Origin of the sequence: Corynebacterium ureicelerivorans (assembly GCF_000747315.1) — a bacterium.
Taxonomy (GTDB): domain Bacteria; phylum Actinomycetota; class Actinomycetes; order Mycobacteriales; family Mycobacteriaceae; genus Corynebacterium; species Corynebacterium mucifaciens.
In genome coordinates, this window is sequence record NZ_CP009215.1 from 2033998 (window position 1) to 2091081 (window position 57084).

Sequence of the window (57084 nt, forward strand, 5' to 3'; positions counted from 1 at the left end):
CAAGGCGCAGGACATCCTCTACGCCGCACTGGGCAAGAACGCGTTTGTCGGCGTGCTCTCCGGCGCCGCGATCACCACCCTGGTCCAGTCCTCCTCCACCACCACCGCTCTGACGGTGCCGCTGGCGGCGTCCGGCAAGTTCAAGGTGCGCACCCTGTTCCCGTTCGTCGTGGGCGCCAACATCGGCACCACCGTCACCGGCCTGATCGCCGCGTTTTCCGCCTCCGGCGCCGAGGCCGAGGCCGCGATGGCTGGTGCGCTCGTGCACACCCTGTTCAACACATGCGCAGCGATTCTGATCCTGAGCATCCCGTTCCTGCGGAAGCTCCCGCCGGCCGGCTCCGACTGGCTGGCTGGCCTGGCTACGAAGAACAAGATGTACGTCTTCGCCTGGATCGGCGGCGTGTTCTTCATCATCCCGATCCTGGCCGTTTTCATCTCCAACGCGCTTTTCTAAGGAGGCCCACCATGACCACCCCGAACACCCCAAACAACCCCGACAACCCGGCGAACCCGACCACCGGCGAGACTCCGGACCTTGCGCCGCTGGCCCAGGACCTGATCAAGCGCGAGGCTCCGGACGCGGAGCTGCACGCACTGCTGGCCGAGCTGGAAGAGACCGCAGAGGAGCTGCGCACGGAGCTGGAGGCCCGCCAGGGCGACCGCACCCAGCTGGAGCACGAGCAGGCCAAGACCCGCCGCAAGATCAACCCGCACGTCACCCCGGAGCAGGAGGAAGAGCTGAAGCACTTCCCCGAGTACTGGGCGAACTCGAAGGGTTCCTGGAGCAACCTGTTCAAGCTGCTGCGCGAGCTGCGCGCCGAGATGCGGGAGGGAAAGGGAAATGCGTAACCGCCTTACACTCACCGCCGCCGCGCTCACCGCAGTGGCCATGACCGTCGCCGGCTGCGGTTCCGAGGGCACCACCCCGGACGCAGACGCCATCCGCATCACCGGCTCCTCCACCGTCGAGCCGATTACCTCCTACATGGCAAACCGCTACGACTTCAACGTGGACATCGAAGCCGTCGGCTCCACCGACGGCTTCGACGCCTTCTGCGCCGGCGACGCCGACATCAACGACGCGTCCGTGGCAATCCCTGGCGCCGGCACTGAGGTGGATTACCAAAAGCAGTGCGCCGACAACGGCGTGACCTTCGTGGAACTGCCCATCGCGCTCGACGCCATCACCCTGGTCAAGCACCGGGACAACGACTGGGCGCAGGACCTCACCATCGAGCAACTGCACGACATCTGGGCGAAGGATTCCGCCGTGTCCAAGTGGTCCGACATCGACCCTTCCTGGCCGGACGAGGAGATCACGCTGTACGGCCGTCCGTCCGGCTCCGGCACCTTGGGCGTGTTTGAGCAGCTCGTGCTCGGCGGCGATCAGATCCGCGACGACTACCAGGCCACCGACGACGTCCAGGAACTGTCCGGCTGGGTCGCCGACGACGTCAACGCGTTGAGCTTCATGGGCATCGGCAACTACCTGTCCACCGAGGACCCCACTCGCAGCCGCATCGACAACGTGCTGGTGGACGGGGTGGCCCCCACGGCGGAGGAGACGAAGAACGGCAACTACCCGCTGTCGCGCCCGCTGTTCATCTACGTCAACGAGGAATCCGCCAAGCGCGACGACGTCGACGAGTTTGTCACCACCTACCTGGACAACGTGGAGGCGGTGCTGCCGCGCGTGTACTTCTACCAGTTGCCGGAAAGCGAGTACACCGATGCGAAGCAGCGCTACGAGGACCGCGTAACCGGCGCCGATGAGCGCTGGCAGTAAGTAGGATCAGGCACATGACGACTGAAAACGAAGGCCTGTACACCAGCACCGACAACGCGACTGATCCCAACGCCACCGAAGCCGGCAAGGACGGCGCGAACAACCCGAACCAGAGCATGGACACCCTGCCGCTCGGCGAGGGCGTGCGCACCGTTGAGGAAGCTGAGCACCACGAGGAAGGCGCGCGCTGGAACGACGGCAACTTGCCGCGCCACGAAAATAAGAACGAAAGCGCCAACGACAGCCGCGAGCAGGAGCGCTAACCGCTCGCCCACCTTTCGCCCCGGCCGTGCGATCACGGCCGGGGCGTTACTATTAGCTACGTGAGCACCCCGTACGGCAATTTCAGGATCAGCGACCAGGAACGCATGCAGGCCATGGACACCCTCGGCGGTGCCCTCGGCGAGGGCCGTCTCAACATGGCGGAGTTCGACGAGCGTTGCCGCCGGGTGGCCGAGGCGCAGACGCACGCGGACCTCGCGCCGATTCTGGCGGATCTGCCGCCGCAGCCCGCCGCCGGTGCCGTGGCGCAGCGGAACGCGGACGCCGGCGACGTGTTCTACAGCGGCCGCGAGATCATGCAGACGCGGCGTTCCGGGCGGCGCATGCGCGCCGGTGTGTTCTGGCTGGGCACCGTGGGCGCGCTGGGGTTGACTGCGCTGCACCCGATCTTTCTGCTCGCCATTCCCACCTTGTTCATCCTGCTGTACGTGATGAAGGTGGGCCCGGACTCGTGGTACACCCCGAGCCTGCGACAGCTTGAGTCGCAGCGCCGCCAGGAGATCAAGATGCGGCAGCTGGAAATCGAGTCGGCGAAGGCGCACCAGCAGGCGCTCATGCGCTCCCAGCGCAAGGACCAGATGAACCAGCTCAAGTCCGATGCGCTCGACGCGGCGCAAAACACCCTAAACCGTTTCCGCAAACCCTAAACGCGCCTACAGTGGTGTGGCATGAGCGAGCCACTAAAGGAGCACCGCCACTTCGACCAGGCGGAGAAGCTAAAAAACGTGTTCTACGACATCCGCGGGCCGGTGACGGCGACGGCGGAGAAGATGGAGCGCGACGGCCACACCATTTTGAAGCTGAACACGGGCAACCCCGCCATCTTCGGCTTCGAGGCGCCGGATGTGATCATGCGCGACATGATTGCCAATTTGCCCACGTCCCAGGGCTACACCACGTCCAAGGGCATCACGTCCGCACGCCGCGCTGTGGTCACGCGCTACGAGATGATCGACGACTTCCCCTCGATCGACATCGACGACGTGTACCTGGGCAACGGCGTGTCCGAGCTGATCAGCATGACCACGCAGGCCCTGCTCAACGATGGCGACGAGATCCTCATCCCTGCCCCCGACTACCCGCTGTGGACCGCGGCCTCCACCCTGGCGGGCGGCAAGGTCGTGCACTACATGTGCGACGAGGAGGACGATTGGAACCCGTCTCTCGAGGACATCCGCTCCAAGATCACCGACCGCACCAAAGCGATCGTGGTGATCAACCCGAATAACCCCACCGGTGCGGTGTACTCGCGCGAGGTGCTCGAGGGCATCGCAAACATCGCCCGCGAGCATGAGCTCATGGTGCTCGCCGACGAGATCTACGATCGCGTGCTTTACGACGGCGCTTCGCACGTCTCCATGGCCGAAATCGCCCCCGACCTCATCTGCATCACTTTCAACGGCCTGTCCAAGGCGTACCGCGTGTGCGGCTACCGCGCCGGCTGGATGGTGGTCACCGGGCCGAAGCGCCGCGCCACCGGCTTCATCGAGGGCCTAGACCTGCTCAGCGGTACGCGCCTGTGCGCAAACGTGCCGGGCCAGCACGCCATCCAGGTGGCCCTGGGCGGCCGCCAATCCATTTACCAGCTCACTGCCGAGGGCGGGCGCCTGCACAAGCAGCGCGACATTGCGGTGAAGAAGCTGCGCGAGATCCCGGGCGTCTCCGTTGTGGAGCCGAAGGGCGCGCTGTACTGCTTCCCCAAAATCGACGCCGAGATGTACAACATCCACGACGACGAGAAGTTCATGCTGGACCTGCTCAAGTCAGAGAAGATCCTCATGGTTCAGGGCACCGGCTTCAACTACCCCACCCCGGACCACTTCCGCGTGGTCACGCTGCCGTGGGCGTCCCAGCTAGAAAACGCGATTGAGCGCCTGGGCAACTTCCTGGTGGACTACCACCAGCACTAGGGGCACAATCGCCCAGCAGCCGCAACGGGTGGCGCTAGTTGTCGCCCAGGCTGCGCCCCAGCGCGCGGAGCTGCCAGCCGGCGTTTCGCCACTCGGCGACAGGGAGGACGTTTCGTCCGTCGATAAGCACCTGCCTCTCGACGAGCTTCGCCGCCCACACCGGATCCATCTCCTTGAACTCCTGCCACTCCGTAGCGAGGATGACCAGCTCGGCGCCGGTGAGCGCATCCTCCAGCGAGGCGGCGTAGTCGAGGGTGGGGAACACCTTGCGTGCGTTGTTCATGCCCTGCGGGTCGTACACGCGCACGGACGCGCCGGCGAGGCTGAGCTGCCCGGCCACGGCGAGAGCCGGCGAGTCGCGCACGTCGTCCGAGTTCGGCTTGAACGACGCGCCCAGCACGGTGATGTTGCGGCCGATGAGCGAGCCGAGCTCCTCGCGGGCAAGATCGATCACCCGCTGGCGGCGGCGCATGTTGATCGCGTCCACCTCGCGCAGGAACGTCAGCGCCTGGTCCGCGCCGACCTCGCCGGCGCGCGCCATGAACGCGCGGATGTCCTTGGGCAGGCACCCGCCGCCGAAGCCGAGGCCGGCGCCCAAGAACTTGCGGCCGATGCGGTCGTCGTAGCCGATGGCATCCGCCAGCTGGGTCACGTCCGCGCCGACGATCTCGCAGACCTCGCTGACGGCGTTAATGAAGGAGATCTTGGTGGCCAAGAACGCGTTGGCGGAAACTTTCACCAGCTCCGCGGTCTGCAGATCCGTCACGATGAACGGGGTGTTGTTGGCCAGCGGGGTCGCGTACACCTCGCGGGCAACGGCCTCGGCTGTGGTGTTGTTTGCGCGGGTTCCCAAGACGATGCGGTCCGGCTCGATGGTGTCTTTGACCGCGTAGCCTTCGCGCAGGAACTCCGGGTTCCACGCGATCTCCACGGTTGCCTTGTTGCCGTGCGCTGCCGCCAGCTTGTCGGCGCGCTCCTGCAACGCCGCGGCGGTGCCGACGGGGACGGTGGACTTACCCAGGATGAGGTGCTCGCCCTCGAGCTGGGGCACCAGGTCGTCGATAACCGCTTCGACGTAGCGGGTGTCAGCCGCGTAGGAGCCGCGCTGCTGCGGGGTGCCCACGCCGATGAAGTGCACGCCTGCGAAGGCGGCGGCCTCGGCGTAGTTCGTCGTGAAGCTGAGGCGACCTGCGTCGATGTTGCGCTCGAGGACCTCGGGCAGGCCCGGCTCGTAGAACGGCACCTTCGAGTTTTTCAGCGCCTCGATCTTGTGTTCATCAACATCTACGCCCAGCACCTTGTGGCCGAGTTCAGCCATGCACGCCGCGTGCGTCGCGCCGAGGTAACCGGTACCAATCACAGTCATCCGCATAAGAGACCATTATGCCGTGGGAGGGCGGGCGCGGCAGCGCGGAGGGCGGGCTGGAAGGCTGCGAATCTGCTAGTTGCCCCGGCCGCCATGTGGGGGGAACTAGCAGATCAGGTTGCTGTTGAACATGGGTTTCAACACGACCAGCAGAAACGCCTACGCGGACGCGTGATCTGCTAGTAACGGTGCGGAACGAACTAGCACATTCGCGGGGAATTCAGACCCGGTGACGGCCGGAGGTGACGTCGACAGGCGCACGCCCCTACTGGAAGTTCAGGTACGCCTTCGAGGGGGTCGGGCCGCGCTGGCCCTGGTACTTCGAGCCGAGCGTGCCGGAGCCGTACGGGGTGTCCGCGGGCGAGGTCATCTTGAACAGGGCGAGCTGGCCGACCTTCATGCCCGGCCACAGGGTGATGGGCAGGTTGGCCACGTTGGACAGTTCGAGGGTGATGTGGCCGGAAAAGCCCGGGTCGATGAACCCGGCAGTGGAGTGGGTAACCAGGCCGAGACGGCCGAGGGAGGATTTACCCTCGAGGCGGCCGGCCAGGTCGGCGGGAAGGGAGAAGCACTCCAGGGTGGAGGCGAGCACGAACTCGCCGGGGTGGAGGACGAAGGCGTCGCCCTCCGGCACCTCGACGAGCGTGGTCAGATCCGGCATCTCCTGCTTCGGGTCGATGTGCGTGTACTTCGAGTTGTTGAAAACCCGGAAAAACTTATCAATTCGCACGTCGATCGAACTCGGCTGGATCAGCTCTGCGTCGAACGGGTCGATGCCGAGGTGGCCTGAGTCGATGGCGTCGCGGATGTCGTGATCTGAAAGCAGCACGGACGCGAGTGTACTTCCCCGTTTTTGGAGACCTCTTCCGTGGTGCTAAAGTTATCCGAGCTGCCGGCGTAGTTTAGTGGTAGAACATCAGCTTCCCAAGCTGAGAGTGCGAGTTCGATTCTCGTCGCCGGCTCTCTAGATCGGCGCCCTGCGACTTACGTAAGTTGCAGGGCGCTTTTGTGCGTATATTGCGTGCGGCCCACGTACGAAAGGACCTTCACATGAACCGCACCGCCCCACTACTGGCGACCTGCGTCCTTCCGCTGACCTTGGTCGGCTGCGGGGAGACTGGATCAACTGTTGTCACAGAGTCGGTGACTCTAACCACCACCACGACGGTGACAACAACGGCGTCTTCCACAACCCCCTCCCCTGCGGTTGAGTACTCGACTGCACCAGCGCAGCAGACTGAGCCAGTCGCAGTGACGGGGCAGTCTGCCTCTCAGGAGCAGCCCTATGTTGTCGAATGCCTCGAAGGCACCCCCGGGCCAGCACTGTGGTCTGACGGAACGGTGGAGTACTCCGAAGATTGTTTCCAACAACTTGGCGGCCCCGCATACATGGAGGCTGAGCGGCAGTCTGGCTTGCACTCGGGTGGCGCCGCGGTTACCGGTTATGGGTATGCACCCAATGGTGCGCGCAACCCGTCGTCCGGCGAACTCCAGACGCAGTGGGGCTGCGAGCAAGGGACAGTGAACGACCCCGATTTATGCGCTGCGGTTGAGAGCGTCATCCGGGCCGCTGACCCAGACGGGACAACGTACCCGTAGCACCTCAACAGTGATTGCAGTGCTACGCGTGGCTGCAGGGGCCGATCGGGCGGGATGAGACGACGCTGACCGGGTATCCGTGGCCGTTGAACTCGCCTCGTAGCACCGGCCACTTGCGGTTGTAGTGCTTGGCGTTGGCGAGGCGCTCCGGGTCGTGGTTGTAGCAGGTGTACACGCCGTCCTCGGTGGAAAAGATCAGCTTGGTGCCGTCGTGCTCAATGATGGTGATGGGCAACCAGTCCTCCTTGGGGCCGTTGCCGGCGCGCAGGACCGGAATCCAGTGGGCCTTGTGCCCGTCAGCGATCAGGTCACACTTGTCGGGGCCGCACGGGATGCGTTCCGCGGGCGGCTCCGGCAGGGGGACGACGGTGCCGTTAGCGTCGCGGACGGCAGCCTCGATGGCGGAGTATTCGAGCTTCGGCCCGGTGTGGCCCACGAAATCAAAGGCCTCCATAGGCGAGGCGAATTCCGCGGTGACGGTCTCACCTGTGCCGTCGAGCCTGAACGTGACGGTGTTGACATTGAGGCTGCCGAGGGTGGCTTGAACCCAGTCATCGGCGACGTCGAAGGGGTTGGACATTTCGGGCATGTCGGAAGACATGGTTGATCTCCTTTGAGAATCGCTCTTCCGGCGCGGCGGTTGCGCGTGCCGGCGGATCTTCTCCCGGGGGCACCGTGCGCGATGTGCGCGGTTGCCAGCCGACGAGCCGGAAGGCTTCGCCCCACCGGAGTGGGGCCGTCGGACTTCGTGATCCACAAAGGACAATAACAGACCGCTTTGTCTACCGCGAGGGAGGGCCGGAGGACGTCGAGAAGCAATATGCTCGACGTAATGAAACTCAGCAGCGCGATGATGTCACTAGCAGCCGGTTACGGGGCAGTGCGCGGGCTGCAAAACCGCCCGCCGCTGCCCTTCAACGACCGGAAGTTCACGCCCTCCTACCCCACGCCCGTGCTGTACATCCACGGCATCAACTCCCGCACGGCGGCGTTTGAGGCGAACGCGCAGCGGCTCAAACGGCAAGGGTTTTGGGTGTGGGGGTACGACTACGGCGACATGACAGCGCCGGGATTTTTCGGCGCAGGCGACCTCAACTCCATCGTCGGCGACGTGGAGGACCACGTGGCCCGGGTGCTGCGCAAGACCGGTGCGACGCAGGTGGACATTGTGGCGCATTCGCAGGGTGCGCTGATGACCAAGCTGTTTATCGCGCGCGGCGGGGCCGAGACGGTGCGGCGCGTGGTGGCGATGGGCGGTAACTTCCACGGCACCGACTTCCGGGGGCTTGCGGGGCGCATGGGCGAGGTCGCGGCGAGGCACCCGCACCTCACTGCGCTTTTCGCGCCGGGGGCGGCGCAACAGCTAGTCGGCTCCGAGTGGCTCCGCGAGTACGCCAGCGGGCCCGACACCGCCCCCGGCATCGTGTACACCTCCATTTACTCCCCCACGGACGCGGTGGTCACGCCCGCGGCTGCGTCGACGCTGGTGGCCGGCGGGGGCGCCGACGTTGCCAACATCGACTCCGCGCGGTGGTACGACGGCTACGCGCCGATGCACTCCCTCATGCCGCGCGACCCGCTATACGCGGAGCTCACCGTGTGGGGGTTGCTGCGAGAAGTGGGCGATCACGTGCCGCCGCAGCTCGACGGGCTCGCGTAACTCGCGCGTAGCCTGGGGCGGCATGAAAACATCTTTTGTCCTGCTCGGCGGTACGAGCGATCTTGCTATGCGGCTTCTCCTCCCCGGCTTGGGCGAGTACGTCCGAGCGAGCGGCGCGGATGTCGAGGTCCTCGGCGCCGGGCGCGACAAGGTTGACGGGTACCAAGACCAGGTGCGCGAGGCAGGCGCGGATGTCGCCGCCCGCTACTTCGCCGTCGATGCTACCTCGAGCGAGGATGTGCAGAAGCTTCTCGACGCAACCTCCGGCGACCGCACCGTCATGTACATGGCCCTCGCACCGGCGGTGGCCGTGAAGGTAGTGGACGCGCTGCGCGACGTGCGCCTGCCCGAAGACATTGTCATTGCGATGGAAAAGCCCTACGGCAACTCCGCGGACGAGGCGGACGCGCTGGACGAGGCGCTGCGCGCGGTTGTGAGCGAGGAGCAGATTTACCGCGTGGACCACTTCCTCTCTGAGCCCGCGGTGAACCGCGCGGCACTGGAGGTCTCGGCGAACGGTGGGTTGGAACGCATCGAGTTCGTCTACGAGGAGTCGCTGGCATTGGAGGGGCGCGCCGAGTTCTACGACTCGACGGGCGCCGCTAGGGACATGGTGCAATCCCACATGCTGCAGTCGGCGGCCAGGATCCTGGCGGGCAGCGCTTCCCCGGAGGCGTCGCTGGAAGCACTGGAATCGTTGAAGGTGCGGCCGGACAGCGTCCGCAGGGCGCGCTACGAGGGCTACACCGAGGAGGACGGGGTTGACCCGGCGAACGACACCGAGACGCTGGTGCAGCTCGAGCTCGACGCGGTCTCCGGGGTTTCGGTGCTGCTGCGCACCGGCAAGGCGTTTGCTAAGGACCGTAAGTTCCTGCGGCTGGCGTTCGCGGGCGGCGTGGAGCGCGAGCTGGAGCTTTACGACGGCCCGCTCTCCCCGTACGGCACCGTCATCCGGGGCTTGTTCGAGGGCGATCGCTCCGTGAGCGTTCCCGCCGGAGGCGCGCAGGCGGGGTGGCGCGCCATGCAACCGGTGCTCGAGGCGATGGCGGATACCGCAATGGAGGAGTACGCCAAGGGATCCACCGGCCCGGGTGGGTGGGAGTAGCGCGCGCTAGCTGCAGCGCACGATTGGCTGCGGGTCGTAGACCGTGGTCCGCGTCTCGCGGCTGAGCTCGTTGCCCGCCAGGTCGTAGATGACGCGGGTGTCCGAGGTGGTGAAGCCCGGTGTGCCTGACGACGGCACGCAGCTAGAGCCCGGCACGCTCATCGGCTCCGGCGCCGTCTCCGCCCAGCGGCCGCCGTTGATGGAATCGACGGTGACGGTCTTGACACCCATCAGGCTGACGGTCACCTCGCCGCCCCCGACGCTGGTGGCGATGCGCACCGGGTAGGGGCTGTCGTTCCTGAACTGCAGATCGATCGCGCCCTCGTACACGGTGGCCTCGCGCCCGGCCGGGTAGCGGGAGATGTAGTAGGAGTGCGGGGTGTGCGCGACATCCGTCATGCCGGCGAAGTACGAGGCGTTGTACAAGGTGGTGGCGAACTGGGAGATGCCGCCGCCGACCGCGGTGTCCGCGTGCCCGTCCAGGATGATGCCGGACTCCACGTAGCCCTGTGCGGTGCCGCGCGGGCCGGTGTAGCCGTTGAGGGAAAACGTCTCGCCCGGGTTCACAATGGCCCCGTTGACGGTGCTGGCCACCAACGCAATGTTGGTGCCGGACGCGCCTGAGTAGCCACCGGTGGTGAACGATCCCACCACGTCGTTGAACGTGGCGTTTTCCGCCTGCGCGGTGGTGAATCGCGCTGGCACGTCCTTGTACACCGCATCCCACTCGCGGGGCTTAGCGCCCAGCACACGTTCGTTAAAGCCGTCCATGGTCGCGTCCCAGTCCACCACGGAGCCGTTCACGGAGGGCTCAACCCCGCCGCCTTCGAGCACCCGGGCGTTCTGGCCCTCCACCTCAGTCTGCGCGAGCTGCTCGTCGAGGATGGCTCGGGCGGCGTCCTGGTTCACGCTCGGCGTGATACGGCCGTCCACCACGGGGAACTGCACGATCTCCCCGAGGCGGTCCTGCGGCACCGCGGCCGCGAACTCATCCTTGCCGGTGACGGTGACCGGGCCGTCCAGGGCCGCCCGGACGGGACCATCGAGCGCGGCCTGCATCGCGGCCTCGTCGACGGCGGGCTGCACCTGCGTCGGCTCGACCTCCACGCCGTCCGGGTTGAGCCAGCCGGTGGTGACCTCGTCGCGCAGTGCGGCGCGCTCCACGTCCTGGCCAGGCTTCGGGTCTTGCGTTTCGGCCTGGTCACCTTCGACGCGGATGACGCCGTCGGCGGGGTCCACGTGCAGCTCGCCGACCAGCCGGTCCAGCTGGTGGTTCAGCGCGACATCGTCCACGGTGGGCACGACGTCCACCTCACGGGTGGTAAACAGCCTGCGCAGTCGCTCGACCGGGTTGGCGGACGCGATGCCGGCGGCGTCCACGGTCGCGTCGAAATCGATGCCTAGGCCGGATTGCGCGGGAACGAACTCGGCGCGCTGCTCCCCCGCTCGCACCATGACGGCCTCGTCGGCGGTGCCGCCAAGCTCCGCCTTTAGCTTCTCCTTCGCGTCCGCCGGTGCCATCGCGCCGATGTTGACGCCGCCGACGTGCGTGCCGCGGGGCACGTTGCCGCGGTGCATAGCCAAATCAGCCAGGTACAGCGCCAAGACGACCGCAAGGATGCCTAAAAAGGTGCCGAGCGCGATCTTGCTGCCGCGCCCCATCCCGCGTGGCCCGCCAGACGGGGCACCCGCACGGCCTTTCCTCTGCGAGGTTGCCTTCACCGTAGTCACCCGAACAACAGTATCGGAGATGCGCAGCACCGCATACCCTGGCCACGGCTTTATTGCCTAGACGGTCGCCTACACACCCGTGTCGATGAACTGCTGCTGCACACGCGCGGCCGCCTCGTCCACCCGCGCCTCCGGGATGTAGCCGTTGTGCACGCACCACACGACGTGGTCGATGATGCCGGCGACGTCCGCACCGGACGACCACAGCGCCTGGTCTGCACCCGAGCCAATTGCCCTGGCCACGGCGTCGTGGGTGGGCGCGTAGTCCAGGATGCCGCGCATGCCCGACAGGTCGTCGGTGACTACGACACCCTCGAACGGCACCCCGCCCGGGTAGTCGCCGGTGCGCAGCAGGCGGTAGGCCTCCGGGTTCATGGAGCTGGGTACCCCGTCGGCGCCCAGGCCGGGCACGATCATGTGGCCCATCATCACGCTGGCCTGCGGGAACTGCTCGAGCAGCGGGCCGTACGGCTTGAGGTCCAGCGCCTTGAGATCCCCCAGCGGCGGCGTGAGCGCAAGTTGGTGGTGCGTGTCCCCGGAGGCGCGACCGTGGCCGGGGAAGTGTTTGAAGGTGGGCGTTACACCGGCGTCGATGAGGCCCTGGGAAAACAGGCCCGCGATACGCACGACCTCCTCGGGGTCGCCATTGAAGGAGCGGTCGCCCACGATGTCCAGCGCCGCGACGTCCAAGTCAAGCAGGGGCGCGTAATCCACGTTGATGCCGTGCGCGCGCAGCGAGCTGCCGATGTCGTAGCCGGTTCCGCGGATCACCTCCGGCGGCTGCCCGGCCAGCGCCCGCGGCGGCATGAAATCGCCCAGCACCTGGGTGTGGCGCTGCACGCGCCCGCCCTCGAAGTCGATGGCCACGCTGAACGGCCGGTCGTACTGCTCGCGCAACGCGTTGATGTTGCGGCCGTCTTCTGTCAGCAGCGCCGGGTCCGCCCAGCTCGGGATGATCAGCGCGCCGACGCCCTGGTCCAGCGCGGTGCGCGCCTGGTCGTAGTTGGACACGCCCACCACCATGAGGGAGGCCACCTTCTCCCGCAGGTCGGCCGGCACGCGTTGCTGCGCGGCGGAGAGCGTCGGGGAGGCTTGGGTGGGGGTTGTGGTCGTGGCCTGCGTCTCGACGTCCTCACGGTCCACCGCCGCAGTCTCTGGCGCCGGCGAGTGCTCTTCGGCGGGTTCTGACGGGGATGAGCACCCGGCGACGCTGAACGTCGAGAGGCACGCGAGCGCGACCGCTGCCGCACCTGCCCGAACCCGCATGTGGTCGCCCCTTTACCGCCGTTTCAAACCACCGTCACTGTACCTGCCGCTGGTACGCTTCTCCGACATGTCCCACCGAGTGCTCACGTTGCCGGCATCGCTCGCCCGTCGCGCCACCGCGCCTGTTCTGGCCAGCACCGTCGTGGGCGTGGTGCTCGGCGTGGTGGGGGTGCTCGGCATCGCCGCGGTTTCTGGGCAGTCCACGGTGCCGGAGGGCTCGGCCGTGTCGGCGGATGAGGCGGTGCTGGGCGGGCCGGAGTACGGCTCGAGGAAGTAGGCGCTGGTGCGGGCGATGCGCGCGCACATCGGGGGCTGGCTGTCGCTCCTGCTCGTTGTTCTCGCGCAGCCACCCGGCCAGGTCGCGGCGGACACGAAGTTCGACCTGGTAGCGGACCCGTTCCGGTTTCTTAAGCGCGCCACGCGGGCGTACACCGACGAGTTCCCCTTAGGCCAGGTGCAAAACCAGGCGTACGGCTACCTCTTCCCCCAGGGGCCGTTCTTCCTGGTCGGGCACCTGCTGCACGTTCCCGACTGGCTGGTGCAGCGCGCGTGGTGGCTGCTCCTGTTGTGTCTGGCGTACTCCGGCACGCTCGCCTTGGCGCGGCGAATCGGTATCCGGGGCACGTTCCCGCAGGTCCTCGCCGCTGGGTGTTACGCGCTGAGCCCGCGCATCCTGACCACGCTCACCGCCATCTCGTCCGAGGCGTGGCCGGTGGCGCTGGTGCCGTGGACGCTGATCCCGCTGACGCGCCGCACCCCGCGGGTGGCGCCGGCGGTGGTGGCGGTGGCGTGCATGGGTGCGGTCAACGCTACCGCCACCATCGCCGCCTGCCTGCCCGCATTCGTCCTGCTTGTGGCCCGGCGGGCCTACGCCGCGGCCGGCAGGTTCACGCTCGGCGCTGCGGCGGTGTCCGCGTGGTGGATCGGGCCGCTGCTGGTGTTGGGGCGGTACTCGCCGCCGTTCACTGACTTCATCGAGTCCGCCGGCGTGACCACCGCGTGGCTCAACCCGGTGGAGATCCTGCGGGGCACGACCAGCTGGACGCCGTTTGTGGATACCGAGCGCGCCGCCGGCCACCTGCTGGTCGCCGAACCTGCGTTTGTCATCGCCACCTGCCTTGTCGCCGCCTTCGGCCTCGCGGGCCTCGCGCGCCGGGACATGCCGTGGCGCGGGCCGTGGCTTGCGGTGTTCGCGGTGGGCTTCTGGGTGCTCGGTTCCGCGCACATGGCGACCTCGCTGTACGACGGCACTCTCGCCCCCTTCCGTAACCTGCACAAATTCGACCCGCTGGTTCACCTGCCACTCGCGTTGGGCGCCGGGCACGTGGCCGCGAAGGTGAACCGGCCGAAGGCGGTGGGCGTCGCCCTCGCCGCGGCGGTGGCCGTGGCGCCGGCGTGGTCGCTGCGCCTGCTGCCGGAGGGCACGTGGCACGAGGTATCCGACGACTGGGTCGCCGCCGGCCAGTGGCTGGATACGCACGCGGCCGGCACCCGCACCCTCGTGGTGCCGCCGGCGTCGTTTGCCCGGCAGACCTGGGGCTGGACGCGCGACGAGCCCATCCAGGCCCTCACCGGATCCCGCTTCGCGTTCCGGGACGCGGTGCCCCTGGTGGATCCGGAGGCGATTCGGGGGTTGGAGGGGCAGGCGGAGCTCGTCGATAGGCACGCCCTGCGCGCCATCGGCGTGGGCGCTGTGGTGGTGCGGCGCGACCTGGAGCAGCAGCCGCGCACGCCGAACCTGGGCGAGCCGGACGCGAGCTTCGGCGAGGTGGACATCTTCCTGCTCGACCCGGACGCGGACGTGATGGAGACGGACCGCGAACCGGTCGCCGTAGACGGCGGCGGCGAGGTCCTGCCCTTGCTGTGGCGCGAGCTGGGGTACTTCCCGGCGCGCCTGGCCGACGGGGACGCGGATATCGTCACCGACACCCCGGCGCTTGCGGTGCGCAACTACGGCACCATCGACGGCCAGTCCGGCCACCTCGCCGCCGAGTGGGAGGACGCCACGGTGCGCAACCGGGTGAAGGATTACCCCTCGGCGGGCTCCCGCACCGGGGTGGCGATGGATGGGTTCGCCCGCGCGTCGTCGTCGGCCGCGGATGCCGGCGCGTTCGGCGGGCCGGATCCGTCGAAGTCGCTCACCGCCGCCTTCGACGGGCTTGAGGAAACCGCGTGGTGGCCCGCCCCCGGCGACGCGGACGCGTGGATCGAGTTCCAGTCCCAGCAGGACACCGTCACGGTCACGGCAACCGCGGACACCACGGTGCGGTTGTGCGACGGCAACCGCAGGTGCCGCACCGTCACCCTGGTCAAAGACCAGCCGCGCAGACTCACCCGCGGCGACGCCACCATCCTCCAACTCACCGAACCGGTGGGCATCCGCGAGCTCGACGTCGGCGTGCGCCGCGTCGTAGAGGTGGACGGGACCGCGGACCGCTACTTCTTCCAGCGCCACTTCCCCGACAACACCGTGATCCAGCGCCGCTTCACCACCGCCGAGGACGCCACATGGCAGCTCACCCGCCCCGCCACCATCGACGGCGAGCGCCGCGTGGGCAGCGTCTTCCTGCCCGCCGGCACCCACGAGCTGTTCACCCGCGCCGACACCGTGATGCTCTCGCGCGCGCCGCTGCCCAACCAGACCGGAGACCGGCTCATTGTGACTACCCGCGCGTTCAACGAGGGCTTGCGCGCCGCCCTCGGCGGCACCGAACTCGAGCCCGTGCGTATCGACGCCGGCGCCCAAGCCTTCCGCGTCCCCGAGGGCGCGCACGGCGAGTTCCGGATGCGCTTCGCCGGCGACGGCGCGTACCGCTACTCGCTGATCTTCGGCGGGGCGTTCAGCCTGCTTGTGCTCGCCTGGTGCCTGTGGGTGCCGTGGCGGCGCGAAGACGCCGATCCATGGAACCCGCCCACCGCGGCAAACTGGGCCCCGACCGTCGCCGTGGTGGCCGCGTTCCCGTTCGAGGGCCTCGCCGCCGCGGTACTCGCGTGGGTGGTGCGCCGCTTCACGGTCCTACCCATGCACCGGGTCGCGGCCGCCACCATGGCGGTCGCCGGCCTCGTGCTCGCGCGCGCCCCGTGGCCGGCGGCCAACTACGCGGGCTCCTCCACCTTCCTCATGGTCGCCGGCTGCTTCGCGGTGGCCTGCCTGACCAGCCGCGCGCCGGGCACCTCCACCAACTCGTAGGACATGTACGCCACCGCGGTGCTGGCCAGCGCGGTGGCTGCGTACACCAGCAGGAAGTGCCCGGAGAACACCTGCACGCCGAGTACCGGAAACACGAAGTACAGCACCGCCATGTGCCACAAAAACACCGAATACGACCAGCGTCCCAGCGTGCGCATCACCGGCGACGACAGCACCGTGCCGCGCTCGCGCTGCCCCAGCGCGTACGGCGCCACCACCAGCGCCGCGAACACCGCGCCGAGCAGCACCCGCACGTTGAACTCCGCGGGCGACGGGTGCTCCAGCCCGCGCGGGCCGATCACGCCCGCCACCCACGCCACCGGCAGCGCCAGCACTGGAAACGGCCAGCGCGGGCCGGCGTAGCGCACGCGAGCGCGCTCCAGCTCCGCCAGCACCAGCCCGACGGCGAACCACGGCGCGTAGGACGGCGGCCAGATCTGCACGTTCAGCACCGCCGGGTCGGAAATCCCGCTCACCGCCCAGGGCCACGCCAGACCAAGCGCCACCGAACCCGCCAGCGCCGCACGGCGCCCCCGCCCGTCCAGCCTGAGGTACAGCGGCAGGACCACGTAGAAGGCGGCTTCGATGCACAGCGACCACATTTGCGTCAGCCCGTCGATAAGCGAATGCGGCACGTAGACCTGCACCAGCATGAGGTTCGCCGCCGCCTGGCCCCACGTGACCCCCGCGAGCGGCGGCAGTGCGAGCAGCACCACCGCCACACACACCACGTACGCCGGCGCAAGGCGGGCCAGGCGCCGCGAGTAATACCCCTCGCGCAGCCCGCCGCGCGCCAGCAGAAACGCCGACAGCGCGAAGAACACCGCCACGAAGTAGTCGAAGCGCTCCAGCACCGCCGAGCCGGTCGCGGTCTGGAACGCCACGTGGGTGGCCACGATGCCGTACGCGGCCACGGCACGCAGTCCGTCGAGCTCGGGCAAAATGGCGGGTCTGTTCACGATGGCGCAAGTCTAGCCACCCGGTAGGGTGACACGGGTGAACCTGCGACGCCGACTTGCCACCTGCCTGGGCATCGTCGTCGCCTGCACCGCGCTCAACCTCGCCTCCCCCGTCGTGATAGCCAAGCAGCGCACCCTCACACCCGGCGAGTACACCGTGCAATTCACGGCGCTTGGCGACGGCGCTTCGCCCCACACCCGCACCGTCACCCTCACCGAGGCCCCCAAGAGCCTGAACGCGGTGGTGACCGTGGACGGCGACGAGGTGGATAGTTTCGCCATCGACCCCTCCACCGCCTTCCCCGCCAAGGGGCGCGCCGGGCTGGGTCCGCTCATGCCCTACCGCCCGGAGCGGCGCACGTACCCGCTGTTCGACCCGGCGACAGGCAGCGACGTTGCGCTGGACTACCTCGGGCCGGGCGCCGTGCGCGGGTTGGAGACGTACAAGTACGAGGCGGACATGTCCGACGGGTGCGTCCGCATCGTCGACGCTGAGCGTCACACCGGCCGCATCGTGGACGAGGTCTGGACCTGCGGCGAGGCCCAGTGGGTGCTTGCCGAGGCGACGAAGGCCGCGCAGGTAGAGGCCGCGCGCCGCGACGTGGCGTGGCTGCGCGGGCTGCAGGTGATGGCGGTGGTGACCCGCGCCATTGCCGCCGCAGCCTTCATCGCGGGCCTGGTGTTCTATGCCCGCCGGCGTTAGCCGCTGGTGGGCGCCGGCCTACGGCGCTGTGCTGGTGCTTGCGCTGACCTGGCCATTTTTCGTCCCCGGCGAGGCGTTCGCGCTGCGCGACATGATGGTCTTCGACGCCATGGCGCTCACCCGCGCTTCGCTGGGCTGGGGCGATCTGCCCGCCCGCAACGTGCCCCAAGACGCGCTGCTGGGCATCCTGCCGTGGCCCGTGCTGTTCGTGCGCGTGTTCATGGTCGCCGCCGCCGCGGGCGCCGCGTGGGCCGGGCACCGGCTGGGGCGCACCCCGCTCGGGCAGGCCGCGGCGATGACCGTGGCGGTGTGGAACCCGTTCGTGGTGGAGCGCCTGTTGCAGGGCCAGTGGTCCCTCGCCGCCGCGGCGTGGCTGCTGCCGTTCGTGGCGCTTGGCGTGCACCCGGTGTCGACGCTTGCGCACTGGCTGGCCTCGCTCACCCCGACCGGGGCGCTGGTGGCGGCGATGTTCGCGCGCGGGTGGCGGAGCCTGACGGTCGCGGTGCTGACCTGCCTGCCGTGGGTCGTCGCGGGGTTCGCCGCCTCCTCGCCGGGCACCTCGTCGGTGGCTGGGGCAGCCGCCTTCGCGCCGCGCGCCGAGGGGCACGTGGGCACGCTCGGTGCGCTGCTTGGCCTGGGCGGCATCTGGAACGGCCAGGCCGTGCCCCCGTCGCGCGCCGCCGGGTGGGCGCTGTTCGGCATAGCGCTCTTCGCACTGCTCGCCCTGAGCTGGCGTGCGGTTCCCCGGCGCTGGCTAGCGCTTGCCGGGGTCGGTTTCGCGCTCGCCGTGGCGTCGTGGACGGGGCTGACCGCGCCCATCGTCTCGCACGTTCCCGGCGCGGGCTTGCTTCGCGACGGGCAAAAGTGGCTCATCCTGGCCATCCCCGCCTTCGTCGCTGCCGCTGGCGCGCTCGAGCCCCGACGTGCGCTGGCCGCAGCCGCGTTTGCGGTGCTACAGGTTCCGGACGCGCCCGTCGCGCTCGCGGCACTTACCCCCACCACGGTGGACGTCCCCGCCGTCGACCACCGGGGCCGCGACGTTGTATTCGAGTCGCGCCCTACGCTCACCACTATCGACGGCCACCCAGTCGTCGACCCCGCCCCCAAAGCCATGAACGTGGTTGAATCCGGCGCGCTGACCGTGGACGGGGTGCCCGTGGACGCGCCGTCGCCGCGTTGGGTTGCGGCCCAGGCTGCCATCTCCGACCCTGTCCGCCTGCGGGAGCTCGGCATCGGCGTGGTGGTGCGCGCAGACGGCACGGTGATGGAGGCCGGCGCGCCCCCGCGCCCGCTGCCGCCGGCGGGAATTGCCCTGTTCGCCATGTGGTGCATGGTGCCGCTGATAACATGTGTCCGAGGTCACACGCGCATAAAAAGCGCCGTTGAACAGTAGGTTTACCTGACATAGTTGGCTTCAGACCATTAATGGTGCGGGCCAATCATTGATACCCTTGCATTACCGTCGCCCACTGCCTTAAAGTAAACGCAAGATGAACAACAGGTTACGTCCAATGCGTAGCCCCGAGCCGAATGAAGGAGCAGATAGCACTTCTGCAAGGAGGAACACCATGGCTAACAACATCGATTTCAGCATCATCCGCGAGCGAGCCCTGCGAAACATCCGCGAGGACCTGCTCACCGAGTTCGCCGGCCAGTTCGACGCCCTCGAGATCAACGACGCGTTCGATGCTGTCCTGCGCACCCACCGCAAGACCGCCAGCATCGAGGACTTCATCCCCGTCCTCGTCGAGGCCGAAATGCGCGACCGTTTCCGCGACGGCGAGCTGTTCCCCTCCGCGGCATAAAACCGCATAACGCTTAACGCCCAGCCCTTTTCAGCGGCTGGGCGTTTTGCTATGTTCGAATGAAACTGTCGGTAGCGGAAGGCCCACCGGCACCCAGCGAACGTCAACCCCACGCGCCCGGGGAAATGGACGCACTCATGGCGCCTTGTGGCCGTATCAGGGCTGAAGCGGTTCGATTCCGCTCACACGCACAACGCATGCGGCCTGCACGACGCACACGGGCACGACCCCCACCACAGGGTTGCACCGAGCACCATTTACTACCGCGACGTTGGGGGTGTCCCGGAGGCATCCGCGAGGGTTGGGAACGGGGACAGAAACGTACAAGGAGGCACAGATGCTGCTCGCAGAAGCGCTAGCGCGACGCGCCGAGGCGCAGGACCGCCTGAACAAGCTGCAGGAACGGCTAGTCAGCGGCGCGATGATCCAAGAGGGCGACACCCCGGTGGAAGACCCGGCGGCGCTGCTGGAGGAAGCCGCCGCGCTGCTGCAGGAAATTGAGACGCTCGTGCGCCGCATCAACCACACCAATGCGCAGACGGAGTTCGAAGGCGCCACGCTCACAGACGCCATCGCGCGCCGCGACGCGCTGCTGCGCTCCCGCCGCCTCTACGCCGCCGTCGCCGACGCGGGCACCATGACCGGCTCCCGCTACTCCCGTTCCGAGGTGCGCTTCTTGCCCGCCGTGGACGTGAAAGCACTGCGCGACATGGCCGACAGCGCCGCAAAGGCCTACCGGGAGCTGGACACGAAAATCCAGCAGCTCAACTGGACAACACAGCTGCGATAACCTGGGCGAACTTCCGGCCGGTTGCCTCCCAGGAAAACCGCGCCGCCCACGCCCGCGCCGCAGGGGCCATCGCTTCTCGACGCCCTACGGTCTCCCCGACCGCCTCCCCAAAATCCTCCCCGGGATAGACCAGCCGCCCGGTCTCGCCGTCGCGGATGGAATCGGCCACCCCGCCGGCAGACGCGTAGGCCACGGTGGGCACCCCGTGCTGCGCGGCCTCGATGACCGCGATGCCCCAGCCTTCCTTCCGCGACGGCAACACGTGGAGGTCGGCGCGCTCGAGCAGGGCGTGCTTGTACGGCTCAGAAACATGCCCGTGAAAGACCACCGTGTCGCCGTACGGGGCCGCATACTCGCGCAGCTCGTCCTCCCACCAGCCGGAACCCACCACGTCGAGCACTGCGCCATCTATCTGCGCCACCGCGTCGATGGCCTCCTCGATGCGCTTATGCGGCACGAGGCGCGACAGGGTGACCAGGTGCACCCTGTGGTCGTCCGGAAGCGTGGGCACTTCCTGGGGCACCGGATCCACGCCGTTTTCCACGATCTCGATGTCGCCTTCGCGCACCCCCAGCGCCACAAGGTCGCGTTTCGAGGCCTCCGAGACCGTCACGTACCGCGCACCTCTGTAGACGCGCGGCGCCACGCGCGACTCCAAGAACCACCCCAGCCTCCCGATCACCGGACCCGCCACCGGCCACTGCTCCTTGTGGCAGTGGTGCGTGAGCAGCACCACGGGTGTGCGGGTGAACAACCGCGCAAAGAACGGGATGCCGTTTTGCGTGTCCACCACCACGTCCGGGCGGTTGCGCCAGATCGACAGCGGCGCGGCTAGGTACACGCCGAACTTGCCGCCGGCACGCTCGTAGCGCACCCCGTCACGGCGCGACCGGCGCGCCGCGCCGGTGTGCTTCGCGGTCCGGTAAATCACCTCGTGGCCCTGCGCGGCGAGATACTCCCCGACACGCTCGAGGTAGCGCTCGGAACCGCCGCCCTGCGGGTGGGTTGAATCGCGCCAGCACATAAGCAGTATCTTCATCGCTATGCACCGTACCCGCCGGATGGCCACCCTCCGCCGCACCCTCCGGTTGCTGCGCGCGTTTTCCTACGAACAGTTCCGGCCGCGCATCTTCTACTCACTACTTGCCCGCGATACACGCTTGCTTCTCGACGCCATATCGCACGACCTCTCCTTCTCCCCTGCTCCGAGCTTGCGAGGTGCATCAGTGCTCGACGTCGGCGGCGGCCCAGGCTACTTCGCCGACGCGTTCGCCGACTGCTTCTACGTCGGCCTCGAGCCGAGCGTCTCCGAGCTCTCCGCCGCGGGCCAGACCGGCTTCAAGGCGGTACGCGGCGACGGTGCGGCGCTGCCCTTCGCCACCGACTCCTTCGACTTGGTGTACTCCTCCAACGTGGCCGAGCACATCCCCGACTGGCGGGCCATGGGCGAGGAGATGATGCGCGTGGTCAAGCCCGGCGGGCTGGTGGTGCTCAGCTACACCGTGTGGCTCGGGCCGTTCGGCGGCCACGAAACGGGGCTGTGGCAGCACTACGTGGGCGGGGACTACGCGCGCCGTCGATACGCGAAAGTGCACGGCCGCGACCCCAAGAACGTCTTCGGCGAGAACCTGTTCGCCGTCTCTGCCCGCGAGGGCCTGGAGTGGGCCGAGTCGACCGGGCAACTCGCCGCCGCCTTCCCGCGCTACCACCCGCGATGGGCGTGGTGGGTCACGCGGGTGCCGGTGCTCCGCGAGTTCGCGGTGTCTAACCTCGTGCTTGTCCTGCGGAAGAGTTAGTACTGCGGTTTTAACGCCAGGGTTTGTACTACATCGTTAGCGAACAGCGCCGGGGAAGCTGCTGTCGGAGGGCCGGCTCCTAGCCTCTCTTCGCGAACAGGTCGAGCCATCTGATCCTGCGCCTCAACGCAGGCGAAAAATGCAGCAGCTTTCCCGGGACCACTGAAATAGTGCGCTGCCCCCGTTAGCTTGATCCGGAAAAGCCCCTCCCCGGTTACTGAGGGTGATACTTCAACCCGATGGTCAGATCCCCGGCAACACCGGTTACGGCGGTTTCATCCCCGCCCAACTCGACAAAGACGGGGACCTGCCCAAAAAACACCCACCGCCGACCTCATGGCGGAACTTTCCACCATCGGATTCATCCGCTGGAATCCCGCCACCCGGGCCCACGTTCTGACCATGCCCACGGGATAGAGGGAGTACACCACCCGGGCCCATGCCCCCCGATGAAACTTTCCCCGCAGTGCAGGTGGGGAAACGATACGGTAAGAGTGACCCAGTACGCCGCTCGGCGAGCGGTCGCCGTAACCACCCCGGGAGCCCTGATCGATGGATTTCACCACCGCATTGCCCGACCCCCTGGATTTCACGTCCGGCCCGAAAAACTACCCGTCGATGACGATCGATTCCTTCAGTATCGGCGACACCACTTACTGGACCGCCCACGGTGAAGTCGAGATCGGGGGCATCCCGCGCTTTACCAAAGGCTCTATCGAAAGCGGTGTCTTCACCAGCCTGGAGATCTCGACGCTCCACCCGGGCGACACGTTTCTGGGTATCCCCCTGGCGCTGCGCCCCATCAGATTCCAAAACCAGTTGTCCGACATCGGCATCACCTCACTTAACGACGGGTCCTCAGTGACGCTTCCCGGACGCAACGTGAGCTTCTACATCTTCGAAAACGAACTGGCCTCCATCTGCTGGACGCCATCTCCCGCCCCAGACCAGGATTGACTCCACCCCGAAAGGCACACCCAGTGAACTTCACCACCAGACTCGAGCTGCCGTTCCAGCTGGGAGGGACAGTCGAAGAGAACATCAATCTGCTCGATGACCACTTCTTCAACAATAAGACGTTCGGCACGGATCTCGAGGGCTTCCTGATCACTGACCCGGGGGACGAGCAGGAAGAAACGTGGAAGATCGTCTCCATTATCGAAGACGGCAAGTGTGTAACTGCCCGATTCGATTTCGACAACGACAACGTCACCTTCGCCGATGTCCCCATCGGGCCGGATAACAGTGGGTCAGAAGAAGAGACTGCCGCGTCCCTGCGAGCTCAAGGTTTCGAGGTTATTGCGCAGAAATTCAGTCTGGTTCTACCCGAGCATTTCATCACCATCGAGCCGGGGTTAAACCTATGCTACTGGGACAGGAACCACTGGACGCTCGAGGAATTCCTCGAAGAAACCGTCGTACCCGAGTAACACCTCAGGCAAATGAGGAGTGGACCCCACTTGTTACCAGCGGGGACGTCATGACCGAGACAATCTCCGGCCATTCAACCCGGGGGTCAGCTGGCGGAGCAGCATTCAGGGAGAGCCATGATTTATGTGTTTCTTGGCGCAGTGGTCGCGCTATTCATATCCTTATGCATCATGGCAGTGGGGTGCTTAATCCACTTTCTAACTAAGCGAAAGGTGCTTTCCCCATACCGCTTCCTAACCATAATGACTCTATTAGCACCCGTTTTCCTGATTTATGACGTGCTTAGCGATGAGATGTGTAGCGGCCTTTTTAACTATGCGGTCAGCGGTTACTTAATTACCGCAGCCATCATCAGCTCCCTAGGGCGCATCATCGCGGATGGCCCCAGCGAAGCGCGGGAATAGGAGCGACCACTAGCAGAGAGAACGTTTACGCAGCGCCTCCCGCGAGGTATTTATACAAGGTGGTCCGCCCGATACCGAGCCGGCGGGCCACCTCCGCTTTGGGTACACCGCCCACCCACCCCCGGGCCTGAACCACTTGGGCATCGGTCAGAACCTTCGCCCGGGCAATCCCCTCGGCCTGGCGCTCCTTGATGATGGAGTGCTCAAACTCGGCGACACTGCCCACAAGCCCCAACGTCAGCTTGACGATCGGATCCGCCTGAACGGGGCAGGTCTAGCCCTCACGGAGGTACCACCACGGCCCTCCGCAAGCGCTTACTTCGATGCAGCGTGGATGCGCTCGTCGAGCTGCTTCAGCTGGTCGAAGATCTCCTGCGGCACCCGGGGGCCGAGGCCCTCGAGGTAGCGGCGGGAGTCCGCGACGTCTTCCTTCCACAGCTCCGGATCGGCGGTGAGCGCCTCGCGTACGTCCTCGATCGGGGTGTCTAGGCCGGTCAGGTCCAGGTCTTCCGCGCGGGCGGTGTGGCCGACAACAGTGTCATCGGCGCCGACCTTGCCCTCGATGCGGTCCACGACCCACTTGAGCACGCGGGAGTTGTCGCCGAAGCCCGGCCACAGGAAGCGGTCGTCGTCGCCGCGGCGGAACCAGTTGACCAGGAAGATGTCCGGCATGCGGTCGCCGCCCTTGGCGCCCATGTCCAGCCAGTGCTGGAAGTAGTCGCCCACGTTGTAGCCCATGAACGGCAGCATCGCCATCGGGTCGTGGCGCAGGGAGCCGACCTTGGCCTCCACGGACGCCGCGGTCTGGCCGGAGGAGAGCATCGCGCCGATCATGGTGCCGTGCTCCCAGCTGTGGGCCTGGGTCACCAACGGCACGGTGTCGGGGCGGCGGCCGCCGAAGAGGATCGCGTCGATCTTCACGCCCTGCCAGTCGTTGAACTCAGGCGCCGCAGCCGGGCACTGTTCGATGGCCACGCAGTAGCGGGAGTTCGGGTGGGCCGCCTTCGAGGAGGAGCCGGGGGTCCAGTCCTCGCCGCGCCAGTCGGTCAGGTGGGCGGGTGTCTCACCGTCCATGCCCTCCCACCACACGTCGCCGTCGTCAGTGAGCGCAACGTTGGTGAACAAGACGTTGCCCGGCTCCATGCTTTGCATGGCAATCGGGTTCGAGGCGTAGTTCGTGCCCGGCGCAACGCCGAAGAAGCCGTTTTCCGGGTTCACGGCGTACAGGCCGTCCTCACGCAGGTGCATCCAGGCGATGTCGTCACCCACGACCTCGGCGGTCCAGCCTTCGAGCGTCGGGGTGATCATGGCCAGGTTGGTCTTGCCGCACGCGGACGGGAAGGCGGCCGCGATGTGGTACGCCTTGCCCTCCGGGGAGGTGAGTTTCAGGATGAGCATGTGCTCGGCCATCCAGCCTTCTTCCTTCGCCATCACGGACGCGATGCGCAGCGCGAAGCACTTCTTGGCCAGGATGGCGTTGCCGCCGTAGCCGGAGCCGAAGGACCAGATCTCCTTCGTCTCCGGGAACTGGGAGATGTACTTCGTGTCGTTGCACGGCCACGCCACGTCCTCCTGGCCGGGCTCGAGCGGAGCGCCCACGGAGTGGAGGCAGTGCACGAAGTTGTCGCCTTCGATCTTCTCCAGCGCCTGAGTGCCCATTCGGGTCATGATCCGCATGGAGAGCACGACGTAGGCGGAGTCCGTCAGCTGCACCCCCAGCTTCGGGTTCGGGTCAGAGATCGGGCCCATGCAGAACGGCACGACGTACATGGTGCGACCGCGCATGGAACCCTTGAAGTGTTCCAGCATCTCCTCTTTCAGCGCCGCGGGCTTCATCCAGTTGTTGGTCGGGCCCGCGTCCTCTTCGTTCTCGGTGGAGATGAAGGTGCGGGACTCCACGCGTGCGACATCGGAGGGGTGTGAACGCGCGAGGAACGAGTTGGGGCGCTTCTCCTCGTTGAGCTTGATCAGTGTGCCGGCGTCCACGAGCTCGGCGGTGAGGCGGTCCCATTCTTCGCGCGAGCCGTCAGCGAAGACCACCTTGTCCGGCTCGAAGAGGTCGACCGCCTCGTTGATCCAAGCAATGAGTTGCTCGTTGTCCGTGGGGTTGTGCCCCTCCAGGCGCGTGATTTCGGCGGTCATCGGTACTCCTTGTTCAACTGGTTATGGCCAGTGCGCGTACGAAATTCATCGTTGTTGTGGTCTCAGAGTATCGAAACGGGCGTTCATCTGGCTAAAAGTTTCCACCATTCGGGCCCTGCCGGATATAACCAGCATGGCCAAGCATGACCTTTAGCGGGAACGGGGGTGAGCCCCTACCCCCGACACCTGTTCTCGGGCGCCCGCTTGACGACGCCTTCGGGGGTAACGCCCGGCGCTTGCGTTTGCCCAGTTCATGTGGACAATGAACCTAATGAATAATACTGAAAACCAGCGTCCGGGAACGGGCGAATTGCCGGCGGGGCGTCCGCTGCAAACCGAGTTCGACACCGGGTTGGACTACCCGCGGCTGGGGTCGGTGACCTTCCGCCGCGGCACGCTCACCGAGAACCAGGAGGCGCTGTTCGACGAGCACTGGCCGCGCCTGGGACGCGTCCTCGCCGAGGGCTCGGACGAGCGCATCGACATCGACGAGTGGTTCGGCCGCTCCGGCCACCCCACCATCGTGGAGATCGGTTCCGGCACCGGCACCTCCACCGCCGCGATGGCGCCGCTGGAGGCGGACACCAACATCATCGCCGTGGAGCTGTACAAACCGGGCCTGGCCAAGCTGCTCGGCGCTGTGGTGCGCGGCGGCATCGACAACATCCGCATGGTACGCGGCGACGGCGTGGAAGTCTTGGCCCGCATGTTCGGGGAGGAATCCTTAGACGGCGTGCGCATCTTCTTCCCGGACCCGTGGCCGAAGGCGCGTCACCACAAGCGCCGCATCATCCAGTCCGGCACGCTGAACCTCATCGCCACCCGCCTGAAGCCCGGCGGAGTGCTGCACGTTGCCACAGACCACGCGGACTACGCGGCGTGGATCGACGAGCTGGTTGGCGTCGAGCCGTCGCTCGAGTACAAGGGCTGGCCGTGGGCGGAGGCCCCGCTGCTGACGGACCGCCAAGTCATCACCAAGTTCGAGGGCAAGGGCCTGGACAAAGACCACGTCATCCGCGAGTACCTCTGGGAGAAGAAGTGATGGACCTGCAAACGCTGACGCACCCGTACACCCCCGGGGCAGCCGCCGGCCCGGAGAGCTACTTGCTGGTCTGGGACGCACCGAACCTGGACATGGGCCTCGGCGCCATCCTGGGCGGGCGGCCCACCGCCGCGCACCGCCCGCGCTTCGACGCCATCGGCCGCTGGCTCATCGACGAAGCCGAGGCCCGTTCGGACGAGCTCGGGCGCGACGTCGAACCGGAGGCGACGGTCTTCACCAATGTCGCAGCGGCCAGCGCGGACGCGATCCGCCCGTGGGTGGAGGCGCTGCGCAACGTCGGTTTCGCCGTCTTTGCCAAGCCAAAGAGCGACGATGACTCGGACGTGGACCACGACATGCTCGCCCACATCGAGCGCCGCCGCGACGAGGGCGTGCTCCAGGGCGTGGTGGTGGCCTCCGCAGACGGCCAGAACTTCCAGAAACCGCTGCTCGAGCTGGTTCGCGACGGCATCCCGGTCACTGTCCTCGGCTTCCACGAGCACGCCTCGTGGGCTGTGAACTCGCCGGACGTGGAGTTCGTGGATCTGGAGGACATCCCCGGCGTGTTCCAGAACCCGCTGCCGCGCGTGAACCTGGACAAGCTGCCGGAGGGCGGCGCCTGGCTGCAGCCGTTCCGCCCGCTGAAATCCCTGCTGCACAACACCCGCGACTAGGAGGCCGTCTGTGTTTTACAAGTGGGGCCATTTCGCCTACCGCCACCGCCGGATCATCCCGGTGCTGGTAATCGCCCTCATTGTGGCCATGCAGGTGCTGTTCGGCTCCAAGCTGGGCGAGCGCCTCTCCCAGGAGGGCTGGGAAGATCCGGGCGCGGACTCGACCGCCGCCGCGGCGATCGAGCAGGAGACGTTCGGCCGCGACAACTCGGGCGATGTGATTGTGCTGGTGTCGTCGCCGGAGGGCGTCGATAGGCAGGAGCTTATCGACGCAGCGAACGCCCACACCACCTCCCTGCGTGAGCAATACCCGGACCAGATCGACCACATCACCAGCTACTTCGAGCGCCCGAACCCGCAGCTGGCCAACGAGGACCACACCAAGGCGTTCGCCGCCATCGGGCTCAAGGGCGACGGGGAGCAGACGCTGAAGGACCTGCGCACCATCAAGCCCGCGCTCGAGGATATGGAGCTGCCGGGCGCCACCGTGCAGATCGCCGGCGCGACAGCCGTGGCCGACGCGCTGGACGAGGGCATGGCCGGCGACATCGCCCGCGCTGAGAAAGTCGGCCTCATCTTCGTGGCTGTGATCCTGCTGTTCGTCTTCGGCGGCGTGGTGGCCGCAGGCATGCCGCTGATCGTGGGCATCCTCTCCATCCTGGGCTCGCTGTCGCTGCTGGCGGTGTTGGCGAAGTACCAGCAGGTGAACATCTTCTCCCAGTCCATCATCACGCTGCTGGGGCTGGGCCTGGCCATCGATTACGGCCTGTTCATGGTCTCCCGCTTCCGCGAGGAGTTGGACCGCGGCCGCGAGGTGGAGGAGGCGGTAGCGGTGACCACCAACACCGCCGGCAAGACCGTGTTCTTCTCCGCGCTCATGGTGGGCGTGGCGCTGTCCGGGCTGCTGATGTTCCCACAGGCGTTTTTGAAGTCCGTGGCGTACGGCGCGATGAGCGCGGTGGTGCTCGCCGCCGTGATCTCCGTGGCGGTGCTGCCGGCGCTGTTCGGCATGCTGGGACCGCGCATCGACATGTGGTCGGTGCGTCGTCGCTCTTCGCGTCGCGACGACGAGATAGAGAACAATGCCTGGTACAAGATCCCCCGGTGGGCAATGCGCCACGCCAAGGCCGTCGTGGTCGGTTGCGCGGCGCTTTTGCTCCTGCTCACCGTGCCGATCGTGGGCATTTCCTTCGGCGGCATCAACGAGACCTACCTGCCTCCCACCCAGCAAACCCGCCAGGCGCAGGACGAGTTCAACGAGGAGTTCCCCGCCTTCCGCACCGACCCGGTTAAGCTCGTGGTCACCGGCGCCAACAACGAGCAGCTGGTGGACATCGTGGTGCAGGCCCGCCAGGTCGAGGGCCTTGCCGCCCCGTTGAAGCCCGCGCACGCCACGCAGGACGGCACGACGGTGCTCTCGGCGCCGCTGGCGGACAGGACCGAAGGTGCGGACGTCGTCAAGCAGCTGCGCAACATCAACGCCCCCGATGGCGTGCAGACGTACGTGTCCGGCACCCCGGCGATGGAGGTGGAATCCATCGAAGCGCTGCTGAAGCGCCTGCCGTGGATGGCGCTGTACATGGTCATCGCCACATTCCTGCTCATGGCGCTGGTCTTCGGCTCCGTGATCCTGCCAGCGAAGGCCGTGATCATGAACGTCCTCGGCATCGGCGCCACGCTCGGCTTCCTCACCGCCGTGTTTGTCGACGGCATCGGCGCCGGCGCACTGAACTTCACGCCGGGGCCGCTGATGAGCCCGATTCTGGTGCTGATCATCTCCATCCTCTACGGGCTGTCCACGGACTACGAGGTCTTCCTGGTCTCGCGCATGGTGGAAGCGCGCCAGAACGGCGAAAGCACCGACGAAGCCATCGCCCGCGGCACCGCGCGCACCGGCGGCATCATCACCGCCGCCGCCGCGATCATGATCGTGGTCGCCGCCGCATTCGCGCTCTCCGAGATCGTGATGATGAAGTACATCGCCTACGGCATGATCTTCTCGCTTGCCCTCGACGCCACCCTGATCCGCCTCCTGTTCGTGCCGGCCGTGATGCACCTGCTGCGCGAGGACAACTGGTGGGCGCCGCAGTGGGTCAAGCGCGCCGCGGGTGCGTTGGGCGAGGGCTCGCGCCTGCCCGCGCCCGCCGCGGGAGAGACCCCGATCACCGGCGTGGTCCCCGACACCCAGCCCGGCCGCGCGGGGGTCAGCGTGTCCGAAGACGCCTCCCTGGTGCCGTTCCAGCAACTCATGCGCGACCTGGAAGAGCGCCGCGCCTTGGAGCAGCTGAAGAAGAAGGAACTTGAACGCTAACTCGCGCCAGTGGCTGCGCTGGCTCGCGCCGGTCGCCCTCTTGGCGGTCGTACTGGTGGTGCTGCGCGACCAGCTGCCGTTTTTCGGGGAGGCCTGGGAGGCGGTGCGGGCGGCGCAGCTCGGGCCGCTGCTCTGGGCGGTTGCGGCGGCGGTGCTGTCGCTTGTGGCCATGTCCGGGGTCATGCAGATCCTGCTCAACGTGGAAGGCCGCATCGCGGGTGTTGCGGGCACGAACGCGATTGTGTTCGCCTCTAACGCGTGGTCCACGACGGTGCCGGGCGGGCCGGCGATCTCCGCGTGGCTCACGTACCGCGTGCACCGCTCCTGGGGCGCGTCGGTGGGGCTGTGTGGCTGGTTCTTCGTGGTCTCCGGGGCGCTGTCCACGGTGTGGATGGTGCTCATCGGCGTTGTCGCCGTCGCCCTGCTGGGGGCAGAGCTGTCCGTGTGGGCGCTGGCGGCGTCGTTGGCTGCGGCCGCGGCGACGATCGGCGCGGTGTTCTGGGCCACGCGCCACCCCGCCGCGTTGAAGCGGTGGGTGCGGCATGTGCCGGAGAAGGTGCGCGGGCGCCTCGTCGACGTGATCGACCAGGTCGCCGCTATCCGGATCTCGGCTCCGTCGTTTGCCGCGGCCGCGGGGCTGTCGCTCGCGAACCGGCTGCTTGATCTGGCCACGATGATGTGTTCCGTGTGGGCGGTTGCCGGCGCGGATGTGCCTGTTGCGGGCGTGTGCCTGGCGTTCATCATGACCAAACTCGCCGGCTCCGCCCAGATCACCCCCGGGGGCGTGGGCACCGTGGAGCCGGTCGCGGTGGGCATGCTCGTGGCCGGCGGGTTGCCGCTTGCGCAAGCGACCGCGGCGACGGTGGTCTACCGGGCGGTGTCGTTTGTCCTCATCACGGCAATTGGGTGGGTGGTCTACGCCGCGGTGTACGCCGGGCGCGGCTTCATGGTCGGGCGCCCGTCCGCAGGCGACGCCGTCTGAGCTGGCGTGACGTTTTATCTTGCGCGCGGTGCGCAACTTGGGTCTATGGTGGCCCTACATGAGCGTTTCCAGCATGTTTTCCGGTCGCAGCGTGGATTTTGAACGCGTCGTGCCCATTGGCTGGCACGCGCACGAGGAAGGGGTTGCCGCGCTCCTGGACAGCTTTCGGAGGGTGCCGGACGGCCAGCGGGTGCGCCTGGCCAAAACGACGTCGAACCTCTTTCGCTCCCGCGACGACGGCAGCGCCGGGCTCGACGTGGAGGGCCTGCGTGGCGTCATCGCCGTCGACCCAGTGACGAAAACCGCCGACGTGCAAGGCATGTGCACCTACGAAGACTTGGTCGACGCGACCCTGCCGTACGGCCTCGCGCCGCTGGTGGTGCCGCAGCTGAAAACCATCACACTCGGCGGCGCCGTCTCCGGCATGGGTGTGGAGTCCACCTCCTTCCGCAACGGCCTGCCGCACGAGTCCGTGCTCGAGATGGACGTGCTCGTGGGCACCGGCGACATCGTCACCTGCTCGCGCGAGGACAACGTCGCGCTCTTCCGCGCGTTCCCGAACTCGTACGGCTCACTTGGCTACGCGGTGCGCCTGACCATCGAGCTCGAGGAGGTCGAGCCACTCATCGAACTCCAGCACGTGCGTTACGACGACCTCACGGCTTTCCAGGACGCCCTGGCCGATGCCGCCGCCACCGGCGAGTGGGGCGGACGCGCCCTGCACGGCCTCGACGCCGTCGCGTTCTCCCCCGCCGAGCAGTACATCGTCTGCGCCTTCCAGGTGGGCGAGGCGCCGGGAACCTCCGACTACACGCGCGACGCCGTGTACTACCGCTCGCTGCAGCACCCGTCCGGCGTGCTCCACGACTTTCTCACTATCCGCGACTACATCTGGCGCTGGGACACCGACTGGTTCTGGTGCTCCCGCGCCTTCGGCACCCAGAACCCCAAAGTGCGCACGCTCTGGCCGCGCGAGCTGCGCCGCAGCGCGTTCTACTGGAAACTCGTGGGCCTGGACAAGAAGTACGACCTGGAGTACCGGTTCCTGAAGAAGCCGAAGGGCCTGCCGCGCACCGAGCGCGTCGTGCAAGACATTGAGGTGCGCGACACGCAGGTCGCCGTGTTCCTCGACTGGTTTTTCAAGGCCAGCGACATCGAGCCGGTCTGGCTGTGCCCGATCCGGCTGCGCGACGGCGTCGACACGCTCGCTGGCGTCGGGCTCGACGAGGAGGCGCCCTGGCCGCTCTACCCCCTCGAGCCGGCGACGACATGGGTGAACGTCGGCTTCTGGTCCGGCGTCCCGGAGGTGGAGCCGGGGGCCTTCAACAAGGTCATCGAGCGAAAGGTCTCGGCCCTCGGCGGGCACAAGTCCCTGTACTCGGAGGCGTTCTACGACCGCGCCGAGTTCGAGCGCCTCTACGGCGGGGACCTGCCGGAGCGGATGAAGGCCCAGTACGACCCAGACCGGCGCTTCCCGGGCCTGTACGAAAAGACAGTGGAAAACGCGTAGGAGAATGACCATGCAGATGACCGTGGCGGATATCGTCGATACCCTCTTCCCCGCTGGCACCCCGTTCAAGTGGGAGGCCTTCGACGGCTCATCAACGGGCCCGGCGGACGCCAAGCACACCGTGAAGGTAAACAGCCCCGAGGGCCTGTCCTACATTGTCACCCACCCCGGCGACGTCGGGCTCGCCCGCGCCTGGGTCACCGACGGCCTCGCGGTTGAAGGCGCGCACTTGGCGCACCCCTACGACGTCTTCGACGACATGCGCACCCTCTACAACAACTACAAGCGGCCCAACCCGCGCGAACTCGTCCGCATCGCGCGCTCCCTGCGCTCCATGGGCGCACTGCAGATCCAGCCCATCCCGGAGGCGGAGCAGGCCTCCTGGCTCGAGCGCACCATCCGCCAGGGCCTCGCCCCGCACTCGAAAGAACGCGACGCCCAGGTCATCTCGTCCCACTACGACGTGGGCAACGACTTCTACGAGCTGTTCCTCGGCGACTCCATGGCCTACACCTGCGCCTACTACCCCACCCCGGACGCCACGCTCGACGAGGCGCAGGAAAACAAGTTCCGCCTCGTCTTTGAAAAGATGAACCTCAAGCCAGGCGACAAGCACCTCGACGTCGGCTGTGGCTGGGGCTCCATGGTGCGTTACGCCGCCCGCCAGGGCGTGAAGTCCCTCGGCGTCACCCTGTCGAAGGAGCAGGCCGAGTGGGCGCAGGCAAAGATCAAGGAAGAGGGCCTCGAGGACCTCGCGGAGGTGCGCTTTATGGACTACCGCGACGTCACCGAGACCGGATTCGACGGCATCTCCTCGATCGGCCTGCTCGAGCACATCGGGGTGAAAAACTACGCCTCGTACTTCGAGTTCCTCGCCGGCAAGCTGCGCCCGGGCGGCGTGATGGTCAACCACTGCATCACCTACCCGGACAACCACAAGACGCCGCAGGGCGACTTCATCAACCGCTACATCTTCCCGGACGGCGAGCTCACCGGCTCCGGCACGATCATTTACGAGATGCAGGACCATGGCTTCGAGGTCTTCCACGAGGAGAACATCCGCTTCGACTACATGCGCACGCTGCACGACTGGTGTGAGAACCTCAAGGCCAATTGGGACGAGGCAGTCGCGCTCGTCGGCGAGAACACCGCCAAGTTGTGGGGCATGTACATGGCGGGCTCCGAATGGGGTTTCGAGCACGACGTCGTGGAGCTGCACCAGGTCGTGGGCATCAAGCTTGCTAGCGACGGCTCCCGCGCCGGCACGCCTGAGCGCCGGTGGTGGAACGACTCGGTGTTCTAGAGTGGCTGGCATGCGCAACACCATCTCCAAGCCCTCCGCCATCGCCGCCGACTACGTCGCCATCGCCGCCTTCGCCCTCCTAGCGCGTGCGGCGCACCAGTCCGACGAGATGCCCTTCAACTTCTCCGGCTGGCTGTCCACCCTGTGGCCGTTCGCCCTCGGCGTGACGCTCGGCTGGCTGATCACCCGCGAGAACAAGGGCGGGCTCATCTGGATCATCACCGTGGTCACCGGGCTGGTGATCTGGGGCATCCGCAACGGCGACGTCCCCCACTGGTCCTTCATCGTCGTGGCCACCGCGATGAGCGCGCTGCTCATGCTCGGCTGGCGCGGCTTGGCCAAGCTGGTGAAGAAGGGCTAGCCGGTTCCCACACACCGGATCTGTGGATGATCCGCCGCACCATTGGCATGGGTTATCCACAGGTCGGGCCGGGAGGGATTGACGGGCCAAATTTCGGCCGTAAGTTGACGGCCATGACATCGTTTACTGACCTCGTGGACACCCTGGCCGGCGCCGTCGACGCGCTGGCCGAGTTCGACGACCAGTACGCGATCCGCGCCGGCCTCGACCCCAACCAGGTGTCGGCATGGGCCGGCGTGCACGAGGTGTACTTCGGTGCAACCTCCTACACGCGGAAGCAGGCCCGCGCGCTGCAGCTGGCGCGGAGGTTCTCACTGCACCAGCTGGTCCTCATCGAGCGCCGGCTCAAGCGCCTCCCCGTGAAGGAGCGCTGGGCGCCACGGCTGGAGCTGCTGCAGGTGGGCGGGAACTACCGCGCGCTCGAGCAGGCGGCGCGCGACTTGCTTCCCGACGATAACCGCACCCCCGATGACGGCGTCCGGTTCTCAAAGTCGAAGAACGGGAAGCGCAAGTTCTCCGGCTCAGGCGATGAGCACGTGCTGGCTGCGCTGGAACAGCGCCTGCGCGATGGCCTGGACACGTCCCGCCCCGCGGGCCCGCAGATGTTCTCCCGGCTGGCAAAGATCCTCGAGGGCGACGCAGGGGTACAAGTTCCGGTGCCGCGCCCCATCGTGGCGGTGGCCGCCGAACAGCACGTCGCAATCCTCGCCGACAGCGGCGACGACGTGCTGCTCGGGCTCACCGACGGCACGACCATCACCGGCGCGGAGTACGTCGCCGCACTCATGGGCGAGATATTCCCGTCGGAGGTTGCGCTCGTGCACCCCTCGGCGGGTCCGGCGAACCTGTACAGAACGCAGCGCGTGGCCAACTCGAAACAGCGCGACTTGGCGCGCATTGCCACCCCGATGTGCCCCGTGCCGGGCTGCCGGGTGAGCGCTGACCTGTGCGAATTCCACCACATCCAGGCCTGGTCGCAGGGCGGGGAAACGAACCTGGCCAACCTGGTGCCGCTGTGCAGGTACCACAACCGGGTCAACCACGACGACCCGCGCCACGCAAACCGGCGCGGGCGGATCGAGCGCATCCGGGGCAGACCCGTGTGGGTCTCACCCCGCGGGCACCCGGTAGCGAACACCGTCCATCCGTACGGCGTGATGGAACTCCTTTTCCCCTCTGGCTCGGCTCCTAGAAGGTGATGCCCCAGTTGTACAGCGGGTCCTGGTTGTTGGCGAGCAGGCCGTTGACGAACCAGACCAGGTAGCTAATCGCGTCGCCGACGATGTCAAGGGTGGAAGAGAGCATGGAAATCACTTCTTTCTGTGAGTTAGAGGGGACTGATGGTGTGCTTCTTCGGCAGGTCGAACTCCTGCTTGGAGGCTAGTTGGCGAAGCGCCCGTCGTAAAGCGACGCGCGTTTCGCTAGGCGCGATCATCTGGTCGATGTACCCGCGCTCGGCGGCGACGTACGGGGAGGTCATCTCGGCGTCGTAGAAATCCATGAACATCTTCTTCATGGCCTCGCGCTGCGCCGGGTCCTCGATGGCCGCGAGCTGCTTACCTTGCAGCATCACCACCGCCGCCGCCGAGCCCATCACCGCGATTTGGGCGGTGGGCCACGCCAGGTTGATGTCGCCGTTGAGGTTCTTCGACCCCATGACCGCGTACGCGCCGCCGTAGGCTTTGCGCACCACGAGCGTCACCTTCGGCACGGTGGCCTCCACGCCCGCGAACGCGAACTTCGCGCCGCGGTGGATCAGGCCCTCGCGCTCCTGGTCCACGCCGGGAAGGTAGCCGGGCGTGTCCACGACGTAGACGATCGGGATGTTGTACGCGTCGCAGGTGCGGATGAAGCGCGCGCCCTTGTCGGCGGCGTCCGCGTCGATGCAGCCGGCCAGATGCATCGGGTTGTTCGCCACGAAGCCGACGGCGCGGCCGTCGATGCGCCCGAACGCGCAGATGAGATTTTCGGCGTAACCGGCCTGGACCTCCACGAGGTCCTCGTCGTCGCCGAGCTGGACCAGTAGGTCCATCATGTCGTAGCCAGCGTTGGTGTCGTCCGGCATGAAGGTGTCAAGCGCGGCGTCGTCGAGCTCCTCGTCCGGCTGCGCGGCCACCACGGGTGCGGCGTCGAACGCGGACGTGGGCAGGTGCGCGAGCAGGTCCTTCACGTAGTCGAAGGCGTCCTCCTCCGTGGCGACAACCGCCTGGATGTTGCCGGCCTGTTCTTGCACGCGGGCGCCGCCGAGCTCGGCGGAGGTGATGTCCTCGCCCGTGACCTCGCGGATCACGTTCGGGCCGGTGACGTACATCTCGCTCTCACCGTCGACGGCGACAACAAAGTCCGTGGTCACAGGCGCGTACACGGCGCCGCCAGCGGACTTGCCCAGCATGATGGAAATCTGCGGCACGCGCCCGGAAAGCGGCAGTTGGCGCTTGGCAATCTCGGAATACATGGCCAGCGACGTCACCGCGTCCTGGATGCGCGCGCCGCCGGAGTCCTGGATGCCAATCACCGGGCAGGAGATCTTGATGGCGAACTCCATCACCTCCGTGACCTTGCGGCCGAACGTCACGCCGACGGACCCGCCGTAGACGGTCTTGTCGTGAGCGTAGACCGCCACGGGGCGTCCGTCGATGCGCCCGTAGCCGGTGACCACGCCGTCCGAGTAAACCGCGTCCGGGTCGCCGGGGGTGCGGGCGAGGGCGCCGATTTCCACGAAGGAGCCCTCGTCCAGCAGGGCGTCGATGCGCTGGCGTGGGGTGGTGCGCCCGGCCTCATCGCGGCGTGCCCGCGAGCGCTCAGACCCGGGGTCCTGCGCCTTGTCCAGGCGCGCGCGCAGGTCCGCGAGCTTGTCAGCTGTGGTCATCGCTTCCCCTCAATCCATGCGTTCATGTGCTTACCGACGATCCCCACCGCCGGCTCATCCACCACCGCGAGGTGGTCGCCGGGCAGGTGGACGATGGTCAGGTCGCTCACGATAGCGCCCCAGCCGCCGTCCTCGTCGATGTGGGCGTAGTTCGGCTCGAGCTGGATCGCGCCGTCGTGCATGCGCTCGGAGCGGAACAGCAGCACCGGCACGGTCACGTCCGCCCAGCGGGTGAAGTCCAGGTGGTTGAGAATCTGGTTGTCCACGAAGGACGCGCGCTGGTGCTCCAGCACACCGGCGGCCAGGCCGTGCTCGGACGCGTCGGTGGTGGCCAGAAACTCGGTGAGCATCTCAAGCAGCGCGTCCTCGCCGGCGGTTTCCAGCAGCTCGTACGGCACGTCGAACTCGAGGCCGTAGGTCTCCTTCGCAAACGCAGCGTAGCGCCCCCACCGGGCCTTCGTTTCGTCCAGCGTGTCGGGGATCGGCTCCGACGGCTGCGTGGTGTCCAGCAGCGCGATGAAGTCGATCCGGTCGTTGCCCAGCTGGTGCGCGACCTCGTAGGCCAGCGCGCCGCCGAAGGACCAGCCGGCCAGGACCACCTTGCGCCCGTCCGCAATGCGCTCGATGTCCTTGACGTACGCCGCAGCGCGCTCTTCCAGCGAGCCTTCGAGGCGCTCGACGCCGTAGACCGGCACGTTCTCGTCCAAACGCCGCGCGAGCGGGGCGTACACCGACGACGACCCGCCCGCCGGGTGGAACACGAACACCGGATTGGCGGTGCCGTCGCGGAAGACACGGATGTTGCCGTCCACCGGCGTCTCCAGCCCCTCGCGCACAAGGTTCGCCAGCGGCTCAAGCGTCTCGGCCGCCAGCACGTCATCCGCGGTGACGTCGATGCCGGAGCGCTCCGTGAGGTGAGCCGCGATCTCGCCCGCTTGCTCGTTGCTAATCGACGGCAATGCCGATGTCACACCGGCAGCTGCGGCACCGGCGTACTTTGCCCACGCGCCGAAGACCATGCGCTCGGACGCGTCGCGCGGTGCGATGCCGACGCCCTTGGCCTTTTCGGCGGCCGCCGCCGGGTCGCGTGCCTCGTCGTTGTAGGGCAGCGGCTGCGGCGCGTCGCTCTTCCCTGCGACTGCGTCTTCGACGATGCGGATCACGTCGGCGACGGAGGCGTCGCGAAGCGTCTGCACCTGCAGCGGCGGGATCTGGAAGTCGTTTTCCACGCGGTTTTTGATGCGCATGCCCATGAGGGAGTCCAAGCCGAGGTCGATCAGTGGCAGCTCATCAGGAAGGTCTTCGGCGTCGTAGCCCATGGATTCGGAGACGATGTCGCGCAGGCGCTCGGCCACGGTTTCGCCGGATTCAGGGTCCCAGCGCACCGCGTCGTCCGCATCCTCGTCGACGGCGGTGGTGGCGACGGCCTCGTCGTCAAGCGGACGCTCCATCACACCTTGCACCGGGGCGCGGTCGATGGTGGAGGCGAAGCCCTCTGCGATTAGGGTGGCGCCGTCGTAGACCTTGACGGACACGCCGCCCAGCGACGACGCGGCGATGGTGGTGACCTCGCCGTCCGCTGGGAGGTAGCCGTGCTCCTCGGTGGCCACGACGCGCGCGTCGGGCGAGATCTCGGCGGCCGCGGACTCGATGAGCTGGTGCGGGCTGAACACCTGGTCCGCGGCGGTGGCGAAAGCGACCTCCCCGCCGGGAAGCGTCACGCGCGAGCCGAGCAGCGACGCGCGCGAGGACGACGGGCGCGCCGGCGTCCAGTGGTCTACCTGACGGAACACCGTCTTCGGCGCGTCGATGACCTCGCCGGCGCCGTAGAACGCGCCGAAGTCCACCGGCATGCCGTTCACGTACAGCTTCGCGGCCAGGTCCAGCAACGATTCCAGCTCGTCCACCTTGCGCTTGGTGGTGTAGAGCAGCTGCGCGTCGGCCTTGCCGGAGGCGAACGCGGTGTTCATCATGCCCATCAGCGCCACCGGGTTCGGGGTGACCTCCACGAGCGTGGTGTGCCCGGCGGCGAACGCGGCCGCGGTGGCGTCCTCGAAGTACACGGGCTGGCGGGTCATGCGCAGGAAGTACTGGTCATCGTGAACGGCCTGGCCCGGCTGGTACACCTCGCCGCGGTCCACGGAGGAAAACAGCGGCACGCGCAAAGGCCGCGCTTCAACGCCCGCGATCTCGCCGGCGAGGTCGCCCATGATCGGGTCGAGCGCGCTGGTGTGGCCGGCGCCGCGCACGTTGAGCTTGCGCGCGAACTTCTCCTCGGCCGTCAGCGCCTCCACGAGGTAGTCCACGGCCTGCGACGGGCCGCCAACCGTGGTCATGCCAGGGCCGGCGTACACAGCCGGTTCGACGCCGGCCGCCTGCTCATGCTTCTCGACGAACTCCGCCAAGCCCTCCCTGGACAATTCCACGACCGCCATGGCGCCTTCCTGGTCAGTGCCCGCAATCATGGCCTCGCCCTCACCCATGAGGCGCGCGCGTGCGGTGGCGATAAGGATGCAGTCCTCGGCGCTTAAGCCGCCTGCCCCGTACGCGGCGGCGATCTCGCCCATGGACATGCCCATCGTGGCCGCCGGGGTGATGCCTGCCGCGGCCAGGAGGTCGGTCTGCGCGATCTGGATGGCGGTGATGGTGACCTGGCCGTTTTCGGTGTCGTAGGTCAGCTCGTCGTTCTCGATGATCTCCAGCATGGACCACCCCGCCTGGAACTGCACCATCTCGTCCAGCTCACGCATGCGGCGCGCAAACAGCGGCGAGCGCGCCATGAGCTCCTTAGCCATCTTGCGGTGCTGGGAGCCGAAGCCGGAGTACACGAAGACTGGCCCCATCGGAGTAGGCGCGTCGGCGACGGCGATGCCCGGGCCGATCTTGCCGTCTGCCACCTGGCGCAGGCGCTTGACCGCCTCGTCCACGCTCGCCGCCTGCACCACGGCGGCAGAGCGTCCGTGATTGCGCGCAGCCAGGGAGCGGGCCACGGGGATCAAGTCGGCGTCGTCGCGCCCCTCGAGGAAGTCCGCGAGCACGCCGGCCGCCTCCTTGCGGCGCGACGGCAACAGGCCCGACACCGGCAGCGCGGCTACGGAAACGCCCTCGAACGCCGGCTGCGTCTCAGGCACGTTGATGGTGTAGTCCGCCGGGTCGAAGTCCGCCACGACGACGTGCGCGTTCGTGCCGCCGAAACCGAAACCGGAGATGCCGGCCACGCGGCGCCCGGAGTAGCGCGGCCACTCGCGCGGGTCCTGGACGACCTCGATGCGCTCCGCGTCGAAATCCACGTAGCGGTTGGGCTCCGTGAAGTTGATGGTCTGCGGGATCGTGTCGTGCTTGAGCGCCTCGAGCACCTTGATCATCGCCACCACGCCAGCGGCGGATTCGGAGTGGCCGATGTTGGACTTCGCCGAGCCCAAAAGCAGCGGCGACGCCACGTCGCGCCCGCGGCCGAGCACTTCGCCCAGCGCGGTGGCCTCGATCGGGTCGCCCAAGATGGTGCCCGTGCCGTGCGCCTCCACCAGGTCCACCTCGTGCGGGTCCACCCCAGCGTCGGCGTAGGCGCGGCGCAGCACGTCCACCTGCGCCTCCGGGTTCGGGGCAGTCAGGCCGTTGGAGTGACCGTCGGAATTCGTTGCCGTGCCCTTGATCACGGCCAGCACACGGTCGCCGTCGCGCACCGCGTCCTCCACGCGCTTGAGCACCACGAAGCCCGCGGCGTCGGCGCGGACGATGCCGTCGGCGTCGTCGGAGAACGCGTGGATGCGCCCGGTCGGGGAAATCACGCCAAGCTCGGAAAACGCCAGCGACGCAAACGGGTTGGCCAGGATGTTCACGCCGCCGGCGAGGGCGACGTCGGCCTCGCCGTCGCGAAGCGCGCGCACCGCGTGGTGCACCGACACGAGCGACGAGGAGCACGCCGTGTCCACGTTCATCGAGGGCCCGCGGAAGTCGAACGCGTAAGAAATGCGGTTCGGGATCACGGCCGAAGACGCGCCGGTCAGCGCGTACGGGTGCGCCTCGTTCGGGTCGGCGGCGATGAGCATGCCGTAATCGTTATTGGAGGAGCCCACGAACACGCCCACGGGCTCCCCGCGCAGCTCGCTCGGCGCCAGGCCTGCGTCTTCGAGCGCCTCCCACGCCACCTCGAGCATGATGCGCTGCTGCGGGTCCATGTTCTGCGCCTCTAACGGAGAGACGCCGAAGAACTCGTGGTCGAAGGACGCGATGCCGTCCATGTACCCGCCATCGGTGTTCTCCTCCGCCATCTTGGTGCGCACGACCGGGTCGCCCAGGTACTCGTCCCAGCGCATCGGAGGAAGGGGGCGGGTGGCGGAGCGGCCGCTGATAAGCAGCTGCCAGAACGCGTCGTTATTGGGTGCGCCCGGGAAGCGGCCGGCGGAACCCACGATCGCGATGTCGTGGGTGGCGGGAGAGCTCGCTGCTTCTCGACGCTCCACCTTCGGCACCACCCGCTCCCGCGTGAGCAGCGCCTTGGCCAGTGCCGCGATTGTCGGGTACTGGTAGGCCACGGTGGGGTCCACCCGACGGCCGAGCAGCTTCTCCAGCTCGCCGGTGAGGATCACCGCGTCGCGGGAGGCAAGGCCGTACGTCTCGAGCGGGGTGGTGGGATCCACCGAGTCCACACCCGTGGCTCGCTCGACCCACGAGGTGAGCCACTGGATCAGTTCATGCTCATTCATAACAGTCCAGACTATCGGCCAGCCCGGCCGATCCGTTACTGCGTCGCAGCGTGTTCGCGCTCGGTGAACTGCTTCGCGTTGACGCGGCGGGCGATCTTTCCGGACGTGGAACGGGCGATGCCACCCGGTGCGCGGAACTCCACGACCTCGGGGGAAATGCCGTGGTTGTTGGTCACGGCGGAGCGGATGGCATCCTCGGCCGCGGCGTCTCCTTCTTCGGTTGCGCCGTCGGCGCGCTCGGCGAGGATGATCAGGCGCTCCACGTCGTCGCCCGGCAGTGCGAAGGCGGCGACGGAGTCCTTGCGCACGTGGTCGGTGGCCTCCATCGTGGTGGCTTCGATGTCCTGCGGGTAGTGGTTTCGGCCCGCCACGACGACCAGGTCCTTCACGCGGCCGGTGATGTAGAGGTGGCCGTCCAGCACAGTGCCCAGGTCGCCGGTGGCGCACCAGTTGTCCTCCGGCAAGCCGTCCTGCAGGGTTGCGCCGATGGTGTTGCGGAACGTCGCCGCAGTCTCGTCCGGGCGGTCCAGGTAGCCGGCTGCGACGTTGTTGCCGTGCACCCAGATCTCGCCGATCTCGCCCTCCGGCAGCTCGCTGTTGGTCTCCGTGTCCACGATGGCGAGGTGCAGCCACTTCGCCGGCTGGCCGTTCGACGCCACGGGCACCCCGCCCTCTGCCGGCACGGCCTTGCCCTCAGCCAGCGCCGCGCGGTCGAACTCCACGAACTTCGGACGCTCCTCTGTGCGGTCCGTGGACACCAAGAGGGTGGTCTCCGCCAGGCCGTAGGAGGGGTGCAGCACCGTGCGGTCCAGGCCCGACTCGCCGAACGCGCCGACAAACGCTTCGACACCCGGCCTGGTCACGGGCTCGGAGCCGACCATGATGCTGTCCACCGCGGAGAAGTCGTACTCCTCCGGGTGCTCCGGTGCCGCGTAGCGGGCTGCTAGGTCGAGCGCGAAGTTGGGGATGCAGGAGTAGATGTGGACGTCCGAAGGGTCGTCGTCACGCCGCGAGAGCAGGTCCACCCAGCGCTTCGGATTCTGCAAAAAGTCGCGCGGGCCGAAGATGTCGAGGACCTGGCCGAGCACCACGCCCAGCACGGCGACGATGATGCCCATGTCGTGGTGCTGCGGCAGCCACGTGGGGATGCGCATCGGCGTCTCGAAGCGCAGCGCCTCGTTGATCTGCAGCACGTCGGTGACAAGGGCCTCGTTGGTGATCATCACACCAGCCGGGTTACGGGTGGAACCGGAGGTGTACTGCAAGAAGCAGATGGCACCCGCCGTGTCCTCGCCATCCGCCGGCGCGACGGGCTCCCACGCGGCGGCCATGGTGTCCGGCAGGGAGTCCACGGCCAAGATGCGGGGACGCTCCCGGGCGGGCAGGTCGGCGAAGAAGGCGCGCACGGCGGGCGCGCCGGTGGAGTTGGTCACCACCAGGCGCGCGTTCGCGTCGGCAAGCACGGCGCGCAGGTGCGCCTCGTGGCCAGGCTCGTTCGGGTCGTACAGCGGCACCGGCACGAGGCCGGCGTACAGCGCGCCCATGAACGCGAAGAGGTACTCCGCGGAGTTCGGCGCCATGATGGCCACGCGCTCCCCCGGCTGCCCGATCTGGCTCAGGCGGGCCGCCACGGCCTTGATGCGGGTGTTAACTTCGGTGCGGGTGAACTCACGGGCCACGCCGTCGGAGTCGTCGGTGAAGTCCCAGTCGCGGATATTCACCGCGTCGCCGCCGCCCGCGGCCAGGTGGGCCTGGTAAATCGTCTCGCTCAGGCGCGGGAGGGTGAAGTGCTTCGGTAGCGCGATGTTGCCGTTGTCGTCGAAAAACTGCGCGATGAGCTGCTGCAAATCCATACCCATGCTCCTTAGCTACGTTCTATCTGGTCCCGGATCCACGCTACCGTCCACTCCGGCACCGTGGTCCCCGGAATCACAGCCGGGTTAGTGGCGTACATGGCATGGTTGCCGTTGGCCGCAACCAGGTCGCGCGCCCGCCCGATGGCGTTGCCCACGCCCTGCGGCGCGTCGCATACGGCGTCGTCCGGGGCACAGATCTCAATCGCCCGGTCTGCCACCACGCCGAACCCGCCGGGGCGCGGACCGGTCATGGTGGCCCCCGGCGTCGCCGCGCTGACCACCCGCTGCAGGGGCTGCATCGCAATCTCGGCGCCCACGCCGGTGACGTCCGCCCCCGGGTTCACGCCCACGCCGTTTTCGCGCCGTCCGTCCGCGATCATCACCGCGCCAAGCAGCCGCTCCGGGTCGATGGGGCCGGCGTTGTTGCCAATCCGGGACGCGACATCGCCGACGATCACCGCGCCCTGGGAGAACCCGGCGATGACAAACTTCGTCGACGGGCACGTCTCCGCCACGAAGCGCAGCTCCCCCGACAGCTTTGCGGTGCCCTCGGCGCGCGAGTCGTCGTACGTCATCTCGGCGCGCCCGCGGGAAGTCTGGATGTTCCGGAACTGCGCGGTGTACGGCACCGTGAACACGCGCACCTCGTCGATGTCGTACATCTGCTGCAGCGGTGTGGTGATGGAGAGCATGAAGCTCGCCGGGTTAGCTTGCGGGTTAAACGGGTCGTCGTCCGCCGCGGACTCCCACGTCCCCGGCACGGAGGCGACCTCCACCGCCGGGCACCAGTCCGGCTCCGCGGGCGCGTCCGGCTCCGAGGACGCCGAGGCCTCGTCGGGCCGCTGCGCCGAGGGCAGCGCTCCCCCGTCCCCGGTGCGCCACTGGTAGACGCCCAAGCCGATCAGGGCCAGCACCACGATGGCGGCAGCGATGACGATGATGTTGCGAGACGAGCGCATTGCCCGCGGCTCCCTTCTGTACTGCTAGGAGCAGAGGTTGGCGCGCGCGGTGTCGTCGATGAGCGTCGCCACGCCCGCCGCGTCCATGTCGGTGCGGCGCTGCTCCACAAGTTGTCCTGCCACCGCGTCGCGGGTGATCAGGTCATCCTCGCATACCGTAGCCCCGGTTGCTGTGAGCTGATCTTCAACCCCGTCGATGTTGACTCCGTTTTCCCTGAGTCCGGCCAGGTAGGCCTCCTCTGCGGGGGTGAAGGCGCTCGCCTGCTGCGGCACCTCGGTCACCTCGCGCGCGGGCTGGTCTGAGGCGCCGCCGCCTGCCGACGAGCTCCGCTCAACCACCGTCGACGACGACGCCGTCTCGGTGGTCTCCGACGTGGACGTCGCAGTAGCGGTCTCGGTCACGTCGTCGGAGTCCACGGTGGCGCCGCCGCAGCCGGCGAGGGCGGCGGCGCTTGTGATCGTCGCTAAGCAGCCTGCAATCTTGCGCATTACCGTGTCCTCACGTTGACGCGGCCGTTAACCTGCTCGATGGTGCCGCGCTGGAAGTCGATGGTTTGACCGCCCGCGGGGATCTCCGTCATGTCCGACACCGGCCAGCCCAGCTCGCCCTGCTCCCAGCCACGCTTGCCCCACTCGTCGAAGATCGCGCCGGTGAGGATGGTGTGCGCGCCGGTGGATGCGGACCAGTAGATGTTGCCGTGTTCGAACGGCTGGAAGAACCCGCCCTTGACCGCGACTTCGTTACCCGTCGGGTACCCGAGCTGCGAGGTCGCGGTGCCGATCTGCCCGTACTTTTCGCCGATGGCGCCGTGGACGATGAAGTGCTTGCCGTCGGGGTTGCGGGTGAGGTAGCCGCCCTGGAACTTCTGCACGTAGCCGTCGCCCACCTGGTTGGCCTCTGCCACCGGGTACTTCAGGTCGCCGCGCTCGTAGCCGTTTTTGCCCCACGCGTCGAACATGTCGCGCGGGATGGCGTACGCGCCGGTCGACGGGGTCCAGTACACCGAGCCGTTCTGGAAGTGCACGAAGCGGCCCACACCGTCCGGGGTCTTGGTCTCGCCGGTGAGCGGGAAGCCCAGCCAACCGGAAGGCCCGCCGAGCCCGTTGTACTTGGCCAAGATCGCGCCGTAGAGGGCGTGCGCGCCAGTCTCCGGGGACCAGTATGCGGTGCCGCCGCGGAAGTCCTCGGCCTTGCCCTTGGTGTCTTTGCCGGCATCGTACTCGTCGTTGACGCAAGAGCCGATGATCCCGGACTTCGTCGCCTCCGCGATCGCGCCGATGGGGGTGCAGTTGGAGCCGCGGTCTCCCTCCGGCACGTTGAGCGCCTCGGCGATGTAAGGCCACGCCTGCGCCATCTCGAACTGCCAGTACTCCCACGAGTGCACGCCGGACGGGCGGAAGCGCACGATCGGCTTCACCGAGGTGCGGGAGGCGTAGTCCACAAACGTCTGGGTGGACAGGCGCGAGATTACCTCCAGGCCCACACCCGCCGGGTTCGCCTTGCCCTTCGCCACCGAATCGGGGGTGCCAAAGTCGTCGCGGCCGGAGCCTGCGGAGACGTAGACCGTCATGTCCTTGAGGTTTTCAATGCCCAGCTTCGGGTCGTGGTCGACCCAGTCCTGCGAGCCGAGCGGGCCCCACATTGCCTCAGCGCTGTAGCCGCCCGCGTCCAGCTGTGCCGCCTTGATCGCGGTGGGCATGCCGACGGTGGTGGTGTCCAGGTAGCCGGAGAAGGAGCCCACGAACTTGAACAGGTTCGGGTTGCGCTCAGCCAGGTTCATCGCGGCCGTCCCGCCCATGGAAAGGCCGACCACGGCGCGGCTGCCGTTGGAGCGGAACTCGTTGTTCAGCACCGGGATGAGCTCCTTAGTCAGGAACGTCTCCCACATGTAGTGCTTGCCGTTGCTTTCTTGCTGCCAGTCGGAGTAGAAGGAGGACTCGCCGCCGACCGGGAGGATGACGTTGACGTTCTTGTCGGCGTAGAACTGCTCGATATTCGTCTCAATGGTCCAGCCGTTTTCGTCGTCTCGCGCCCGCAGGCCGTCAAGCGCCCACACCTCGGGGAACTTCGCGGACGGGTTGGAGTGCCAGTCGCGCGCCAGGAGGATCTGCACCTGGATCGGCTCCTGTGGCATGGAGGGGGAGTTGATGAAGACGGCGACGCGGCGGCTGGTGATCCACTCGATGCGGTCCACGCTCACGCCTGCGGGCAGGCCCGGAATTTGCGGGTCGCTCTCCACCTCGATCGGCGTACGCTGTGGCGGATCGTGCGGGCGCAGGCCGTCGGAGATGCCACTGCGGGAGGACAGGCCGCCCGGCAGGCTGGACTGTGCGTGCGTGGCGGGCACCAGCGTCACGGCTAGTGTGGCGGGCAGCACCGCGGCGGCGATCCGGGTGGCGGTGGTTCGGTTTACTCGCATGAGTCTCCTACCTCGTCTGGCTACTGGTGTCACAAGAATAACGAGCAAAAGCTTAAGTTTCACTTGAAGGTTTAGTCGTGCGCGACACGCGCAGCGTTACACCCAGGCCGCACAAAACGCGAACACCGGCTACCAGTCAGCGGTAGCCGGTGTGGAAAACGAGGGTTTACCAGGCGTTCATCACATTTAGAATGCGCGGCTTGGTGGCCTCGAGCTGAGAGCCAAACTGATCCCAGTTGTGCAGGCCGGTCGGGGTGAACACCGCGGTGTGGCGCACGCCGGTGGCGTTCGCCTTCGCGGACCATGCGCGGGTGGTCGCGTTTGCAACCCCCTCCAACGCGATGCCGGCCGCCTGGTGCTCAGGCTTGTACTTCGCGTCGGCTGGGCCAGGCACTGCCGAGCCGGCGGAGACGTAGACGTCCCTGCCGCGGAGGTTACCCATGTTCAAGAACGGGTCGTTCTCGTAACGCCGGGGGTTAAACGTGCCGCCCCACATGGCGTTGACGTTGTACATCCCGCCGTCGAGAAGCGCGGCGCGCAGTGCGGTCTGACCACCCGGGATGGTGGTAGCCAGGTAGCCGGAGAAAGACAGCACCTGGCGGAACTGGTTCGGGTGCTGCGCCGCCAAGTTGATCGCGGCGGTGCCGCCCATGGACAGGCCCAGGATGGAGTTGTTGGTGGGCGAGACACCGAAGTTCCGCTGCAAGTAGGGCGGCAGCTCCTTGGTCAGGAAGGTGTCCCACTTGTAGGTCACCGGGTTGTTGAAGTCGTAGGTGGCGGGAGCGTTCCAGTCGGTGTAGAAGGAAGACTCGCCGCCGACCGGCATGACCAGCGTGATGTTGTTGTTCACAAACGTGCGGGCCGCGTTGACGTCGTTGACCCAGGCGTTGGTGATCTCGGTCGCGCGCAGGCCGTCTAGCATGTACAGACCCGCGTTGCCGCCGTTCTTGGCGGGCTGGATCTGCATGGTGATGTGGCGGTTCATCGCGGGGGACCACACGGTGCAGCGCTGCACCCAGTAGGCCACCCGGTCCCACTCGCACATGCCGGTGGAGTCGGGGCGCAGCCAGTCGCGGTTCGCCGCCGAGGCCTGTGGCGCGCCGACCACCACCGCAAGGGCGCTGGCCAAGGCCACGAGAAGCGCGGTGAGCTTACCGCGCACAGAGTTCTTGAAGTTCATACTTCCCCTCGAAACGAATTTTCAGGCAAAAGTGACGTTATCGTTATCGGAATAACATCTCAAGGCGTTACATCTCCGCGCGAACCTGCACGGGCCAGGCGATACGTTCGCCGCCCAACCCTGGGTCCTCCCCGCGGCTGATGGCGCGCTGCGTCTCTTCGTCGAGGTACACCGCCGGGTCATCGGAGAGCTGCAGCGTGCGCCCCGGGCCCACGGAGTAGCGCACGTTCTTCCAGAACCGGTCCCTGCTCATCGGCTCGCGCGAGGTGGCGAGCAGCTCCGCGATCTCGGGGCTGCGCAGCGCAGCGCGGGCTTGCTTCGCCTTTACGGTGTCGATGAACGGCGGCAGCCTGTCCAGGTCGGTGTCGGTGTCGGCCGCCTGCCACGTGAGGTCGAGCTGCTTGTCGTGCCCCACGCGCCCGTCCGGGTCGCGGGGCATCCGCGCGGCCAGCGGCGTGGCCAGGCCCACGGTGTCCAGAATGCGCACGTCGAGGGGCGCGTTCATGCTGGTCATGCCGAGGTTGATCAGGTAGGCGGTCAGCGCCAGGTTGCGCAGGTCGGTCTCCGCGGCCTCCCGGTCGCGGTAGAACCAGGCGTACGTTTCCGGGCCGGTGCTTACGCGGGCGAGGTTCAGCTGGGCCGCGCTGGCGCGTTGGCCTTCCGCTAAGGCGTCCTCCCAGTTCTGCATGAGCCTCGAGCCGAGGAAGTCCTCCGCGTAACGCGGCGGGTTGGCGGGCTCTCGGCCCACCGCGTACGCCCAGAATTCGCGCTCGTCGATGATGCGGAGTTCTTTCTCGCCGCTTTCATACGCCTGCCAATCAATGGGGTGCGCGCGCACGACGGTCACGCTCGCCCACACCACCACGGCGGTGGCCACGGCCGCGGCCGCGCGGCTGTACGGCACCGCCATTGCGGGCAGCAGCAGCGCAAACAGCGGCAGCAGCCACATGCGCGCGTGCATGAAATCGCCGCCCACGCGCAAGACGTACAAGATGTGCACGAACGCGCAGCCCGCAACTAGCAAGACGATTGCTAATCGACGCCCTCCGGTCCCCCGCAGCAGCCACCCCGCCAACGCGGCCGCCCCCAGCACCGGCAACCACAGCCAGTAGTAGCCCACGAAGTCGGCGAAGTACTCCACACCGCGCGCCCACTCGGAGTCGGACGCCGACTTGGCCACCGCGGTATGCGGGGTGATCAGGCCGTAGTAACCCATGCGGAACAGCTGGTAGGCGGCTGGGACGGGCAGCGCGGCGGCGAGGATGCCGGCGGTTTTGCGGGGGCTGTAGGCGATGAGCACGATGCCGGTCACGCCGCCGTAGAGTGCCAGCTCGGGGCGCACCAGCCAGGACATGCCGCACCAGAACGCGAGGAAGTAACCGACCTCGGGCGCGCGGTGGCGCAGCGGCCGGGCCCAGGCCACGAGCGCCGCCCACCACACCGCGATCCACAGCAGCGACAGTCCCCACTCCAAACCGGAGGTGGCGAAGTCGCGCGCGGGCGGCAGCGCGAGGTAGATGATGATGCCCAGCGGGATAACCGGCCCCACCCCACCCCAGAAACGGCCGGTGGAGTACGTGGCCAGCGCCGCCGCCGCGACGGTGCACAACAGGGCGAGCCACATGGCGACGTCTTCAAGCCGCGCCCCCGTGAGCCAGCCGAACGCTGTGATCAGGTACTGCCACAGCGTGGACGTGTTGGCCTCGACGCGCTCGCCGGCGTTGAACACCGGGCCGTTACCGGCCAGGAGGTTACGCACCGTGCGCAGGACAATGAGGCCGTCGTCGGACATCCACCGGCGGGCCCACCCGCCCCAGAATGCGAACACGCCCGCAACTGCGGCTGCGACGAGCGCGGAGAGGCGGGCGTGTGTGGTCATTGCGACGATGTTAGTGGGTAGCTGTCTACCAACCCACGTTCGGCACGACGTAGACGGCCATGACAATGCAGAAGATCCACGCCACGGCGAGCAACTGCAGCACGCGGTCCTCCAGCGCGATCTCGTCCGGCGCGCCACCCTGGCCGCCGTCCACCACGGAGGCGTACCGCAGGATCGCGATGACAAACGGCACCATGGACACCTGGTACCAGATCGCCGCGGTGCCCTCGACGGCGTTGGAGAGCTGGAAGCCCCACAGCGCATACGACATCACCACGGCGGTGGCCGACAGCGTCCACACGAACCGCAGGTACGGCTCGGTGTAGCCCTGCAGCGCACGCCGGATCTGCGCGCCGGTCTCCTTGACCAGCAGCAGCTCGGCGTAGCGCTTGCCAGACGCCATAAACAGTGAGCCAAACGCCGCCACCAGCAGGAACCACTGCGACAGGTCAATGCCCGCGGCCACGCCGCCGGCCATGGTGCGCAGCATGAAGCCGGAGGACACCAGCGCGATGTCGATCACCGGGATGTGCTTCCAGCCGAAGCAGTAGCCCAGCTGCAGCGCGATGTAGATGCCGATGACCCAGGCCAGCGAAGCGCCGTCGGTAGCCAGAAGCGACAGGCCGAGCGCCGCCGCGATCAGCACCGCGGCCATCGCGTACGCGAGGTTGATCGGCAGCATGCCCGAGGCGATCGGGCGGAAGCGCTTGGTGGGGTGGAGGCGGTCGGATTCGACGTCGCGGGCGTCGTTGATCAGGTAAATCGAGGACGCGCCGAAGCAGAACACCACAAACGCGAGCAGGATGTCTACGGCGGTCCGGGAGTTGAACGATTCCGCCCCGGCGGCCAGCGGCGCGGCCAGCACCAGGACGTTTTTTACCCACTGCTTGGGCCGCAGGCCCTTGAGCATCGCGTCCGGCAGGTTCTTCGGCGGCGTCTTCTTCATCACCTGCTCAACGCCGGAGGTGTGCGGCTCCGACTTGATCAGGGGCTCGTCCACGGGTTCCTGGGTGCGATCCACTAGATCCTCTTCTCCGCCTCGATGGCCACCTTTGCCGTCGCGGCGCCCAGGGCCGCGCCCGCGAGGGTGTCCGTTGGGTAATGCACGCCGAGCAGGTTACGCGAGAGCATCATCACCGGCACGAGCAGCCACGGCCACTTCTTGCCGGTGATGTCTGCCAGGTGCGCGGCCGCAGCCGCGGTGTTCGCGGCGTGCGAGGACGGAAACGACAGCTGCGACGGCGTGCTCACGCCAATGTTCACTCGCGCGTCGTTCGGGCGCGGGCGGCGCACGATGCGCTTGAGCACCACCGTCGCGGCGTGCGCCACAAACGTGCCGGCACCGAGCGCGATCCACTTGGAGCGCCTGTGCCTGTCGACGTCCCCAACGCTCGTTGCGATGGCGCCAGCCGTCGCAACCGCCAGCCAGCCCAAATCGTGCTCGCCGAAGTGGCTCAGGGCGCGCGCGGCTTTCACCGTTTCCGGGGTGTACAACCCAGCTTGGATGGCGACGAGCAGGTCAGTTTCCCTATTGCGCATCGAACACCTTCCCCCAGTTGTCGTGGCTGGCAAGCTCCGGGCGCGCGGCGCGGTACTGCCGCTTCAACTCCGGCCAGCGCTGCGCGATCTGCTCGCGCAGTTCCTTCTGCTCGGCCACCAGCGCGTCGGCAGCCTTCTTGTCGCGCTTGCGGAAGGTCACGCCGGTGCCGCCGGCGGTGGACACGGTCGCCGAGTCCAGGCGCGCCAGCGTGTACCAGCGCGCCTCGTCGGGTGTGAGGTTGAGCTGCGGCGCCTCCCAGTGCGAGCGGTCCTCGTCTTTGCGCAGGTGCAGCAGCGCCTTCACTGCCCACGGCAGCTTCTTCACCTTGGCCAGGCGCCCGCCCATCTTGTGGGTGGGCACGCCCGGCGCGCCGGTGGGCGCGGGCAGCTCGGTGGCGGACGGCAGTACCTGCGCGTCGGAGTACTGCTTGCGAATCCCCTGAATCCGGGGCAGCGAGGATTCAAGGATGTCGAAGAGCTGATCCGGGCCGGCCAGGAAGTCGCGCATCGCTTCGTTCTGGATGGCGATGGTGGAGTACTCCATGCACATGTAGTGCTTCTGGGTCGACTTCCGCATGTGCTTGAGCATCGCCTCCGGGTCGTCGGGCCCGTAGATGCTGGCCACGATGAGGCGGTTGCGCATGTGGAAGTACGCCTGCCAGTCAATCGCGTCGTCCTTGTCCGCCCAGGCCATGTGCCAGATGGCCACGCCCGGCCACGTGACCGTGGGAAAGCCGGCTTCCTTGGCGCGCAGCGCGTACTCGTTGTCGTCCCACTTGATAAACAGCGGCAGCGGCAGGCCCATCTTTTCGGCCACAACGCGCGGGAACAGGTTCATCCACCAGCCGTTGTAGTCCACGTCGATGCGCCGGTGCAGCGGGCGCGAGGTGGTCTTGTGCGGGTTGAGGTCCTCTTCCTCCGTGCCCACGTAGCCGAGCGGGAACTTAGCAAAGTCGTGGTCGTACACCGCGTGCCGCGCCCCGGAGAACATGAAGATGTTCGGGTCCACGGTCTCGCCGGTGGTGCGCAGCTGCGAGCGGTCCTGCAGGTTGAGCATCTGCCCACCCACCAGGATCGGCTGCTTGGCGTAACGCGCGGCCTGCACGGCGCGGACGATGGAGTCCGGCTCGATGGCGATGTCGTCGTCCATGTACAGGATGAACGGCGCGTCCGTACGGTTCAGCGCCTCGTACATGATGCGCGAGTAGCCGCCAGAGCCACCCAGGTTGCCTTGGCGGAAAATCTGCAATTTCCCGTTGAGGTGCTTCTCGGCCTCGGCGAAGTCCGGCTCGTCCGTCGGGTGCTGGTCGCCCTGGTCCGGCATGAGCACATTACTAATCGACGCCTCCACGTACGGGTCTTCCGCCAACGCGTGCAAGGCGTTGACCGCGTCGCGGGGGCGGTTGAACGTGGGGATGCCCACGGCCACCTGTTTCGGCTGCGGGGGGACCACGGTGCCGTCGTCAAGCACCTGCTCCTTGGGTTCCTGCGGGGAGCACCACGCGGCGTTCGCGATGCGCGTGTCGTCCTCGGCGGTGATGTCGAACCACAGCCAGCCGCCGTCCTCGAAGTTGCTCAAGCGCAGCGGGATTTCGGTGTAGCCGGTGGCCTCGCGGCTTTCCACCGCAACGCGGACGCCGTCGTGCTTGGAGCGGTAGACGGAGATGGTCGCGCGTCCCTCGACCTCCATGGCCAGCACTACCGAGTCCAGCTGCGACCAGCGGCGCCAGTAGCTTGCCGGGAAGGCGTTGAAGTACGTCTCAAAGCTGGCCTCGTTGCCCGCCGGGACCTCGAAGCTCGTGCGGTCGGACCAGCGCAGGCGCTGGGTGTTCTGCTCCTGCTCGATCAGGTACAGCATGCGCACGTCGTGCGGCTCGCCCTTCTTGGGCATGAGGACGCGCTGCAGCGTGTCCACGGCCAGGGTCTTGCTCGTCTCCACAGCTCTCACTTTCTATTGTGGGCAGTCGGAGTCCAAGCGTAACCGCTCTGCAGGTGTTTCCTTGGTGTGGCTCGCGGTTCTGTGGGGGTTAACCGGAGAAGAGCAGGCGCAGGCCTTCGCGAAGGTCGGCCACGATGCGGTCGGCCTCCGATTCGAGAACCCGCAGGTTGTCCAGAGTGAGACCGTTGATCAGCGCGGTAACCAAGCGCGCCTTGGGTTGAGCATCCTCCTCGCCACCGAGCGCAACGACAACGCTGCGCTGAAAATCTTCGAGGACCTCGGTATAGAGCTTCGCAATCCAGTCCCGGGTCGCGGAGGCGGAGCCGTACGTGACCCAGATTGCGGCATCTTCGGAACGCACGCCTCCGGTCGGGAGGAGCTCGGCAAGCCTCGCCACCCAGGTTTCAAGCTCGTCCCCCCGTTCAGGAACTGCCGCTACCCGTTCGCTCTGACGCTGGATGGAACGGATGAACGCGTGCGCAAGCAAGGTGTCTCTATTCGGGGCGTGATACTGCACCGAGCCGGCGGCGAACCCGGATTCCTTCGCCACCTCCCGCACGCTCACCGCATCGAGGCCGCGCGTCGCGATGATGCGGATGGTCGCGTCGGCGACGGTCGCGGCCGATTCTGAGAACTGATGGTCCAGGGAAAAGTCATTCATGGTTGCGCACCAGTCTAGATTCTCGTACGTTCGTATGACGTAATACGTTCGTACGAGAGATCCGGAGATCCCCGTGGGTTCAGCCATCCCCGTTGTTGGCTTGGCGCTGCTTGACAGCCTGAGCCTGGGCACCCTTGTCATCCCCCTCGCGCTCATCGTCCACTGGCGCGCTGTGAGAGTGCCAGCGCTGGCTACGTACCTGGTCACAGTTGTGGCGGTCTACTTCCTCCTCGGGCTAGGGATCCTCCTCGGGTTCGCCGGACTGGGCTCGGTCGCCGAAGGGGTCACGCAGACCGACGTCTTCCCATGGATCACGTTGATACTGGGCGCGGCCCTTGCGATCTTCGGCATCTTCGCGCCCAACCCCAAGAAGCCCGAACCCGGGCAGTTGCCGACACGCGCGGCCAGCGCAACAAGCAGTGTGCCAAGCATGGTCGCCCTGGGCCTCGGCGCATCGCTTACCGAGGCGGCGACGATGCTGCCGTACATCGCAGCGATGGGCATCATCGGCAGCTGGGATATCCCATCCGTGGCAAAGGCTGGAGCCGTGGGCATCTACTGCCTCCTTATGATCATGCCAACAGTTGCCCTCGCTACCTTGGCACTGCTGTTCGGCCAGAAGTTCTTCCCACGGCTCGAGCGCCTCATCCCCCGCCTCGGGTACGAGGCAAAAGTGACGCTTCTCTGGATCGCCGCCATCGTTGGCATCTACATGGTGGCGAACAGCGTGGCGACGATCCGCGGCGACCTCCCCGCCTCGTAGTGAGGACCGTTTTCGCGCGGCGGCTGCATTGGCGCTCGCCTCCCCGGGGCCGTTACGGTAGCTACGGTTTCCGCCCCTCACCTGCTTGAGGGGAAATCATCTCACGCATTGAAAACGGTATACCTATGGCTGCCCCTCACACCGAGACCACTCGCGAACCGCTCGCCCCGACGGGCGTTGTGGAATCCTTCCGCTACGCATTTTCGTCACCCACCCGCCTGCGCAAGGAGGTTCTCGCCGGACTGACCGTTGCGCTGGCGCTCATCCCCGAAGCCATCGCCTTTTCCATCCTCGCCGGGGTTGACCCGTCGCTCGGGTTGTTCGCCTCCGTGATCATGGCCATCACCATCGCGTTCACCGGCGGGCGCCCCGCGATGATCACAGCCGCCACAGGCGCTGTCGCCCTAGTCATCGCTCCCGTTGCCCGGGAGTACGGGCTGGACTACTTCATCGCAACCGTCCTGCTGGCGGGCGTGCTGCAGATCGTGCTCGCGGCGCTCGGCGTGGCGAAACTGCAGCGATTCATCCCCCGCTCGGTGATGATCGGTTTCGTCAACGCCCTGGGCATCCTCATCTTCACGGCGCAGCTGGAGCATCTTATCGACGTACCAAAGGTCGTCTACGTCCTCGTCGCCGCGGGCATCGCGATCATGCTCGGATGGCCCAAGCTCTCGGGCGCCGTCCCCGCCCCGTTGATCACCATCCTTGTGATCAGCGCGGTCGTGGGGCTGACGGGGATGAGCGTGCCCACTGTTTCGGATATGGGGCAGATGCCGGATTCTCTGCCGCACCTGTTGTTGCCGGACGTCCCGTTGACGCTGGAGACGTTGCAGATCATCGCGCCGTATTCCCTGGGTATGGCTATTGTCGGCCTGTTGGAGTCGCTGATGACCGCGAAGCTGGTCGACGACATTACCGACACCCACTCCGACAAAACCCGCGAATCCTGGGGGCAGGGTGTAGCCAACATTGCCTCAGGCCTGTTCGGGGGAATGGGCGGCTGCGCGATGATCGGTCAAACCATGATCAACGTCCGCGAATCCGGGGCGCGCACACGGCTGTCCACACTGCTGGCTGGCGTGTTTCTTTTAGTACTGATCCTTGTACTCGGCGACGTGGTGGGCATGATTCCCATGGCGGCGCTGGTCGCGATCATGATCATGGTGTCGGTGGGTACCATCGACTGGCGTTCGGTCCACCCCCGCACCTTGAAATTTATGCCGCTGTCGGAGACGGTGGTCATGCTGGTAACCGTGGTGGCCACCCTCGCCACCAGCAACCTCGCAATCGGCGTAGTGCTTGGCGTCCTCACCGCCATGATCACATTTGCTCGCCGCGTCGCCCACCTCGCAACGGTGGAACAGGTCTCCGCCAAGGACACCACTAACGACGGGCTCGTGGACACCCGCACCTACCGCATCCACGGCCAGCTCTTCTGGGCCTCCAGCAACGACCTCGTCTACGCCTTCGACTACACCGACCCCGCGGAGCACATCATCCTGGACCTCAGCGGAGCCGAAGTGTGGGACGCATCCACGGTGGCCACTCTGGACGCCATCACCCAGAAATTCGAGGACAAAGGCAAGCGAGTCACCATCACTGGCCTTGAGGGGCCAAGCAAAGACCGGCTCGACCAACTATCCGGAAAACTCAACTCATAGTGCCCCCTCCTCCCGTAGGCTGCACAACATGCAGCACCAGGGATTCGACGACAAAGGGCTCCCCCGCGACAAACCAAGCGACACCCCGCGTGGATCTGCTGGCCGCAGCTACGCAATTGCAGCGGCGCTGATCGTGGTGGCCGTCCTGTCCTTTGTGTTCCTGTCCGGACCGACGGCGGTGTTCATCGGCGTTGCCACCGCCGTCGCGGGCGCAGTGTTTTTGGTGATGGGCATCCAGGCTGCCAACGACCGCCACCTCGACACGCTCGAGCGGGACATGTACGGCCTGCCCGAGACGCACTACGCCGATGGCGACCGCCAGTTCGGCCACGCGTCCCCGCCGGAGACGGTTGGCGACGAGGCCAGCAACATCGACTGGGACAGGGATTTCCGCCGCGAGTTCGGCGGGGGCGACACCGGCGGCGGGCCGGAGGGGCGTCGATAAGCGAAAGTGCTTTGCCCCCGCGGGCTACTCTTCCGGCTCCCACAGCGTGCTGGGTGCGGCGAGCGCGCTGCGGTCACGCGCGAGGATGAGCTTGTC

Annotated in this window: 50 protein-coding genes, 1 tRNA gene and 1 riboswitch (2 of these 52 cut by a window edge); of the genes, 29 read left to right on the forward strand and 22 right to left on the reverse strand. The window is 67.1% G+C overall.

What is annotated here, in order from left to right:
• The 6 genes in view from CUREI_RS10020 to CUREI_RS10045 are tightly spaced (at most 60 nt apart) and all read left to right on the forward strand, a layout consistent with a single transcriptional unit that may run on beyond the window.
• Positions 1 to 457, forward strand: partial view of a Na/Pi symporter gene (locus CUREI_RS10020; RefSeq protein WP_084768530.1) — the final stretch only. It extends 839 nt beyond the left edge of the window; the window shows 457 of its 1296 coding nt (coding positions 840–1296); its start codon lies off the left edge, out of view; it ends in the stop codon at positions 455 to 457.
• 11 nt (positions 458 to 468) lie between these two features.
• Complete coding sequence (locus CUREI_RS10025; protein WP_038613179.1) at positions 469 to 852, forward strand: hypothetical protein; 384 nt, start codon at positions 469 to 471, stop codon at positions 850 to 852.
• Positions 845 to 1789: a substrate-binding domain-containing protein gene (locus tag CUREI_RS10030; protein WP_051952338.1), complete on the forward strand. Its 945-nt coding sequence runs from the start codon at positions 845 to 847 to the stop codon at positions 1787 to 1789. Before CUREI_RS10025 ends, CUREI_RS10030 begins: the two co-directional genes overlap by 8 nt.
• Positions 1790 to 1803: 14 nt before the next feature.
• On the forward strand, positions 1804 to 2052 hold the full coding sequence (locus CUREI_RS10035; RefSeq protein WP_038613181.1) for a hypothetical protein: 249 nt from the start codon (positions 1804 to 1806) through the stop codon (positions 2050 to 2052).
• Positions 2053 to 2112: 60 nt separating this feature from the next.
• Positions 2113 to 2718 (forward strand): DUF1707 SHOCT-like domain-containing protein, encoded by a 606-nt coding sequence (locus CUREI_RS10040; RefSeq protein WP_038613182.1) that lies wholly within the window; start codon positions 2113 to 2115, stop codon positions 2716 to 2718.
• Positions 2719 to 2739: 21 nt separating this feature from the next.
• Positions 2740 to 3981 (forward strand): pyridoxal phosphate-dependent aminotransferase, encoded by a 1242-nt coding sequence (locus CUREI_RS10045; RefSeq protein WP_038613184.1) that lies wholly within the window; start codon positions 2740 to 2742, stop codon positions 3979 to 3981.
• Between the two features lie 34 nt (positions 3982 to 4015).
• Here the strand turns inward: CUREI_RS10045 and CUREI_RS10050 are convergent, their stop codons facing one another.
• Together CUREI_RS10050 and dcd are read right to left on the reverse strand one after the other, a co-directional pair.
• Complete coding sequence (locus tag CUREI_RS10050) at positions 4016 to 5353, reverse strand: UDP-glucose dehydrogenase family protein (protein ID WP_038613185.1); 1338 nt, start codon at positions 5351 to 5353, stop codon at positions 4016 to 4018.
• 259 nt (positions 5354 to 5612) lie between these two features.
• Positions 5613 to 6176: a dCTP deaminase gene (gene dcd / locus CUREI_RS10055; protein ID WP_038613187.1), complete on the reverse strand. Its 564-nt coding sequence runs from the start codon at positions 6174 to 6176 to the stop codon at positions 5613 to 5615.
• Positions 6177 to 6238: 62 nt separating this feature from the next.
• On the opposite strand from dcd, the gene CUREI_RS10060 reads away from it, so the two are divergent.
• Positions 6239 to 6309: transfer RNA gene (locus tag CUREI_RS10060), tRNA-Gly, on the forward strand.
• Between the two features lie 659 nt (positions 6310 to 6968).
• Here the strand turns inward: CUREI_RS10060 and CUREI_RS10065 are convergent.
• A complete protein-coding gene (locus tag CUREI_RS10065) occupies positions 6969 to 7547 on the reverse strand; it encodes a hypothetical protein (RefSeq protein ID WP_038613189.1) in 579 nt (192 codons plus the stop codon).
• Positions 7548 to 7563: 16 nt separating this feature from the next.
• Positions 7564 to 7700: riboswitch (SAM riboswitch) on the reverse strand.
• A gap of 78 nt (positions 7701 to 7778) precedes the next feature.
• On the opposite strand from CUREI_RS10065, the gene CUREI_RS10070 reads away from it, so the two are divergent.
• Both CUREI_RS10070 and CUREI_RS10075 read left to right on the forward strand, forming a co-directional pair.
• A complete protein-coding gene (locus CUREI_RS10070) occupies positions 7779 to 8606 on the forward strand; it encodes an esterase/lipase family protein (RefSeq protein WP_084768322.1) in 828 nt (275 codons plus the stop codon).
• Between the two features lie 22 nt (positions 8607 to 8628).
• Complete coding sequence (locus tag CUREI_RS10075) at positions 8629 to 9711, forward strand: hypothetical protein (RefSeq protein WP_084768324.1); 1083 nt, start codon at positions 8629 to 8631, stop codon at positions 9709 to 9711.
• Positions 9712 to 9717: 6 nt separating this feature from the next.
• Here CUREI_RS10075 and CUREI_RS10080 read toward each other — a convergent pair whose 3' ends face one another.
• Positions 9718 to 11373 (reverse strand): VanW family protein, encoded by a 1656-nt coding sequence (locus tag CUREI_RS10080; protein ID WP_051952339.1) that lies wholly within the window; start codon positions 11371 to 11373, stop codon positions 9718 to 9720.
• A 138-nt stretch (positions 11374 to 11511) separates the two neighbouring features.
• Complete coding sequence (locus tag CUREI_RS10085; protein WP_038613193.1) at positions 11512 to 12708, reverse strand: glycoside hydrolase family 3 N-terminal domain-containing protein; 1197 nt, start codon at positions 12706 to 12708, stop codon at positions 11512 to 11514.
• A 67-nt stretch (positions 12709 to 12775) separates the two neighbouring features.
• Here CUREI_RS10085 and CUREI_RS10090 point away from each other — a divergent pair, with 67 nt between their 5' ends.
• Both CUREI_RS10090 and CUREI_RS10095 read left to right on the forward strand, forming a co-directional pair.
• Positions 12776 to 12985 carry a DUF2613 family protein gene (locus tag CUREI_RS10090; protein ID WP_038614419.1) on the forward strand — a complete coding sequence of 70 codons (210 nt, stop codon included), beginning with the start codon at positions 12776 to 12778 and terminating at the stop codon, positions 12983 to 12985.
• A gap of 15 nt (positions 12986 to 13000) precedes the next feature.
• Positions 13001 to 15898: an alpha-(1->3)-arabinofuranosyltransferase domain-containing protein gene (locus CUREI_RS10095; protein ID WP_038613195.1), complete on the forward strand. Its 2898-nt coding sequence runs from the start codon at positions 13001 to 13003 to the stop codon at positions 15896 to 15898.
• Here CUREI_RS10095 and CUREI_RS12055 read toward each other — a convergent pair.
• On the reverse strand, positions 15805 to 16857 hold the full coding sequence (locus CUREI_RS12055; protein ID WP_236627190.1) for an acyltransferase family protein: 1053 nt from the start codon (positions 16855 to 16857) through the stop codon (positions 15805 to 15807). The two genes, CUREI_RS10095 and CUREI_RS12055, sit on opposite strands and share 94 nt — an antisense overlap.
• 37 nt (positions 16858 to 16894) lie before the next feature.
• On the opposite strand from CUREI_RS12055, the gene CUREI_RS10105 reads away from it, so the two are divergent.
• The 4 genes from CUREI_RS10105 to CUREI_RS10120 all read left to right on the forward strand — a co-directional run bounded on the left by CUREI_RS10105 (position 16895) and on the right by CUREI_RS10120 (position 20155).
• Complete coding sequence (locus CUREI_RS10105) at positions 16895 to 17560, forward strand: porin PorA family protein (RefSeq protein ID WP_038613199.1); 666 nt, start codon at positions 16895 to 16897, stop codon at positions 17558 to 17560.
• The gene (locus CUREI_RS10110) at positions 17544 to 18953 is read left to right on the forward strand and encodes a hypothetical protein (protein WP_051952340.1); all 1410 of its coding nucleotides are present in this window, start codon (positions 17544 to 17546) and stop codon (positions 18951 to 18953) included. Before CUREI_RS10105 ends, CUREI_RS10110 begins: the two co-directional genes overlap by 17 nt.
• A gap of 175 nt (positions 18954 to 19128) precedes the next feature.
• Positions 19129 to 19365 (forward strand): three-helix bundle dimerization domain-containing protein, encoded by a 237-nt coding sequence (locus CUREI_RS10115; protein WP_038613201.1) that lies wholly within the window; start codon positions 19129 to 19131, stop codon positions 19363 to 19365.
• A gap of 337 nt (positions 19366 to 19702) precedes the next feature.
• Positions 19703 to 20155: a DIP1984 family protein gene (locus CUREI_RS10120; protein WP_038613203.1), complete on the forward strand. Its 453-nt coding sequence runs from the start codon at positions 19703 to 19705 to the stop codon at positions 20153 to 20155.
• On the opposite strand, the gene CUREI_RS10125 is transcribed toward CUREI_RS10120, so the two are convergent.
• Positions 20130 to 21194 (reverse strand): glycosyltransferase family 4 protein, encoded by a 1065-nt coding sequence (locus CUREI_RS10125; protein WP_038613205.1) that lies wholly within the window; start codon positions 21192 to 21194, stop codon positions 20130 to 20132. The two genes, CUREI_RS10120 and CUREI_RS10125, sit on opposite strands and share 26 nt — an antisense overlap.
• A 4-nt stretch (positions 21195 to 21198) precedes the next feature.
• Between CUREI_RS10125 and CUREI_RS10130 the strand changes: the two genes are divergently transcribed.
• The 3 genes from CUREI_RS10130 (at position 21199) to CUREI_RS10140 (ending at position 23381) form a co-directional block, all read left to right on the forward strand.
• Positions 21199 to 21951, forward strand: a complete 753-nt coding sequence (locus CUREI_RS10130; RefSeq protein ID WP_038613207.1) for a class I SAM-dependent methyltransferase — start codon at positions 21199 to 21201, stop codon at positions 21949 to 21951.
• A 552-nt stretch (positions 21952 to 22503) separates the two neighbouring features.
• Positions 22504 to 22908: a hypothetical protein gene (locus CUREI_RS10135; RefSeq protein ID WP_038613209.1), complete on the forward strand. Its 405-nt coding sequence runs from the start codon at positions 22504 to 22506 to the stop codon at positions 22906 to 22908.
• Positions 22909 to 22931: 23 nt separating this feature from the next.
• Positions 22932 to 23381 (forward strand): hypothetical protein, encoded by a 450-nt coding sequence (locus tag CUREI_RS10140; protein ID WP_038613211.1) that lies wholly within the window; start codon positions 22932 to 22934, stop codon positions 23379 to 23381.
• Between the two features lie 430 nt (positions 23382 to 23811).
• Here CUREI_RS10140 and CUREI_RS10150 read toward each other — a convergent pair whose 3' ends face one another.
• Positions 23812 to 24012: a helix-turn-helix domain-containing protein gene (locus tag CUREI_RS10150; protein ID WP_236627192.1), complete on the reverse strand. Its 201-nt coding sequence runs from the start codon at positions 24010 to 24012 to the stop codon at positions 23812 to 23814.
• A gap of 89 nt (positions 24013 to 24101) precedes the next feature.
• Positions 24102 to 25928 carry a phosphoenolpyruvate carboxykinase (GTP) gene (locus CUREI_RS10155; RefSeq protein ID WP_038613217.1) on the reverse strand — a complete coding sequence of 609 codons (1827 nt, stop codon included), beginning with the start codon at positions 25926 to 25928 and terminating at the stop codon, positions 24102 to 24104.
• A 271-nt stretch (positions 25929 to 26199) separates the two neighbouring features.
• Between CUREI_RS10155 and trmB the strand changes: the two genes are divergently transcribed.
• From trmB to CUREI_RS11710, 8 genes are all read left to right on the forward strand, one after another.
• On the forward strand, positions 26200 to 26970 hold the full coding sequence (gene trmB, locus CUREI_RS10160; protein WP_038613219.1) for a tRNA (guanosine(46)-N7)-methyltransferase TrmB: 771 nt from the start codon (positions 26200 to 26202) through the stop codon (positions 26968 to 26970).
• Entirely contained in the window at positions 26970 to 27644 is a 675-nt protein-coding gene (locus CUREI_RS10165) for an NYN domain-containing protein (RefSeq protein ID WP_407919159.1), read from the forward strand. Before trmB ends, CUREI_RS10165 begins: the two co-directional genes overlap by 1 nt.
• 10 nt (positions 27645 to 27654) lie before the next feature.
• On the forward strand, positions 27655 to 29955 hold the full coding sequence (locus CUREI_RS10170; protein ID WP_038613223.1) for an MMPL family transporter: 2301 nt from the start codon (positions 27655 to 27657) through the stop codon (positions 29953 to 29955).
• Entirely contained in the window at positions 29945 to 30937 is a 993-nt protein-coding gene (locus CUREI_RS10175; RefSeq protein ID WP_038613224.1) for a lysylphosphatidylglycerol synthase transmembrane domain-containing protein, read from the forward strand. The genes CUREI_RS10170 and CUREI_RS10175 overlap by 11 nt, the downstream gene beginning before the upstream one ends.
• A gap of 58 nt (positions 30938 to 30995) precedes the next feature.
• Positions 30996 to 32447: an FAD-binding oxidoreductase gene (locus tag CUREI_RS10180; RefSeq protein WP_051952342.1), complete on the forward strand. Its 1452-nt coding sequence runs from the start codon at positions 30996 to 30998 to the stop codon at positions 32445 to 32447.
• A gap of 16 nt (positions 32448 to 32463) precedes the next feature.
• Positions 32464 to 33750: an SAM-dependent methyltransferase gene (locus CUREI_RS10185; protein ID WP_144242496.1), complete on the forward strand. Its 1287-nt coding sequence runs from the start codon at positions 32464 to 32466 to the stop codon at positions 33748 to 33750.
• 10 nt (positions 33751 to 33760) lie between these two features.
• Entirely contained in the window at positions 33761 to 34111 is a 351-nt protein-coding gene (locus tag CUREI_RS10190; RefSeq protein ID WP_236627194.1) for a DUF3054 domain-containing protein, read from the forward strand.
• A 113-nt stretch (positions 34112 to 34224) separates the two neighbouring features.
• On the forward strand, positions 34225 to 35310 hold the full coding sequence (locus CUREI_RS11710) for an HNH endonuclease (protein ID WP_051952343.1): 1086 nt from the start codon (positions 34225 to 34227) through the stop codon (positions 35308 to 35310).
• Between the two features lie 128 nt (positions 35311 to 35438).
• On the opposite strand, the gene CUREI_RS10200 is transcribed toward CUREI_RS11710, so the two are convergent.
• The 12 genes from CUREI_RS10200 to CUREI_RS10255 all read right to left on the reverse strand — a co-directional run bounded on the left by CUREI_RS10200 (position 35439) and on the right by CUREI_RS10255 (position 54119).
• Positions 35439 to 36980: an acyl-CoA carboxylase subunit beta gene (locus tag CUREI_RS10200; RefSeq protein WP_038613229.1), complete on the reverse strand. Its 1542-nt coding sequence runs from the start codon at positions 36978 to 36980 to the stop codon at positions 35439 to 35441.
• Positions 36977 to 41686: a polyketide synthase Pks13 gene (gene pks13, locus CUREI_RS10205; RefSeq protein ID WP_038613231.1), complete on the reverse strand. Its 4710-nt coding sequence runs from the start codon at positions 41684 to 41686 to the stop codon at positions 36977 to 36979. The genes CUREI_RS10200 and pks13 overlap by 4 nt, the downstream gene beginning before the upstream one ends.
• A gap of 35 nt (positions 41687 to 41721) precedes the next feature.
• Complete coding sequence (locus CUREI_RS10210) at positions 41722 to 43539, reverse strand: FadD32-like long-chain-fatty-acid--AMP ligase (protein ID WP_038613233.1); 1818 nt, start codon at positions 43537 to 43539, stop codon at positions 41722 to 41724.
• Positions 43540 to 43550: 11 nt separating this feature from the next.
• Positions 43551 to 44501 (reverse strand): cutinase family protein, encoded by a 951-nt coding sequence (locus CUREI_RS10215; RefSeq protein ID WP_038613235.1) that lies wholly within the window; start codon positions 44499 to 44501, stop codon positions 43551 to 43553.
• Positions 44502 to 44525: 24 nt separating this feature from the next.
• Positions 44526 to 44990, reverse strand: a complete 465-nt coding sequence (locus CUREI_RS10220; RefSeq protein ID WP_038613237.1) for a hypothetical protein — start codon at positions 44988 to 44990, stop codon at positions 44526 to 44528.
• On the reverse strand, positions 44990 to 46921 hold the full coding sequence (locus CUREI_RS10225) for an alpha/beta hydrolase-fold protein (protein WP_038613239.1): 1932 nt from the start codon (positions 46919 to 46921) through the stop codon (positions 44990 to 44992). The genes CUREI_RS10220 and CUREI_RS10225 overlap by 1 nt, the downstream gene beginning before the upstream one ends.
• Positions 46922 to 47087: 166 nt before the next feature.
• Positions 47088 to 48101, reverse strand: coding sequence for an alpha/beta hydrolase (locus tag CUREI_RS10230; protein WP_038613241.1), 1014 nt, complete (start codon positions 48099 to 48101; stop codon positions 47088 to 47090).
• 67 nt (positions 48102 to 48168) lie between these two features.
• On the reverse strand, positions 48169 to 49980 hold the full coding sequence (locus CUREI_RS10235) for a hypothetical protein (protein ID WP_038613243.1): 1812 nt from the start codon (positions 49978 to 49980) through the stop codon (positions 48169 to 48171).
• A 25-nt stretch (positions 49981 to 50005) separates the two neighbouring features.
• Positions 50006 to 51001 (reverse strand): decaprenyl-phosphate phosphoribosyltransferase, encoded by a 996-nt coding sequence (locus CUREI_RS10240; protein ID WP_038613245.1) that lies wholly within the window; start codon positions 50999 to 51001, stop codon positions 50006 to 50008.
• Complete coding sequence (locus CUREI_RS10245; protein ID WP_038613247.1) at positions 51001 to 51519, reverse strand: phosphatase PAP2 family protein; 519 nt, start codon at positions 51517 to 51519, stop codon at positions 51001 to 51003. Before CUREI_RS10245 ends, CUREI_RS10240 begins: the two co-directional genes overlap by 1 nt.
• A complete protein-coding gene (locus CUREI_RS10250; RefSeq protein ID WP_038613249.1) occupies positions 51509 to 53458 on the reverse strand; it encodes a glycosyltransferase in 1950 nt (649 codons plus the stop codon). Before CUREI_RS10250 ends, CUREI_RS10245 begins: the two co-directional genes overlap by 11 nt.
• An 88-nt stretch (positions 53459 to 53546) precedes the next feature.
• Positions 53547 to 54119, reverse strand: coding sequence for a TetR/AcrR family transcriptional regulator (locus CUREI_RS10255; RefSeq protein ID WP_038613250.1), 573 nt, complete (start codon positions 54117 to 54119; stop codon positions 53547 to 53549).
• 73 nt (positions 54120 to 54192) lie between these two features.
• On the opposite strand from CUREI_RS10255, the gene CUREI_RS10260 reads away from it, so the two are divergent.
• The 3 genes from CUREI_RS10260 to CUREI_RS10270 all read left to right on the forward strand — a co-directional run bounded on the left by CUREI_RS10260 (position 54193) and on the right by CUREI_RS10270 (position 56988).
• Positions 54193 to 54882 (forward strand): GAP family protein, encoded by a 690-nt coding sequence (locus CUREI_RS10260; protein ID WP_038613252.1) that lies wholly within the window; start codon positions 54193 to 54195, stop codon positions 54880 to 54882.
• A 125-nt stretch (positions 54883 to 55007) separates the two neighbouring features.
• Positions 55008 to 56543 (forward strand): SulP family inorganic anion transporter, encoded by a 1536-nt coding sequence (locus CUREI_RS10265; RefSeq protein WP_038613254.1) that lies wholly within the window; start codon positions 55008 to 55010, stop codon positions 56541 to 56543.
• A 28-nt stretch (positions 56544 to 56571) separates the two neighbouring features.
• Entirely contained in the window at positions 56572 to 56988 is a 417-nt protein-coding gene (locus CUREI_RS10270) for a hypothetical protein (protein WP_038613256.1), read from the forward strand.
• Positions 56989 to 57012: 24 nt separating this feature from the next.
• On the opposite strand, the gene CUREI_RS10275 is transcribed toward CUREI_RS10270, so the two are convergent.
• Positions 57013 to 57084 carry the 3' portion of a cation:proton antiporter gene (locus tag CUREI_RS10275; protein ID WP_038613258.1) on the reverse strand. The gene runs 1521 nt beyond the window's last position, so 72 of the gene's 1593 nt are visible here — the last part of the coding sequence; the start codon falls outside the window, past its right edge; the stop codon is at positions 57013 to 57015.

Bases quoted from the DNA above. Each gene is read 5' to 3' on its own strand.
- CUREI_RS10025 (WP_038613179.1), top strand. From the start codon at position 469: ATGACCACCCCGAACACCCCAAACAACCCCGACAACCCGGCGAACCCG.
- CUREI_RS10030 (WP_051952338.1), top strand. From the start codon at position 845: ATGCGTAACCGCCTTACACTCACCGCCGCCGCGCTCACCGCAGTGGCC.
- CUREI_RS10035 (WP_038613181.1), top strand. From the start codon at position 1,804: ATGACGACTGAAAACGAAGGCCTGTACACCAGCACCGACAACGCGACT.
- CUREI_RS10045 (WP_038613184.1), top strand. From the start codon at position 2,740: ATGAGCGAGCCACTAAAGGAGCACCGCCACTTCGACCAGGCGGAGAAG.
- CUREI_RS10050 (WP_038613185.1), bottom strand. From the start codon at position 5,353: ATGCGGATGACTGTGATTGGTACCGGTTACCTCGGCGCGACGCACGCG.
- CUREI_RS10065 (WP_038613189.1), bottom strand. From the start codon at position 7,547: ATGTCTTCCGACATGCCCGAAATGTCCAACCCCTTCGACGTCGCCGAT.
- CUREI_RS10070 (WP_084768322.1), top strand. From the start codon at position 7,779: ATGAAACTCAGCAGCGCGATGATGTCACTAGCAGCCGGTTACGGGGCA.
- CUREI_RS10075 (WP_084768324.1), top strand. From the start codon at position 8,629: ATGAAAACATCTTTTGTCCTGCTCGGCGGTACGAGCGATCTTGCTATG.
- CUREI_RS10080 (WP_051952339.1), bottom strand. From the start codon at position 11,373: ATGGGGCGCGGCAGCAAGATCGCGCTCGGCACCTTTTTAGGCATCCTT.
- CUREI_RS10085 (WP_038613193.1), bottom strand. From the start codon at position 12,708: ATGCGGGTTCGGGCAGGTGCGGCAGCGGTCGCGCTCGCGTGCCTCTCG.
- CUREI_RS10090 (WP_038614419.1), top strand. From the start codon at position 12,776: ATGTCCCACCGAGTGCTCACGTTGCCGGCATCGCTCGCCCGTCGCGCC.
- CUREI_RS10095 (WP_038613195.1), top strand. From the start codon at position 13,001: ATGCGCGCGCACATCGGGGGCTGGCTGTCGCTCCTGCTCGTTGTTCTC.
- CUREI_RS10110 (WP_051952340.1), top strand. From the start codon at position 17,544: ATGCCCGCCGGCGTTAGCCGCTGGTGGGCGCCGGCCTACGGCGCTGTG.
- CUREI_RS10115 (WP_038613201.1), top strand. From the start codon at position 19,129: ATGGCTAACAACATCGATTTCAGCATCATCCGCGAGCGAGCCCTGCGA.
- CUREI_RS10120 (WP_038613203.1), top strand. From the start codon at position 19,703: ATGCTGCTCGCAGAAGCGCTAGCGCGACGCGCCGAGGCGCAGGACCGC.
- CUREI_RS10125 (WP_038613205.1), bottom strand. From the start codon at position 21,194: ATGAAGATACTGCTTATGTGCTGGCGCGATTCAACCCACCCGCAGGGC.
- CUREI_RS10130 (WP_038613207.1), top strand. From the start codon at position 21,199: ATGCACCGTACCCGCCGGATGGCCACCCTCCGCCGCACCCTCCGGTTG.
- CUREI_RS10135 (WP_038613209.1), top strand. From the start codon at position 22,504: ATGGATTTCACCACCGCATTGCCCGACCCCCTGGATTTCACGTCCGGC.
- CUREI_RS10155 (WP_038613217.1), bottom strand. From the start codon at position 25,928: ATGACCGCCGAAATCACGCGCCTGGAGGGGCACAACCCCACGGACAAC.
- trmB (WP_038613219.1), top strand. From the start codon at position 26,200: ATGAATAATACTGAAAACCAGCGTCCGGGAACGGGCGAATTGCCGGCG.
- CUREI_RS10165 (WP_407919159.1), top strand. From the start codon at position 26,970: ATGGACCTGCAAACGCTGACGCACCCGTACACCCCCGGGGCAGCCGCC.
- CUREI_RS10180 (WP_051952342.1), top strand. From the start codon at position 30,996: ATGAGCGTTTCCAGCATGTTTTCCGGTCGCAGCGTGGATTTTGAACGC.
- CUREI_RS10185 (WP_144242496.1), top strand. From the start codon at position 32,464: ATGACCGTGGCGGATATCGTCGATACCCTCTTCCCCGCTGGCACCCCG.
- CUREI_RS10190 (WP_236627194.1), top strand. From the start codon at position 33,761: ATGCGCAACACCATCTCCAAGCCCTCCGCCATCGCCGCCGACTACGTC.
- CUREI_RS11710 (WP_051952343.1), top strand. From the start codon at position 34,225: ATGACATCGTTTACTGACCTCGTGGACACCCTGGCCGGCGCCGTCGAC.
- CUREI_RS10200 (WP_038613229.1), bottom strand. From the start codon at position 36,980: ATGACCACAGCTGACAAGCTCGCGGACCTGCGCGCGCGCCTGGACAAG.
- pks13 (WP_038613231.1), bottom strand. From the start codon at position 41,686: ATGAATGAGCATGAACTGATCCAGTGGCTCACCTCGTGGGTCGAGCGA.
- CUREI_RS10210 (WP_038613233.1), bottom strand. From the start codon at position 43,539: ATGGATTTGCAGCAGCTCATCGCGCAGTTTTTCGACGACAACGGCAAC.
- CUREI_RS10215 (WP_038613235.1), bottom strand. From the start codon at position 44,501: ATGCGCTCGTCTCGCAACATCATCGTCATCGCTGCCGCCATCGTGGTG.
- CUREI_RS10220 (WP_038613237.1), bottom strand. From the start codon at position 44,990: ATGCGCAAGATTGCAGGCTGCTTAGCGACGATCACAAGCGCCGCCGCC.
- CUREI_RS10225 (WP_038613239.1), bottom strand. From the start codon at position 46,921: ATGCGAGTAAACCGAACCACCGCCACCCGGATCGCCGCCGCGGTGCTG.
- CUREI_RS10230 (WP_038613241.1), bottom strand. From the start codon at position 48,101: ATGAACTTCAAGAACTCTGTGCGCGGTAAGCTCACCGCGCTTCTCGTG.
- CUREI_RS10235 (WP_038613243.1), bottom strand. From the start codon at position 49,980: ATGACCACACACGCCCGCCTCTCCGCGCTCGTCGCAGCCGCAGTTGCG.
- CUREI_RS10245 (WP_038613247.1), bottom strand. From the start codon at position 51,519: ATGCGCAATAGGGAAACTGACCTGCTCGTCGCCATCCAAGCTGGGTTG.
- CUREI_RS10255 (WP_038613250.1), bottom strand. From the start codon at position 54,119: ATGAATGACTTTTCCCTGGACCATCAGTTCTCAGAATCGGCCGCGACC.
- CUREI_RS10265 (WP_038613254.1), top strand. From the start codon at position 55,008: ATGGCTGCCCCTCACACCGAGACCACTCGCGAACCGCTCGCCCCGACG.
- CUREI_RS10270 (WP_038613256.1), top strand. From the start codon at position 56,572: ATGCAGCACCAGGGATTCGACGACAAAGGGCTCCCCCGCGACAAACCA.